Consider the following 57671-nt stretch of genomic DNA (forward strand, 5'->3'; position numbering starts at 1 on the left):
TCCTTCCTTGACTAACAGTCTGTCTACGCGAATACCGTTAGTAGAACTAGGAGCAGATAAGGTAGTGATTTCTCCTTCTGGTTGCAAACGTCCTAAAGCAGTGACAGCAACTTTTACAGGAGCAACTTTAGGAGATTTAGCAGTCGGGGTTTCAACTGGCGATCGCAGCTTATTTGATGATAAAGTATAAAAGGATATTAACCCTGTAGCGAATGCCACTGAAGCTGCCAAAATTAACCGCCACCGACCATCGGGTTTGATAAATAATTGGCGTTCCTTATTTACTGCCATATTTTCATTCCAAATTCTAATTGTGATTCAGCTAGAAAACAGCCAAGATAGTTTGATTGGTAAATTGCTATACACTTATCCGCAATTAACCAAAAACTCTTTTCTTATATAGCTCTTTAAAACCACGCTCTAAGGACTTCCTTCCTCACTTCCCCTCCGAGTCCCTGCGCGTTGAAAAAACTTTAATCTCGAAACTTGCGCTGACACTACCCTATTGACCACTGTATTATCGACGCATTATTCTTGCCTAAGCTGTGTGCTATAAGACATTCTCATAATTTCTGCCAGTAAAATCATCATTTCCACACACACAAGAAACTTATCAAGTGTATCTTAGTCGTAATTTTTAGTGTTTTCACTAAGTCCATTAACTATGCCTACAATACCCATAGACCAAATAAAAATCGGTCGCAACCGCCGTCCGGTCAAGGGTGAGAAAGTCGATCAACTAAAAGACTCAATCAAGACGAATGGTTTGTTAAATCCTATCACAATAGACCAAAAACTAACGTTAATTGCTGGGCTACATCGACTGACGGCTTGTAAGTTGTTAGGGCTAAAGGCAATAGAATGTCATATTGTCGATTATCAAAATACTGACCAAGCACGGTTAGCTGAAATTGATGAAAACTTGATTCGCAATGAGCTAGAACCATTAGAACGCTCAGAATTATGGTTAGAACGTGACCAAATTCTTGAACGGATGGGTTTAAGGGCGAAGGTTGGTGATAATCAACATACCTTTAAAGGTGGTGAAATGATTTCACCACCTAAGCGGACAGTAGAGTTAGCGAAAGAGGCTGGTTATTCAGAACGTACCTTCCAACATGGTAAACAAATTGCCAAAAGTATTCACCCAGAAGTTAAACAACTAATTAAGGGTACACCCATCGCCGATAGCCCGACAGTATTATTGCAGATAGCTAGAGCAGGGACAAAAGAGCGGACTTCAGCAGAGGAGGCGCAACAGGCTTATAACTCAGCCTTGGCTAAGGGTGATAAAGCAGAAGCAGAAAACCAAGCCAAGCTGGTAGAGGAGTTAAAGGTAAAGCAGAAAACTGCTCAAATACTAGCATACAAAAGCGCGATCGCTCAAAAGGAAGCAAAGTTAGCAGCCAAAAAAACTCAACGCCAACCAGAACCAATGAATAATGAAGTCGCTGTGCAAACTGGCGATGAATGGCTATTAGGTAGAAATCTTATATATTGTGGTGATACAGCAAAATCCGAGTTTAGGAATATTTTACCCTCTTACGCAGCGCTGGCGATCGCTACCCTTTCCTCTACTTGGGAACATAATTACTTAGTTGATGAAGCTAAAGTTGTCGCCGTCATCCGTTCTGAAGGAAATGTCTACCAATTTTACCAAAAGAATCAAATGCCTTTTCAATATGAATTATTACTAGGCAATCTTTACGTAGGAATTTTTTCTCAGCAAATAATACCTAAACCGCAAACACCAATAAATGTTGAAGGAATTGAAGGAATTATTAATTATTTGCTCAATTTGTACACCAGTCCCAATCATTTTGTGATTGCTCCATTTATTGGTAATGGTGAGGTTTTAGTTAATTGTGAAAGGATGGGAAGGATTTGTTTTATTGGTGACAGCAATGCACAATTAGTTAGTCGCGGCATTGATAGATGGCAGAAATGGACAAGTAAGCAAGCACAAAAACTCAATAAGTTGTAAGCAGGAAGTTGGGGAGATGAGGGAGTAACCCACCCCTAACCCCTCCCAAGATGGGAACAGGAAGCAGGGGAGAAAACTAATGACTATGGACTGTTGACTATGGACTAATGACTAATGACTAATTCTTCTGTAACTTGTTTGTCAAACGATAATTTAGATGTTAATCAATTTTATTAATTCATCACAAACGCTATATTTGTTTATTCTGCACAATATATAAAATGATTATTTGCTGGATGGCTACTTATTATTTTGGTTAAGTCATTTATATTAAAAATTTATCAAAATGATGGCTTCTGTTGTGAGATTTTCTTGAGCAAATAGTTTTAACTGCTAAGTAATCAAGTTTATATGCTTGCAAATTGATTACTGACAACGGAAATAAATTGAATCCTGTCTGCATCAAGTTATAGCTATGATTACAAGCTTAATCAAGCTACTTATCTATCAATATTCTTTAGTTATTAACTATACTTGTGTAATATGGCTAATTTTAATTACTCATCAATAAACAATTACTTTTTTATAAAAATACTTTAATGAAATGATTTAGTTTCTATGAAGTGTGCTATTGTTTTTATTAATTCAATCCTTAAATCAGGAAAGGCAAATTTAGTTATTTATTCTTGCGTGTAACAGGAACAACTAAACACAAGAGCAGGATAGAAGAAACTATTCAGTTGAATGAATATCTGACCTCCTGCCTGATCAATACTGCATCACCATCACCTTGTATATAGTTAAGCAATTGGGCAAATTAACGGTGTAGATTCGGAGTAAAGGTGATGTTTCTTCTGTAACGAACTTGTCAACTTTTCTGGGTTAAATCCCATAACATATATTATCTTGGACGCTGAAACTAGCTATGGCATTCATTAAGATACAGAACGTTGTGATTAATACCAACTACGTGGCTGCGGTTAAGCTAGATAATGAAAATAGTTTGGGAGAAAAAAGCGTTTCTGTTTTAATAGCTACTCCTCAGTTTCCATCATCTCACAGAGATTCAATTGCTCAAAATCTTTACCATCACGAATGGATAGAATTTACTGGTCAAGCTGCGATCGCCCTCCAAGATTATTTTACCAGTTTCAACAACGTTGTTGACCTATTGCCACAATATCAAGGGTCAAGCGTTGGATAACATTTTTTGATTAAAGGTGTAGAAGTGTAGAGGTTTAGGTTACACCAATCTTTCTCCTTACACCTTTATACCTTTAAATCTGAACCAGTTCTAAATTTCTTAATCTTGAATTTTGAATTGGTGTACGCCTGACCTACGAACACACATAGGATAGGTAGTTGCTAACGTGCGCTTATTTTAACTGAGCAACAGAAATTACTGTAGCTGCAATATCCACAGTACTCCAGAACAGTATATGTCCTATGGCTGCTAATCCAATTGATACTGCCTTAGCGGAGTTAGAAGCCCAAATAAATAACTGCGAAAAGGCTTTGTTGAGGTGTATTGAGGAAAAAAAAATGAAATCAGAAAAACCAATGTCAATCAACAAAATTAACAGACAACTACAACATAATCCTATAGCCATCATTGGTATGGCCTCCCTCCTACCCGAAGCGAGAAACTTACGGCAGTATTGGCAAAACATAGTTAATAAAATTGATTGTATTACTGATGTTCCCGCCAGTCATTGGAGCGTAGAAGATTATTACGACCCCAACCCCAGAACACCCGAAGATAAAACCTATTGTAAACGAGGCGGGTTTATTCCAGAGGTTGATTTTAACCCAATGGAATTTGGTATTCCTCCCAGTATTTTGGAAGTTACCGACGTTTCGCAACTATTAAGTTTAGTAGTTGCGAAAGAAGCTATGGATGATGCTGGTTATGGTGATTCCCGCGAATTTAACCGCGAGTTGGTAGGGGTAATTTTAGGCGTGGCGATGGCGAAACAATTAGGTATGCCATTGTCTGCACGGTTGGAATATCCAGTGTGGGAAAAAGTCCTCAAAAGCAGTGGACTCTCCGACGAAGATACTAAGAAAATCGTCGATAAAATCAAAAGCGCTTACGTCAAGTGGGATGAGAACGCCTTCCCCGGTATGTTAGCTAACGTTGTCGCCGGACGTATCGCCAACCGCTTGAACTTTGGCGGGATGAACTGCGTAGTGGATGCTGCTTGTGCTAGTTCCTTCGGTGCGTTGAAGATGGCGATTAGTGAATTAGTCGAACATCGCGCCGATATGATGCTAACTGGTGGTGTGGATACAGATAACACCATCATGGCTTACATCTCCTTCAGCAAAACCCCAGCCGTATCTCCCAGTGAGAGCGTCAAACCCTTCGATGCTAAATCTGATGGGATGATGTTGGGTGAAGGTATCTGTATGCTGGTACTGAAGCGCCTGGAAGATGCAGAACGTGATGGCGACAAAATCTATGCAGTCATCAAAGGTATTGGTACTTCCAGCGATGGACGCTATAAGAGTATATATGCGCCCCGCAAAGAAGGACAAGTTAACGCCCTCCGCCGCGCTTACGAAGATGCAGGTTTCTCCCCCGCTACCGTCGGTCTGATGGAAGCCCACGGTACAGGGACAATGGCTGGCGACCCCACTGAGTTCGGTTCTTTAAGAGACTTCTTTGGCGAACACGACAATAAAAAGCAGCATATCGCTTTGGGTAGTGTAAAATCCCAAATCGGTCACACCAAAGCGGCTGCGGGTGCTGCAAGTCTAATTAAAACAGCCTTGGCTCTGCATCATAAAGTATTACCACCCACAATTAATATTACTGAGCCTAATCCCAAGCTCAAAATAGAAGATTCAGCTTTCTATCTCAACACCGATACCAGACCTTGGATTCGCCCAGAAGGTGAACCACCAAGACGCGCTGGTGTAAGTTCCTTCGGGTTCGGTGGGACAAACTACCACGTAGTTTTGGAAGAATACGAAGCAGAACAAAACCGCCCTTACCGCTTACATAATAGCGCCCGTGAAATCTTATTGTTTGCATCCAACCCGGCGGAACTTCTCAAGCAGTGTGAGGAAGTTTTAGGTAAGTTGCAATCAGAAGGTGGTGACAGACACTACTCCCAATTGGTGCAAGATTCCCAATCTGTAGAAATTCCCCTCAATGCGGCGAGAGTGGGTTTTGTAACTGAGAATCTGCAAGAAGCTTGCAAATTCTTACAAACCAGCATCGACTGGCTGAAGTTGAAAGCTGGCGCGGCTAACTGGGAACATCCCCAAGGTATTTACTACCGCGCTTCCGGTATGGAATTAGGCGGTAAGGTTGTCTCCCTGTTCTCTGGTCAAGGTTCCCAATACCTAGAAATGGGTAAGGAATTGGTGATGAACTTCCCCACCCTGCGCCGTTTGTTCGGTTACATGGATGGGCTGTTACTCAAAGACAACTTACGCCCCTTGTCCGAGATTGTTTTCCCCAACCCTGTGTTCTCGGAAGCAGAGAAAAATACTCAAGTTGCAGCACTGCAACGCACAGAATACGCACAACCAGCGATAGGGGCTTTGAGTGCTGGACTTTACGCCATCCTCAAACAAGCCGGGTTTAAGTCTGACTTTGTAGCCGGACACAGCTTTGGCGAAATCACAGCTTTGTGGGCTGCGGGTGTGTTGAGTGACGCAGATTATATGTACCTAGTGAAAGCTAGGGGTCAAGCAATGGCTGCGCCAGAAGACCCAGACCATGATGCAGGTACAATGTTAGCTGTCAAAGAAGACATCAACAAAATTGAACCCATCATCAAGCAGTTCCCTCAAGTTAGCATCGCTAATTACAATTCTCCTACTCAGGTTGTTTTAGCAGGGCCGACCGCCGAAATTGCCAAAGTCCGTCAAGCTTTACAAGCCCAAGGTTACGCGGCTGTACAGTTACCAGTCTCCGCCGCCTTCCACACCTCACTGATTGCTTTCGCTCAGAAATCATTTGCGATCGCCACTAAATCAGTCCAATTCCAAGAACCAAAAATCCCTGTATTCACCAACGTTACAGGTAAAGCCTATCCCAAAGAACCCCAAGCGATTCAAAAAATCCTGGAAACCCACCTGGCTAACTCGGTGTTGTTTAAGCAGGAGATTGAAAATATCTACGCGGCTGGCGGTACTTGCTTCGTAGAATTTGGGCCGAAGCGCATCCTCACCAACTTGGTGAAAGATATTTTAGGCGATCGCCCCCACACTACCATATCTTTGAACCCCAGCACCCAGAAAAACAGCGATCGCTCTCTGCGGGAAGCCGTGGTACAAATGCGTGTGCTAGGTATGCAGTTGAAAAACCTCGACCCATACCAAGCCCCAGTCACCCTACCCCCAGCTGATAAAAAGAAAGCTCTGAGTGTCACCTTACGGGGTATCAACTATGTCTCAGACAAGAGCAAAAAAGCTTGGGAAGAAGCACTAAACGACGGTTTCAAAGTATCTTTACCCCCTGCGATCGCTGAAGTTGTAGCACCAACAATAGCTACATCTTCCCCACTCCCCACTCCCCACTCCCTACTCCCCAAAGAGACTAACGGGAACGGACACCACAAACTCACCGAACTGCCCAAAGTTTTAGAAAATTCTACTACTATTACCACTCTCAAACCTGAAATGAACTCTGCGATCGTTTCACCCCAACTAGCCGAAGAAAAGACAATGCAAACACCAGAGAAACTGGACAACTACAAGCGAGTGCTAGAAAGCTTAGAGTACCTGACAACTCAGTTCCAAAAAAACCAAACTGAGAACTTACAAGTTCATGGTACTTACCTCAACCATCAGATGGAATATACCAAAGCCTTCTTCCAACTGATGCAGCAACAAAATTCCCTGTTTGCCAATGCTAAATCTTCTCAAGAAGCTGCCCAGCTAAAGCTAGTTGTGATGGAAAGCTTAGAGCGCAGCATGATGCAGTTTCATTCCCAACAAGGTGAAACCCTCCGCATCCATGAAAAATACCTTCAGGAACAGGTAGCATACGCCAGAAATTTCTTTGAATTAATTCAACAACAATATTCAATGGTGTTGTCTGCTCAGGTGAATGCGCCAGTAAGTGAAACACCAGTCAAGGAAGTTCCTGCTTTCACCATCGAAACACCCGTAATTTCCGCTCCCGTCGAGCCTCAACCTGAGTCTGTAGTCAAAAACAGCTTCAGCATCGCTGATGCACCTGTTGCACCTGCGCCTACAACTTGGCAAATTCAGTCTGAACCTGTAGTAGAAACACCTGCACCAGCTGCTATTATCTCCACCATCGAACCTGTAGTGGAAGCGCCTGTAGTTGCACCCTTAGTTACCCAAGTTGTAGAAATTGCGCCTGCACCTGCACCTGTAGCTACACCAGCCGTTGATGTTGCTGACTTGGATAAAAACCTCTTAGCAATTATCAGTGACAAGACAGGCTACCCTGTAGAAATGCTGGAAATGGAAATGGACATGGAGGCAGACTTAGGTATTGACTCCATCAAACGGGTAGAAATTCTCGGTGGATTACAAGAATTGTATCCTAACCTACCCAAGCCCAACTTAGAAGAACTGGCAGAAAAACGTACCATCGGTCAAATCGTTGACTATCTGCAAGCCAACGCTGCAATCAGCCACACCGTAGAAGTAGCCATTCAGCAAGCACAACAAGCAGTTGAGATGGTAGCACCAGTTGCCACTGCAACTATACCTACACCTGAAGTTGTAGTTGTGCCTGAGCCAGTAGCTATCCCTGCAACTCCTGAGCCGGAAGTTGTAAAAGATAGTGCAGATTACGCAGATTTGGCGCAAACCCTACTCAACATCACCAGTGAGAAAACAGGCTACCCGGTAGAAATGCTGGAACTCGACATGGACATGGAAGCCGACTTAGGTATCGACTCCATCAAACGGGTAGAAATTCTGGGAGCAATGCAAGATACATACCCCAACCTACCCAAACCCAACATTGAAGAATTAGGCGACCTCCGCACCATCGGTCAAATCGTAGACTACCTCCAGAAGCTGGTGGGAGGTGAAAAAAAAAAGTCTCAGCCTGAGCGCGAGTGGCAGCCAGTCCGCATAATCGAGAACGTCCAACGCCGTCCAGCCAAACTTAAATACCTCCCCGCACCGGATAGCTTGGACTTTTCTTTACCAGAGGGACACATCTGTTTAATTACCGATGATGGCTCCCTCACCACCTCCCAAGTCGCCCAGTCCCTCACAGAACGCGGTTGGAAAGTTGTAGTTTTAAGCTTCCCCCAATCCCTAGTTCCCCAAGAATCGCCCTTACCCGCCAGCGTTAACCGCGTCACCCTCGCAGATATGAGCGAAGAACTGCTACAACATAAATTATCTGCGATCGCCACCAACTACGGCACAATCAGCGCTTTCATCCACCTCCACCCCACATTCCAAAATCAAGGGCTTTACATACCACAAGAAAAAGCGATTGTCAAGCACATATTCTTCATGGCCAAACACCTGAAGAAATCCCTCACCGAAGCCGGACGCTACAATCGCAGTTGTTTCTTCACAGTCACCCAGTTAGATGGAGCCTTCGGACTTGAGCATAACACCAACTATGGCGCGATCGCTGGCGGTTTATTTGGATTAGTCAAAACCCTGAGATGGGAATGGCCAACAGTATTCACCAGAGGCTTAGACTTAAGCCCCACCCTCAACCCCCAACAATCAGCACAACACATAGTTGACGAACTCTTCGACTCTAACCTCTGTGTCACCGAAGTAGCTCACAATTCTCAAGGACGCTTCACCCTCATCAGTTCCTTCGAGTAACTCCGCGTTCCTCCGCGCTAACCTTTGCGTTCCTCTGCGTTGAAAAAAAGATACTCTCTCTATCTCACGCAGAGGAGTAAATATAATATTCCAAATCTTGATAATATGACTACACTGACTCTAGTTCGTTCGGTTTTTGTTGTAAGTGGTGGTGCAAAGGGAATTACAGCCCAGTGTGTAATTGAACTAGCCAAGCACCAACCTTGTACATTTATTCTCCTCGGTCGGTCGGAAGTTATCGAAAATGAGCCAGACTTTGCCCGTGACTGTGTTGAGGAGTCGGCTTTAAAAAAAGCGATTATGCAGCATCTCCTCACCCAAGGAGAAAAGCCTACACCGATGAGTGTGCAGAAGATTTATCACAAAATTGTATCTAGTCGGGAAATTAAAGCGACCTTGGCTGCGATCGCCGCTACAGGCTCCAAGGTAGAATATCTCGATGTTGATGTGACTGATGTTGCCCAGTTACAGCAAAAGTTAGCAGCTGTATCCGAACGTGTGGGAACCATCACCGGAATTATTCACGGTGCTGGTAACTTAGCTGATAAGTTGATTGAGAAGAAGACAGATCAGGATTTTGAAAAGGTTTACACCGCAAAGGTGCAAGGGTTAGAGAATTTGCTGACTTGCATTGATGCGAAACAACTACAGCATTTAGTATTGTTTTCCTCCGTAGCTGGATTTTATGGGAATATTGGACAATCAGATTATGCGATCGCTAATGAAATCCTGAACAAATCTGCTCACTTAATTAAACAAAACAATCCCCAGTGTCACGTAGTCGCCATCAACTGGGGTGGTTGGGACAGTGGAATGGTGACACCAGAACTCAAAAAAGCCTTTGCGGAACGGGGAATTGATATCATTCCTGTGGACGTTGGCACAAAAATGTTAGTTAATGAACTACATCCCAGCCACCGAGATTCTACACAAGTGGTAATTGGTAGCCCCATCATCCCACCACCCACACCCCTAGACCCTCAACTACGCAGCTATCGCCTTCGTCGCCGCCTCACACTAGAGGCTAACCCTTTCCTACATGACCATGTAATTGCAGGTACAGCAGTCCTCCCAGCCACCTGTGCCATGTCTTGGATGATTCACGCTTGCGAAGAATGCTATCCAGGTTATAAGTATTTCAGTTGCAATGACTTCAAAGTATTGAAGGGAATTACCTTCAATCAAACCCTAGCCAGAGAACACATTTTAGAAATACAAGAACTAGCTAAAAATGGTTCTGAATCTATCGAATTTCAGACTACCATTCTCAGCAAAACTCCTGAAGGTAAAACTCACTATCACTTCCGCGCTCATATTAAAATCGTCCAAAAATCACCAGAACCACCAATTTACGACTTCGTAAATCTCAAAGAAGATAACATCATCACTACCATTGGTAAAGACTTCTATCAACAAGGTGCTTCTTCACTATTTCATGGCCCTGCATTCCAAAAAATCACCAGAGTCATAAACATTAATCCTGAAAAAATTACAACCGAATGCTTCTGGGCAACAATACCTTATGAAGTGCAAGGACAATTCCCCATCAAAGGACATAACCCCTACGCCACTGATTTAAGCACTCAACCTTTATGGGTATGGTTAAGCCATTTCCATCAGGAAGTATGCCTACCTGGACAACTAACCCAATCAGAACAATTTAGAGACATCCCCTGTGACGAACCCTTCTACGTTTCTTGTGAAGTCCTCAATAAAACCGCCACAGGCTTAACCGCCAACTTCATGCTTCACGACACCGAAGGGAAACTCTATTCGCGCATCCTAGCCGCGAAAGCAATTATTGCACCCATGAACCTACATAAACCTAAGTAGGAGGAAGTTAGCAATTGACAATTGACAGTTGTTACTCCCCTATCTCCCTCATCTTTCCAATTCTTAAAACAAACCCCACAAAACATCCTAAATAAATTAGGATTGCTATAGTAGGCCGATATTAATCAGCCTCATATCTTTGCTCGTCTGCTAATAACTGTAAATCCATGCCAATTAACTCTCTGTGCCTTTGTGCCTCTGTGGTTTAAAATGCTTATTTCACCACAGAGACACATAGGAGGACACTTGCGTGGGCGGCTATGCCGACTTGAGCAAAGTGTCCGTCACACAGAGGTAAACTGAAGGGAATAGCGTAAATCCAATAATTCGTAATTCGTAATTAATAATTCGTAATTTAGAAATATAATTCGTAATTCTTGAGTAAAACTTAAAATCAAGTATTACGAATTATACTAAAGATTTTTTAACTATTAACAAACTTATAGACACTTCTAATTACGAATTATGTAGGCGCAAGCCTTGTCGAAGACTACTACTAATTACGAATTAAAAACTATACCCTAACGAGGAAATTAATAGTGGAAAAAATCGCCATCATCGGATTATCATGCCTCTTTCCCGATGCTAACAATCCTGAACAATTTTGGCAAAATATCACCGAACAGAAAGATTCGACATCATCTGTAACTGTCGAAGAATTGGGTGTAGATCCCACAATATTTTACGACCCAGTAAAAGGCAAGCCGGAAAAATTTTATTTCCTCAAAGGTGGATTTATTCGCAATTTTAAATTTGATGCTAGTGAATACAATCTGCCATCAGAATATGTGGAAAGCTTAGATAACACCTTCAAATGGTCACTATACGCCGCTAAACAAGCAATTGTAAATAGTGGTTATTGGGGAAATAAAGATGTTCTTGCTAAATGTGGAGTAATTTTAGGAACCCTCGCTTTACCTACAAAGCTTTCTAATCAACTCATTGCCCCGATTTATCGCCAAACTATCCAACCGGCTGTCGCAGAACTTTTACATAATCAAGATTTTCACTTAGCAGCTTTACCCACAGCTACTAAACCAGCTAGACAAAACGCTATGATATGTGGTTTACCAGCCGCGTTAATAGCTAAAGCCTTTTCATTATCAGCTTCTCACTTTTGTATAGATGCGGCTTGTTCTTCGGCTTTCTACTCTATCAAGTTAGCGTCTCACTACCTACAGACACGCAAAGCTGATGTGATGTTAGCTGGTGCTATCAGTTGTTCAGATCCTCTATTTTTGCGGATGTTTTTTTCTGGTATCCAAGGCTATCCAGAAAATGGTATTAGTTCACCTCTAGATAAGTCATCAAGAGGGTTAGTGACATCCGAAGGTATTGGAATGGTAATGTTAAAACGTTACAGTGATGCCGTCAGAGATGGGGATAAAATCCTAGCTAAGGTTTGTGGTAATGGACTTTCTAATGATGGTAAAGGTAAGCATTTACTCAGTCCGAATACTAAAGGGCAAGTTCTAGCTTTTGAACGTGCTTATCAAGAAGCCCAACTTAGCCCCAAAGCTATCGATTATATGGAGTGTCATGCTACTGGTACTTTACTCGGAGATACTACCGAATTGGAATCAATAGAAACCTTTTTTGGAGAACACCAAGCGAAACTGTTGGTGGGTTCAGCTAAAGCAAATGTTGGTCATTTATTAGTAGCTGCGGGTATGGTGAGTTTGGCAAAAGTCATTTACAGCATGAATCATAGTGAAATTCCACCCACAATTAATGTAAATGACCCCATAAGTTCAGAAAATAATGTGATTTCTGAGAAGAATATTGTCCGTACTCAGACAGCATGGACTCAAAAGGATGCAGCTAAATATGCTGCTATGAGTGCTTTTGGTTTTGGTGGTACAAACTCCCATCTGATTTTAGAAAAATAAGTTTGTAGTAAGGGCTTTAGCCCTTGATAAATGAAGGCTAAAGCCTTCTCTGCAAACTTATAAATACTGTAACCTTGACAATAGTAAAGTGATGTTTGAAACAGAAAATAACAACACAGCAAAAATCGCTATTGTAGGCATGGATGCCTTCTTTGGTGAGTGCAATGGCTTAGATGCGTTTGAACGTAGTATTTACGAAGGTAAACAGCATTTTATTTCCCTACCGCCGAAGAGATGGTATGGTATTGACGAGCAGAAAGACTTATTGCAAGAGTATGGTTTAGTAGATGGAAAAGCGCCTGTAGGTGCTTATATCAAAGAGTTTGATATAGATACTCTCGCTTATAAGATTCCTCCTAACGAAGTCGAAAAATTAAATCCTCAACAACTGCTACTACTAACAGTGGCCGATCGCGCCCTGAAAGATGCGAAAATTCCTGAAGGTGGTAATGTTGCAGTAATTATCGCTACAGAAACAGAGTTATCTGTACACCAACTGCAACAACGCTGGGATTCATCTTGGCAAGTTAAGGATGGTTTGAACGCCGCAGAAATTACCTTAGCGCCAGAACAAGTTTCGCAACTGGAAAATATCGTTAAAGATAGCGTTCACCATCAAGTAGAGATTGGTGAGTATTTAAGCTATATCGCCAATATTATGGCGAGTCGCATTTCTTCTTTATGGAATTTCACCGGGCCTTCTTTCACCTTAACGGCTGTGGAAAGTTCTGCATTCAAAGCGTTGGAAGTGGCGCAAATGCTACTGATGACCAATGAAGTGGATGCAGTAGTCGTTGGCGCAGTTGACATGGCTGGCGGTGTTGAGAACGTATTATTACGTAGCCAAGACGCTAATGTTAATACTGGAATTAATACCTTAAGCTACGACCAAAAAGCCAACGGTTGGACACCGGGAGAAGGTGCTGGAGTAGTTGTGCTGAAGCGTCATGATGTGGCAATTGAAAATGGCGATCGCATCTATGCCGTAATCGATGCCATCAGTATCGGTCAAGCGCACACAGCAGTAGATGGCCCAAGCATTAACCAAGCCTGTCAACAAGCCTTTGGGATGGCGGGTGTAGAGCCTGAGCAAGTTAACTATGTGGAAGTTTGCGCCAGTGGCATTCCCCAAGAGGATGAAGCTGAAATTGCTGGTTTAGTGCAAGCCTACCCATCGGTAGGTTACGGTTTGCACTGTGCGATCGGTAGTGTCAAAGCAAACATAGGTCATACCTTCGTTGCTTCGGGAATTGCCAGCTTAATTAAAACTGCATTGTGTTTGTATTACAGATATATCCCAGCTACCCCTAACTGGTCTGGTGTGAAGACACCTCAAGCATTTGAAGGTAGTCCTTTCTATGTAGCTACAGAATCTAGACCTTGGTTTCTGAGTAAGAATGCTCCCCGACGTATTGCTGCGATTAACGGCTTGGGGTGTGATGGTAGTTATGCTCATGTGATTCTCTCAGAAGAGACTAATCAACAAGAGCGTCCAAATAAGTATTTGGCACAGATGCCTTTTTATCTGTTCCCTGTAGCTGGTAGTGACAAAGCAAGCTTATTAGAAGCATTAGACAAGCTACAGAAGAGTATTGGAGAAAGTGCTTGTTTATCCAATAGCGCCAGCCTTGCTTTTAATACTTTTCAACAACAGTCCCAAGCAAGTTACGCCATATCAATTACCGGACGGAACAAAAAAGAACTCCTCAGAGAAATTGAGTCTGCACGTAAAGGTATTAATGCAGCCTTTGATAAAGGTACAGATTGGCAGACACCTGTAGGTAGTTATTTCACAGCCAACCCCTTGGGTAAAAAGGGTGAAGTCGCTTACGTTTATCCGGCTGCGGTCAACTCCTATGTAGGTATTGGTCGAAATCTTTTCCGCCTCTTCCCCAAACTCCACGATAACCCCTTCGTTAAGAGTATCTACAAACGTGCGGCTGATGTAGAGAGGCTAGTATTTCCCAGAAGCCTCAATAAACTGACCACCAGACAGCTAGAACAGCTAGAGAAGAAATTACTCAATGATTCTCTAGCCATGTTTGAAGCAGAAATGTTTTGTACCAGACTCATCACCACAATAATTAGGGATGATTTTCAAGTCCGTCCTAAATATGTGTTTGGGTATAGCTTGGGTGAAACCAGCATGATGGTTGCTCAAGGAGTTTGGAGTAACTTTTATGAAGGTAGTAACTCCTTCAACTCCTCCGCTTTGTTTGGCGATAGGTTATCTGGTCCGAAAAATGCTGTGCGCGAGTATTGGGGTTTACCAAAAGCTGCGACGGCTTCAGGGGATAATTTATGGGCTAATTATGTGCTGATGGCTAGTCCTGTACAGGTGCGGGATGCTATTAGAAATGAAACCCGTGTTTATCTAACACAAATTAATACACCAGAAGAAGTGTTGATTGCTGGTGAACCTGCGGCTTGTCAAAGGGTGATTAAGACTATTGGCTGTAATGCTTTCCCAGCTCCATTCGACCATGTAATTCATTGCCAAACCATGCGATCGGAGTTTGATGAGTTGGTTAAATTAAATACTTTACCAACACAAAACATTGCTGATACAGTATTCTATTCTGCTGCCGAGTATCAAACTATCAAACTAGAGAGTGAAATTATCGCTCGTAGTATTGCTACTGGGTTATCTCAAGAACTCGACTTCCCTAAATTAGTTAACCGCGTCTACGACGACGGCGCAAAAATATTTGTCGAAGCTGGTGCTGGTAGTGTTTGCTCTCGCTGGATTGATAAAATCCTTGAAGATAAAGAACATATCACCGTATCCCTGAATCGTCGGGGGATGGATGATCATACTTCCTTTGTCAAAGCCTTAGCTAAACTCGTTAGCCATCGCGTAGATGTGAATTTAGCGCCACTGTACAGTCCCATCACAGAGATAAGCAAGCTAAATAAAGCCATGCTGCGGACTATAACTATGGGTGGTGACTCAATTACTGGCAAAATATTGAGTGAAGAAAACCGTAAACTATTTCAAGAAATTGCTGATAGATTCAAAAAAGAACGAACTGAAAAACCTCAGCAAAATATTCCTCTGGCCAGCGATGTTATAGGCATAAATTCGCTTACTGTATCACAGGAAACTAACTTTGAAACTGTACTTCAACAACAACCAAAACCCCAGCCAGTAGAATTTTCTGCGGAAAATATCATTGAACACGTTTTCCAACCAGAGGAACAATTAAAATCGTCTGAGTTAATTGCAACTACACCAGCAACACCAGAAGATTTTCTCCCATCAATCACCAGCGATCGCGAATTTGCAACCATCATTCATATGTTGGAGTTAAATACGGCTCAGTATCAAAAGCTGAATGCAAACCACAAGCAAATTACGCAAAATCACACAGCTTTCTTAAAAGCTAGAGAAGATTTTAGTAAGCAGATGAGTGAAATCATTCAATTACAAATGGCTTGTGCTGAAGATTTATTGAATGAGGAAGTGAAGTAGTTAATTTTCTTTAGGGCGGTAATGGTTAATGGGTAATAGGTAATAGTTTGCTTCCCATTACCCATTACCAATAGTTAGTAATTCATTGCTAATCGTGCGAGGGAACGACTGTGACGACTGTTGAAGCGCTGATAAATAAGTATGATAATGGTTTGGGTTGTGCTGCTCAGACTGCATATCAAAATTTAGTTTGGAAAGGTTCTTTAGACACGATATCTTTTGAACCGACAGCTATAAAAAACAAATTACTCTCTTTAGATCAACCTTGTTACATTGTCAAAGTTGCTGGTAACATCGGTGTAACAAATGATGGCTATTTGGCTCCTGCGGAAATTGGTACAACAGGACAAGTAGAGCTTTTAACATCTTTAGCACCTATCAAAATTCAACAGTTAGGCGATCCTAGTTTTCTCTCATTTTATGGTGTACAGTCTGCCTATATGACTGGAGCAATGGCTGGCGGTATTGCATCGGAAGAAATGATCATTGCTTTAGGTAAAGAGAAAATTTTAGGTTCCTTTGGCGCAGGTGGTTTACCTCCAGAACGTTTAGAAGCAGCAATTAATCGTATCCAGCAAGCTTTACCTCATAGCCCCTACGCCTTCAATTTAATTCACAGCCCCAACGAAATGGCGATTGAACGCCGTGCCGTAGATTTGTACCTTAAATATGGGGTAACAACGGTAGAAGCTTCGGCATTTTTAGATTTAACTGCCAATATTGTTTATTACCGGGTGGCGGGGTTAAGTTTAAATGATGCTAATCAAATTCAAATCAAAAATAAGGTCATTGCAAAGATTTCTCGCCGGGAAGTTGCGAGTAAATTTATGCAGCCAGCACCAGCAAGAATTATTAAAGAATTGTTGGAAGAAGGCTTAATTACTGAGTTGCAAGCGAAGTTGGCCGAGAAAGTGCCAATGGCGGATGATATTACTGTAGAAGCTGATTCTGGCGGTCATACAGATAATCGTCCTTTGGTTTGTTTGTTACCTTCAATTATTGCTTTGCGGGATGAAATTCAAGCTAAATATCATTACTCACAATCTATTAGAGTTGGTGCGGCCGGAGGAATTGCGACACCAGAATCAGCTTTAGCAGCTTTTATGATGGGTGCTGCTTATGTAGTAACTGGTTCGGTGAATCAATCTTGTGTTGAATCTGGTGCTTGTGAACATACTAAACAGTTATTAGCGCAAGCGGAAATGGCTGATGTAATTATGGCTCCCGCCGCCGATATGTTTGAAATGGGAGTTAAGTTACAAGTCCTTAAACGCGGTACGATGTTCGCTATGCGGGCGCAAAAGTTGTATGAATTGTACCGCAGTTATGATTCTATTGAAGCCATTCCTCAAGCCGAAAGAGAGAAATTAGAAAAGCAAGTTTTTCGCAAGACAATTGCCGAAGTTTGGGAAGGAACAGCAGCTTATTTATCACAAAAGAATCCTGAGAAATTGGGTAAGGCTGTTAATAATCCTAAGTTGAAAATGGCGTTGATTTTCCGTTGGTATTTAGGATTATCTTCCCGTTGGTCTAGTGCTGGGGAAAAAGGTAGAGAAGTTGATTATCAGATTTGGTGTGGCCCAGCAATGGGTGGTTTTAACGACTGGGTACGTGGTTCTTATTTAGCAGAACCACAAAATCGGCGCGTGGTTGATGTTGCTCATCACATTATGAATGGTGCGGCGTTTTTATATCGCATTCAAAGTTTAAAAATTCAAGGGATGCAAATCACTGATTACTACAGCCAATATCAGCCAATTAGGTAATAGGTAATAGGTAATGGGTAATAGCAGTTATTTAGAAGACGCATTTCGACTACGCTCAATGCTCGATTATCTGACTATAAGAGGGTTGAATTTGACTACGCAGTAGTTGAGCGCAGCCGAAACTACTGTGTAGTCGAAACCCGGTAATCTCAAGTTAGGTTTAATTGACTGCTTCTATTTAATACGCAATGACCAATTACCAATTACCAATTACCAAAATCACTAAATAATTTGGAGCTTTCAAAATGAGTCTAAAAGAAACTTATAGTGCAGCAGATATTCAAGCTTGGATGATATCTAATCTGGCGGAAATGTTGGGTGTTGATGCTGATGAAATTGACCCTACTATCAATTTGGAAAGTTATGGTTTAGATTCAGCGCAAGCGATGACGCTGGTTAGCAAACTAGAAAAATTGTTGGGTTTTCAGCCATCACCTTTATTGTTATGGCACTATCCAACCATCGAATCATTGTCTGGGCGTTTAGCTGAGGAGTTGGAAGAACAATCAGAGTCACAAGATACAGATTCTAATACTTCTAGCTTAACTACTGATGCGCCTGTTCTGGATTTACAAGCTGAGGTAGTTCTTGACCCGACAATTCATCCTGGTGGCGCTATTCCGGTTGATTTTCCTGTCACTCAACCTAAAAAAGTATTGGTAACAGGTGCGACTGGATTTTTAGGCGCTTTCCTAATTCGGGAGTTGCTACAACAAACTCAGGCTGATGTTTATTGTTTGGTACGTGCTGCTGATGTTGAAGCAGGTAAAGCTAAACTGCAAAGTAATCTTGAAGGTTATGCAATTTGGCAAGAAGAATACGCATCCAGAATTATTCCTGTTATCGGTGATTTAGCTGAACCTTTGTTGGGTTTAGGTGCAACAAATTTCCAAACTTTAGCGGCAGAAATTGACACTATTTATCATAGTGGTGCGTTGCTAAATTATGTTTTCCCTTACTCAGCATTGAAAGCTGCGAATGTATTGGGAACTCAAGAAATATTGAGATTGGCTTGTCAAATTAAAGTCAAGCCTGTGCATTATGTTTCTAGCGTGGCGGTGTTTGAATCACCTGTTTACGCTGGTAAGGTGGTGAAGGAAGATGATGATTTTAGCCACTGGGAAGGTATTTTCTTAGGATATTCTCAAACCAAATGGGTGGCTGAGAAGTTGGTGAAGATTGCGAGCGATCGCGGTTTACCTGTTACCATTCATAGACCACCGTTAATTGCCGGAGACAGTCAGACAGGTATCGGTAACACCCACGATTTCATTAACCTCATGGTCAAGGGTTGTCTACAAATGGGCTGCTTCCCCGAAGTGGAATATATGCTAGATATGTCTCCTGTAGATTATGTCAGCAAAGCGATCGTTCATTTATCGATGCAGAAACAATCGCTAGGTAAAGCTTTCCACCTCCAACATCCCGAACCAGTTTCTTTAAGTGTTCTAGTTGACTGGGTACGTTCCTTTGGGTATCAAATCAAAACCCTCCCCTACGAAGAATGGCAAGCAGAGTTAATTAAAAATGCTACTTCTGTAGATAACCCCTTATACACCCTGCGTCCCTTCCTCCTAGAACGCTGGTCTGATGAACAACTCACCATTCCTGATTTATACCTCAAAGCCAGAAGACCCCACATTAGTTGTCAAGACACCACCAAGGCATTAGCAGGTAGTTCGATTAGCTGTCCACCTATCGACGGCAAATTATTCATGACCTACACAGCTTATTTGATTCAAACTGGCTTTTTGACTTTGGCGTAGGAAGTAGTTGACCAGTTGACAGTTGACAGTTGACAGCGCTTACCAGGGGGATGAGGGAGATGAGGGGGATAAAAAGGCCAGTTAGGCAAGGCAAGTAAAGAAAGATTCTTTTGTCTTCCTCTACTTCCCCATCTTCCCCCACTCCCTCATCTCCCCTTACTCCTCCCACTCCCTACTTCCAAAATTTTGATTTCATGCGTCCAACCCGGTTTCATTGAGAAACTGGGTTTTTCCTGTGGCGTGATATTAAATAACGTTTATCAATAACACTACCCACCTTCAATCAATGCTATAAATGTAATGGAATAAAAGGTTAAATCTCGTTAAACAAACCATTGAATTAAAGCCTGTTCTGCAACAGAGGCGATCAACACTGTTATGAGTGCATTATGACAACTTTGTGTGGAAGGAGTGCAGTCTACGCGGGTCTATCAGCAAGTGTGATGTGTAGCTGTCTTTATCGCATTTCGTTGTGAATGGGTGGGTAGTTTGATGATTTGAAAGTATATAGTGCTGAGTGATGAGTGCTGAGAAATTCTGAATGAGCGAATTTTGAATTGATTCATCTCCAGTTCCTAATATACTCAATGCGTAAATCCTGCGGCTCAGAGTTCGGAGACTAGCAGGTTATAATGACAACTCTCACAGGTAAGACAGTGCTTTTGACCGGGGCTTCGCGCGGTCTGGGTGTCTACATTGCTCGTGCTTTGGCAAAGGAACAGGCAACGGTAGTTTGTGTTTCGCGTTCACGCTCAGGGTTAGCACAAACCTGTAATGCAGTTGAAGCTGCGGGTGGTAATGCGATCGCAATCCCTTTTGATGTGAGCAACATATCACAATTATCAGGTCTTGCCCAGCAGGCTCAAGATATTGTCGGCCCTATTGATGTCTTGATTAACAATGCTGGCATAGAAATTAACTCAGCTTTTGCAAATTACTCTCTAGCGGAAATTCAATCAATCTTCAACACTAATCTATTAGCTGCTATGGAATTAACACGCTTTTTGCTACCCAATATGATGGAGCGGGGTAGTGGTCGAATTGTTAATATTGCTTCTCTAGCTGGTAAAAAGGGAGTTGCTTTTAATAGCGTTTACTCGGCTAGCAAAGCAGGTTTGATTATGTGGACTGATGCACTGCGTCAGGAATTAGTTGGTACTGGGGTTCAGGCTGCGGTGGTTTGCCCTGGCTATATTTCCCAAACTGGTATGACTGTTGATACCCGTGTAGCTGCACCCAAACTGGCAGGGATTTCTACACCACAGAGTGTAGCCAATGCTATTGTACGCGCTATCAAGTACAACACGGCAGAAGTTATTGTTAATGAAAACCCCATCATGGAAAGTTTGACAAGACTGATGTTGTCTTTAGGGCAACTTGCTCCTACTTCAGTTGATACAATTTATCGATGGTTGGGTGTAGTTAAATTCAACCAAAAACGTGCAGAAAATAGAGCCAAAGAAAGCTGTGTAGCTGTCGGCTCTCATCAAGCATGATACCGCCGTTGCTTAGGGAATGAGGCATTGACAAATCAATACTGCCAGAACTTTGGCTGCCAACCAAAACCCGCCACGGCAACAGCAGCAACGCAATTATCATCTGGCACTAGCTCTAAGAGACTCCAAGCTGGGGATGTCTGTAACTTAGCTGGTTCTGTGGGAGTTAGTGCTATTTCAATTTCTTCTAATTTAGCAATTCCGTCGCCCGTTGCTTTAAGATAAGCCTCTTTACAAGTCCAATAACGGAAAAAAATCTTTTGTTTTTGTTCATCAGGTAGCGATCGCAATAATTCATATTCTTGTGGTAAAAAGAATCTTTGGGCAAGACTTTCTAAATCTGATGTCGGGCGGATATATTCTAAATCTATGCCGATTTGGCGGGTGTAATTAACTGCACACAAACCTAGATTTTGGGAGTGTGACAAGTTAAACTGTAAACCACTGTGGTTATTTGCCAGCAGTGGTTTACCCTTCGGCTCATAATCAAACTTGACTTGTTGTGGTTCAACACCCAAATACTGCCCCAATATACTGCGGAGAATACCACGCCCCGCAATAAAGCGCTGCCGATGTTCAGGGAAATAAAATCTATTAACACGAGCCAATTCATCACTAGATAAAGTTGTAGCTAAAACTTGTATCTGTGACTCTGGCTGTTCAAGTGAGATACGCCAGACATGAACTTCGTCCGAAGACAAGGTTAAATCTAAAGGTTTTGGTAGCCAGTTATACTGAAACAATGCTAAAAGTCAGAACGCAATGATAAATATATAGCAGAAGGTTGGGTGTTGGGGGAGATGAGGGAGACTGACAGGTGTAGGTTTTTTACAAGAGTGTGAGCATTCATTCACGCTTGACAGAAAATAAAAGCAGACTGACAAAGTGAAACAGAGGCTCAAATGCTGAAAAATGAGTACCTCAAACAATGGACAAATATAGTGTCACAGAAAATGCCACATCTGACGTTACCACAAGTGGTAGGGCTGGCAACATGGAGTTTTGGCATAGTGATGACAAGATCAAGTAGCTTGAGCAAAGTGTCAAAATTCATAGCTCAAGTCAACTCAGAAAAGGCAAATACAGTACGTCAAAGATTAAAAGAATGGTATGAGGAAGCCTCTGCCAAAAAAGGGCTTCATCGTCGGACTCTAGATGTAAGTAGTTGTTTTGCGCCATTGCTGTTATGGGTGATCAGTTTGCTACCTACCAATATCAAGCGTATTGCGCTAGCACTAGACGCAACCAGTATCGGCAATAAGTTTGTAGTCTTATCAGTAAACATACTCTTGGCGGGTTGTGGAATCCCGATAGCATGGTGTGTGGTCAAAGCACATGAGCCAGGAAGTTGGAAAGGGCATTGGCACAATCTGCTCACAGCAATCAAAGATGCCATCCCAACTGAGTTTGATGTCATAGTCACTGCTGACAGAGGACTGTATGCTTGTTGGTTGTATGAATTGATTGTGGCTGCTGGCTGGCATCCGTTTTTACGTATTAACCATCAAGGAACTTATCGCCTGCCATCTGGGAATACATGGCATCCACTAAAAGATGTGGTTTGTACCCCTGGAACATCTTGGTCAGGTCGAATTATTTGCTTTGTCACCAATCCCGTTGAATGTACATTGCTTGCCCGTTGGGATCTTGGTTACAAAGACCCTTGGTTGATTTTGACTGACCTTGAACCCACGAGCGCCTCTGCACTCTGGTACGGTTTACGTCCTTCTACAGAATGTGTTTATCGGGATGTCAAAGGAGATGGTTGGGATTGGCATCATACTCGTTTGCTCTCACCACAACGTGCTGAACGTTTGTGGTTAGCCATCGCTGTTGCCACTCTTTGGATGGTGATGCTGGGGGGCGAAGCGGAAAATCAATCTTCTCCCCCAACTCTCGAACAACTTCCACCTCGACATGTTGTCTTTTCTCAGCCTTTCCACCTTCATCCTCAGCGTCAGATTTCTTGTTTTTTGTTAGGCCTGTTGACCCTGATTGCTGATTTACTCAACCATCTTCCTATTCATCTTCCCAGTTGGAGTGCTTTTCCTCATACTCCTGTTGACGATTTCTTTTGCTTCAATTCCTCCTAATTGTAAAAAACCTACACCTGTCAGGATGAGGGAGATGAGGAAGATGAGGGAGAATAACTAATAGACTATTGACTATGGACTAATGACTATGGACTAATGACTAATGACTAACAACTAATTTTTTAATATGCAGCTAAATATTAGCCGGCGTAAATTTGTTTTATATGGTTCTGCTACCTTTGCTACTAGCTTATTACTGAAAGCTTGCAGTAGTAATAATCAAACTTCGACACCAACAGCTAGTGGTGGTGGGGGAGGGTTTAAAATAGCAATTGTCCTCCCTGGAGTCATCACAGACAAAGCTTGGAATCAATCTGGTTACGAAGGTGTAAACTTAGCTAAACAAAAGCTAAATGCCGAAATCGCCTATGTGGAACAAGTCGCCCAAGCTGATCAAACAGAAGCATTAACCGACTTTGCTCGTAAAGGTTATAATCTTGTCTTCGCCCACGGTGGACAATTTGATGCAGCTATAGAACAAGTAGCACCGCAATTTCCTAATACATTTTTTGTAGGCGTAAATGGTAACACCAAGGGCGAAAATATTGCTTCTTTAAGAATTGACCATTTACAAGGTAGTTATTTATGCGGCATTATCGGCGCTGCTATGACTAAATCTAATAAATTAGCTTATATTGCTGGACAAGAATTTCCTGCTACCCAAGAAGAATTAAGAGGTTTTGAATTAGGGGCAAAATCAGTTAAACCTAATATTCAAATTGTTTCTACATTTACAGGCGATTGGAATGATGTTGCTAAGGCAAAGGAAGCTACCCTAGCCTTAATTTCTTCTGGTGCTGATGTAATTTATCAATGGTTAGATAGTGCAAGTCCCGCAGTTTTACAAGCAGCCAGTGATAAAGGAGTCTACGCTTTTGGCAATACAAAAGACCAGTTAGATGTTGCCCCAAAAGCCGTATTAACTAGCGCAGTTAAACGCTTAGATATAGCAATAGCCTATTTAGCGGAATTGGCACAGCAAAAACAACTTAAAGGACAAATATATTCTATCGGTTTAGAAAGAGAAGATATATTAACATTAGGCAAATTTGGTGCGGGAGTTCCAGAAGCCGTAAAACAGAATGCTTTAAAAGCAAAACAGGATATAGTTGCTAAAAAGATTTATTTTGAAAGCTGCCAGGAAGCTGGTAAAAGTACACGTTGCATCAAAAAAGCATAAAACTATATAGCGTTTTCTAATCTGCGTCCATCTGCGTTCAATTATTCTTGCTTCTCATCCCCTAACTAAGCAAATTAGCCCAACATCAAATTCAATAATATTAATGTATTTACGTTTAGAAAATATTAGCAAGCGGTTTAATTCGTTCATAGCTAACGATAATATTAGTCTGAGTGTTGATGCTGGTAAAATTCATGCAATTCTAGGTGAAAACGGCGCAGGCAAGACAACATTGATGAATATAATTAGTGGTCTATATCAACCTGATGCGGGAAAAATATATTTACAAAATAAACAAGTAAAAATTACTTCGCCAAATGAGGCAATACAATTAGGTATAGGCATGATCTATCAACATTTCATGCTTGTACCGCAGTTAACTTTGACTGAAAATATCATCCTGGGTACAGAACAAAATTGGCGTTTAAATTTACGCCAAAAGCAACAAGAAATAGCGGCTTTATCCCAAGCTTACGGATTAGAAATTGACCCTACAGCTAAAGTAGAAGATTTACCTGTCGGTACACAACAGCGCGTAGAAATTCTTAAGGTTTTATATCGCCAAGCTAAACTATTAATTCTTGATGAACCAACAGCAGTCCTCACACCCCCAGAAGTCGCATCATTAATTCATATCTTGCAGCAATTGGCGGCTGCTGGTAATACAATTATTTTTATTAGTCATAAGTTAGAAGAAGTAATTAATGTTTGCGATACGGTAACAGTGCTACGGCGAGGTAAGGTAGTAGGAACAGTAAAAACAGAAGATGTAACTCCTCAGCAATTAGCAGAATTGATGGTAGGGAGAGACGTTACTTTACAAGTTAATAAATCTGCATCTGTACCAGGAAAGACGATATTGTCAATCCAGAATTTGCAAGTTGCTGATGATAGGGGTGTTGTTACTGTTCGTGATATTTCCTTGCAACTACAAGCAGGGGAAATTTTAGGCATTGCGGGTGTAGATGGTAATGGACAGCGAGAACTAGCAGATGCGATCGCCAATTTAAGACCCATCATCAAAGGTAAAATTGAATTACATAAATCTCGTACTCGTCAAGGCGTAGGTTACATCCCAGAAGATAGGCAAAAAATGGGTCTAGTTTTGCAGTTTAATATTGCTCAAAACTTGATTTTAAATACATTTAAAATCTCGCCATTTTGCCGTAATTTCTTATTACAACCAGCAACAATTAAAAATCACGCCCAAGCTGCAATGGCACAATTCGATATTCGGGCGACTGGAGAAGATATCAAGGTAAGTCAACTATCAGGCGGAAACCAACAAAAAGTAGTATTAGCAAGAGAACTGGCGGGAGAACCTGATTTAATTGTCGCAATGCAACCCACGCGGGGTTTAGATGTGGGGGCGATAAGTGCAGTTCATTCACGGTTGTTAGCCGAACGCGATCGCGGTGCGGCAATATTGTATATTTCTACTGAGTTAGAAGAAGTGATGGCAATGAGCGATCGCATTGCTGTAATCTACAGAGGTGAGTTTGTCGATATTTTAGATGCACAAACGGCGACAGTAGAAGAAATTGGTTTCTTGATGGCTGGAGGGATACATAGAAGATAAAAATGCCGAGTCTAATTTATATAGATCAAATCTGAATATAAATTACAGAGGTAGAAAGTGACTGAAAAAGAAATGAAAAATCTACATGGAAAAATTGATGCTGGAGTTAAAGCAGCAATTGCCACCGCGATAGAACGACATCGCAAGCTAGGGCAATCAATTAGCATTATGCAGGATGAAAAAGTTGTCACTTTAAATGCTGATGAAATTCCCCTTCAGAATCAACAAAATAATATAAGGCAACTTTTATGAGAGCGATCGCGTTACATCATATATCAGCAATTAGAGCCACATTGTGATTAAATAGTAATATAAAATGAAAAAGTATTTAATTTTTGAATTATATAAATCCTACCAATGAGTAACTCTATATCCTTTCAAACAGTCATCGAATATGTAGAGGCTCTTTCTATCGAAGAGCAAGATTTACTAGTCGAACTAATTTCTAAAAGACGCATTGAACAACGGCGTAAAGAAATTGCCGCCAACGCTGCAAAAACACTGGAAGCAATGAGAACAGCTACAGCCAAGCGTGGTACTCTTAAGGATCTGCGAAATGATTTGTTAAGTGAAGAATGAGACTTATTGTTTGGGATAGTAGTTTCAAGCGTGCTTTTAAACGAGTTATTCGGAAAAACCCTCAATTAGAAGAAACAATTTTTGAAGTTTTGGAATTACTTGTCACTGATCCATTTACACCTACTTTAAAATCACATAAGTTAAAAGGTGATTTAGCAGGTTTGTGGGCTTGCTGGGTTGAGTATGATTGCCGTATTGTTTATAAATTTGAGCCAAATCCTGATGAAAGTGAGGATATGATTGTACTAATTGATATTGGCACTCATGATGAAGTTTATTGAGCAATAGAGTCACTAAATCTTTTATCACCTCATATATACCTACCCTACTTACAACATGTTCGGAAACTAATGTCACGTTAAATGCTGATGAAATTTCAGGAATTCAGAGTCAGCAAACTTATGGTAAATAAGTGGACATAAATTAGTATGGTATGTTAACTTGGCTTGATTTATTTCCAGGTCAACTACCATGTCACAAGATATTAAAGTTTGGGATATTACGTCCACAGGTGTTCTTAGCGAAATCAAAAAATCTAAACTTAACTTTGAGCAGCGTATACAAGGCTGGTTAGAGCAAGATATCTCTATTATTTCCCATAATTTTTTAGTAATAGGGAAAGAGGTAAAAACAGATTATGGCGGATTTATAGACCTTTTATGCCTCGACCGAAAAGGCGATATTGTTATTATAGAGTTAAAACGTGACAAAACTCCTAGAGAAGTTACTGCCCAAGCTTTAGATTATGCCTCTTGGGTAAAAAATTTAGCCAATGAAACTATTACCAATATTGCTAACAGTTATCTAACAAATAAATTTGACCTAGAACTTGATAAAGTGTTTCAAAAAACTTTTAATACGGAATTACCCGAAGTTCTTAATACAAATCATCATATCTTAATTGTTGCATCTGAAATAGACAGTAGCTCGGAAAGAATTATTAACTATTTATCTGGAACTTACGGTATCAGTATTAATGCTGTAACATTTCAATACTTCCGCCATGAAGATGGTAGGGAACTTTTGGCAAGAGTATTTTTAATTGAACCAAATCTGGTAGAAGAAAATACACTACGACAAAATAATTCTAAGAGACAGCCAAATCTATCTTATGAAGAACTAGCAGAAATTGCTAAAACAAATGGAGTAGAAGAAATATACTTTGAACTTTATAAAAGTTTAGTTGGTAATTATTTTACTGTTGTTTCAACAACCAGAAGTTCATTAGCTTTAAAGAAAGGCAGTAGAACTATATTTACTTTAATTCCTGTAGAAAGTAATGTTAATAAAGGATTGAAATTTCGCATCTATACGATGAGATTTGCAGAATGTTTTGGTATGAGGATGGAAGAAATAACGAATTTATTACCAGTCTCAAAATATGCTTGGGAAAACTATCCTGGCGCTCCACCTGATTGGTGTGGATATGAAGGATTCTTTAGCAATTTAGAGGAAGTAAATAAATTTATTACAGGATTACATAAAATGAGCTAATGAGATTTGAAGGCTATCCCTACTATTGATGACAATAAAAAATCGTATTCGTCCTCAACTGCTATCAATCCTATCACCGCTAATTGCCATTACTTCTGCTCTTATTGTCGGTGCTATCCTCATCCTACTTGCAGGGGCAAACCCCATCACCGCCTACACCGCCTTATTTCAAGAATCTCTCTCTACTTATTTTGGGTTTGGTAATACCCTCACCAAAATGACACCCCTACTATTTACTAGCTTAGGGGTATTAATAGCATTACAGGCTGGTCAATTTAATATCGGTGGCGAAGGACAAATTTATCTTGGTGCGTTGGGTAGCACTTTAATTGGTTTATATGTGCAAGGATTACCTAGTATCATACACATACCCTTAGGGCTTCTGGTTGGGTTTGGGTTTGGTGCGGTTTGGGGTTGGATACCTGGTTATCTCAAGGCGGTACGGGGAGTAAATGAAGTTATCACTACCCTATTACTCAATTACATCGCTGTAAACTTAGTCAGCTACTTGGTGCAGAACCCCTTAAAAGCACCAGCCGCACCTAGTCCTTACTCACCATTAATTGCTAAATCTGCACAATTACCGATTATATTACCCCAAAGTTTAGCCCATACAGGTATTTTACTAGCATTAATTACCGCCGGAATATTATGGGTGCTATTAGTGCGATCGCCTCTAGGATACCAAATCGCCGCCGTTGGTTTTAACCCCACAGCCGCCCATTATGCAAGGATTTCCGTCAAGAATACTATCATGCTAGTGATGGCCTTAGCAGGTGGTTTAGCTGGTTTAGCTGGTGCATCAGAAGTCATGGGGTTGAAGTACCGCTTATTTGAACAAGTATCCCCAGGTTACGGGTTTGATGCCATTGCGATCGCCTTTCTCAGTCGTGGTAGTATTAGCGGCGTAGTCTTAACCTCCTTATTCTTTGCCGCCCTACGTAGTGGTGCTAATGTAATGCAGCGTAGCGCTGGTGTACCCGTGACTGTAGTTTATGCCATCCAGGGCTTAACCGTATTATTCATAGCCATCAGCCTCGCTGTAGAAAGACAAATCAAAACACACAGAAACGCCGAAGTTTAACGCCAAGGAACAAAAACCTCCTCTGCGCTCCTCCGCGCTTCCCTCTGCGTTCCTCTGCGTTAAAAAAACCTCCATGAATAACCTCAACTTCCTCTCTGACTACCTAATCGCCAGTATAAACTTAGCCGTACCCTTAGCATTTGCCGCCCTCGGTGGAATGTACTCAGAACGCTCAGGAGTGCTAAATATTGCCTTAGAAGGGATGTTATTGACAGGTGCTTTTACAAGTGCAATAGCCACATTTTACACTAATAATCCTTGGCTGGGTCTTCTCTGTGCCTTGATAGCTGGCGGATTAGTCGGATTATTCCATGCTTTCCTATGTGTTTCCTTATACGTCAATCAATTAGTCTCAGGATTAGCGATTAATTTAGTAGCTGCTGGCTTAACATCGTTTTTAGCGCGGTTAATATTTCAGGGTAACAGCACTCAGAGATTACCTGGAATTGAGGCGATAAACATTCCTTTTTTAGCGGATATACCCCTACTAGGAGCTTTACTATTTCAGCGAGATATATTTGTATATTTACTACTAATTCTAATTGCTGTCAGCACTTATGTTTTATTTAATACTAGCTTTGGCTTAAACTTGCGTGCAGTGGGAGAATATCCCCAAGCTGCGGCGACCACTGGGGTATCAGTATCAAAAGTCAAGTATGTGGCTGTAATTATTAGTGGCTGTCTTGCTAGTTTAGGAGGTGCTGATCTCGCTTTAGTGCAGATCAAATTTTTCTCAGAAAATATGAGTGCAGGTAAAGGATTTATTGCGATCGCTGCTTTAATTTTTGGGAGGTGGCATCCTATAGGTAGTACGTTGGCTTGTTTGTTATTTGGTGCAACGGAAGCTTTACAATTACGTATTCAAGCCTTGGGTGCAAATATACCTTATCAGTTTCTCGCCATGTTACCGTATGCGATCGCTATCTTCGCACTACTAGGGTTAGCAGGTAAATCCAAACCACCCCAAGGGTTAGGCGTTTCTTACTCACCAGAAAATCGGCAATAAAATTTATAAAGTTTGTCGTAAAGATAACGATAGCTATTTGTAGATTTCACTTAATCATAGAAATCTGAATCGATAAAATGAAAAATCGCATTATTATCATTGGCTTATCACTTTTACTATACGGAATAGCACTGAGTCTGCCATGTTTATTGTTTGATATATTACCAAGAGGTGTTGCCAAAGCTGACGCACCCCCAGGTCAAATTAATGCTTATGGTAATCTGGATAACATAACGGAAATGACTGGAATTGAGCTAACTATTGCTGGGTTATTTGGATTATTATTCTTTGTCATTTCCCCGTCACTTGGTTGGTTAGCTAACCCAACTTACTGGATGTCATGTATATTTTTAGCAAGACAACAGTATAAATTTTCCTTCTTTTCGGCATTAATAGCAGTCATTATAGGTTTTGCAGGCACAGTATCAGCATTTTGGTATAGATTACCTAATGGTAGTAGTCCTAACTCGGAACTACTGCTGAATAAATTGTTGCCGGGTTTTTGGTTTTGGCTTGCTGCTCCCTTACTGATAGGAGTGGTAAGTTTGCTCAAGTTAACCAAATTGATTAAATAACTACCCCAGCTTTAACTATTACTATTAGTAACACTTAACTTAACCAAATCAATATCAGCCAGCCAGATGAGCCGACTTTGAGCCGATGTCTTTTCTGGTAGAATTGGCGATCGCCATTCCACAGCATACAGCCAATTATGTTTTAGACTAAAGATACCTTGAATAATACGTTTGTTTGGCTGCTCACTAAAATCAACCTCAACTACATCGCCTAACTTAAAAGCTGGAGTAACAACACCATTACTTCTGAGTACATTTGTTGCGGAAAATTCCCCATGACGTAGATATAGCGTTTCATCATGACAAACTATGGCATAAATCCATTGCTCATCCTCCCAATGAACGCCGCAGCAATAACCATGTAAATTAGAGCTTGGTAAAAATACTTTCTCTTGTATTTGCACAGCCAATGACGGTATATTTTCACCCCAAGGCGGAGAAATATACCAACAGGACTCTAACATGGTAATCTCGTTCATCATGATGCTTTTGTGGCTTTCTTTTTATACATACACTTGCTTACACCATAGTTATCCGGAACATATTTTCCATAAGTTGCAAAAACAACAAGAAGTATATATAGATTCACTTGTAGAGGTTAGCAAATTATGGGTTTCTATTCACAAGTAATTTTCCCGCGTCTTCTCGACTGGAGTATGTCAGATCCCGTCTTCGCTAAATATCGTCAAGAACTACTAAAAGACGTTACAGGAGAAGTATTAGAAATTGGCTTCGGTACTGGATTAAATTTGGCTTACTATCCTCAGCATATTCGCAAAATCACTACAGTAGATGTAAATCCAGGGATGAATGCGTTAGCACAGAAGCGTATTGATGAGTCTGGTATTAAAGTTGAAAAACTTTTGCTATCAGGTGAAAATCTTCCTATGTCAGATAATACCTTTGATAGCGTAGTTAGCACATGGACTCTATGTAGTATTGCCAATGTTGAGCAAGCTATAAAAGAAGTTTACCGGGTATTAAAACCGGATGGTAAGTTCTTTTTTCTGGAACATGGACTTAGTGATCAGCCGAAGGTACAGGTATGGCAAAATCGGCTCACACCAATTCAAAAAGTTATAGCTGATGGCTGTCACTTAAATCGAAATATGCAGCAATTGGTAGCAAAAAGTTTTGATGATATAAAGCTAGAACGCTTCACACCAGAAAAGCTTCCAGATGTGATGGCTCATATGTATAAGGGATGTGCAACTAAAAAGGTGCAGCACTGAAAGCCTTTTACAGTCAAGTTTTTATGATTGAACAAAACTTAATACAAGAATTGATTTTACGGACATAAAAAATTTACAGCATGACTTTAACGGTATATTACTAATAATTGCCGTTCTTGTGGCTACCTCCGATGAAATTCCCACTGAAGAGACTTTCCAAGAAACGACCACAGCGAGTTCAAATAAAAATTCAAGATGGAAAATTTGAGATTATTGGCATGGGTACATGGTATTCATACTGGCGTGATCCTTACCATTTGTTATTAACAATTCCGTGGTCTGGATTTTTATTAATAATTTGTCTTTCTTACATCACAATTAATATTATATTTGCTCTAGCTTATTGGCTAGGAGGAGATTGTATTGCCAATGCTAGACCAGGCTCTTTTTTAGATTTATTTTTCTTTAGTGTGCAAACACTCGCATCCATTGGTTATGGTGCAATGTATCCTAAGACACTATATTCTAATATAGTTGTCACCATCGAAGCCATGATTGGTTTAGTGGGAATTGCCCTCATGACAGGGCTGGCATTTGCTCGATTTTCCCGCCCTTCTGCCCGTGTCATATTTAGTCGTGTCGCCGTAATTACACCCTATAATGGTGTACCAACTTTGATGTTTCGCACTGCTAACCAACGGCGTAATTTAATTTTAGAAGCACAGATGCGGGTTTATTTAATGCGGGATGAAATCACCACAGAAGGAGAATTTATTCGGCGTTTTCATGATTTAAAACTACTGAGAACTCAAACTCCAAGTTTTACATTAAGTTGGTTAGCACTACATCCAATAGATGAAACAAGTCCTCTTTATGGAATGTCAGCAGAGTCATTAATTCAAACAAACACAAATATAATTATTTCGGTCAGTGGTATAGATGAAGCTGTTGCACAAGTAGTTCATGCTCGTCATCAATATACCGCTCATAATATTTTATGGAATAATCGTTTTGTTGATATCTTTCACCACACATCAGACGGACATCGATACATTGACTATAAATACTTTCATGATGTTGAACCTTTAGAGAAATAATTAATGAGTTAGTAGGGTGTGTCAGTAGGAATATCTTCTTGTTATAGTTAGGGTTTATCGTACTGACGCACCTTACATTTTGGAGATTTTTTATTTATAAATCCCTATTTTCGCCCTTTACCCAAAACTGCCGCAAAATCTCTCCCGGCTTTCGATCCCAAGTATCTATATGTTCGTAAATTAAATTATTTTGCCTCAACTTATAAGTTGAATAACCATTAAAAAAAATATCTGCTTGCCAAGGAACACGCAAAGTTCCCCGCACCGTCCATTTAGCTAAAACTGTATATTCATCTACCTGAGATACTTCATGTAAATCGAAGTAGATTTGAGTGAAAAATAACCGTGCATGAAAGCGTAAAGTCCAAAAAATGATTCTGTAGTTAAATTTGCCCTTAAATTTATTTACAGGGTCTTGAAAGTAAATATCTTGCGTATAGATATCATACGAGATATCCTTCTCAAACAGTGTCGGTAAATCTTGTTGGAGAGTTTTGATTACTTGTGCTATTGGTAGTTGAGATTCCACAATCTTTTCCTATCTTTTAGGCTTTTATGCCAACACTAGGAAAATCATACATTATAAAAGTGCTAAGATAGGCAATTTTTCAGTTTTGGGTTTAATCTCTAAAGCTGATGTCAACCCATCAAACATTAAGTTAAAAGCATTATAAATTCTCTCTATCATTTTTAAAACTTGCGCTTCCTCATCCTGAGTCAACTGAACTTCTGCCAAATAATTTGTCAGCTTCTCTGCAAATACTCTATAATTTTTCTCAAATTCCCAGTGGTAATTAGAAAAGTACTTCAAACTACTACAGTAATTAACTGTATCCATAAAATCGACAGTATACCCTAAAAAGATGTTACTTGTAGATTCCAGAGTTAATAACAAAACGACGCGCTCATAGTCACTTTGTGCTTGAAAAACTTCCGACATAAGTGCATAGGTAGCATCCCGCGTAGTTGCACAATTACGGCTGTAAATAGACTGCACCGTCAGTATTTTACATTCCATATCATGGACATCGCTGACAAACCAATGTTCATGCCCACTTTGCTCTAGCCTATGCTTGCGGACGATATTGCGGATTTTATCATTAGTAATTCGTTCTTCGTTGAGTCGGAGTAAATCTTGAAAAGACATTACCCAGAAACTCAAACGTGCAGCCACAGAGGCAAATTGTTCTAAAGTTATATCGTCAGTTAACAGTTGGAAAAACTGATGTTTTGTAAATTGAAACTGTTTATTAGCCAGATAATTTTGAATTTTTTGCATAACAGTTGCGATATTAGATGTTTATATAGACATCAGCTTAATATCTACAATTTACGCAAAAAAAACTATATTGCTTTTTATAACATCAAAATCAAATATTACATCTCATATTCAAAAAGGTGCATTACTTAACTGCACCTTTTTGAAATTTCCTGATTTTGATTAATTACGCAGCTACTAAACGGCGTAAAGATTCAGCACGACGCTTTGCTATAGAATTATTGGGTGCAAATTTTAGTGCTTCTTCGTACATTTGTAACGCCTGAGCATTCAATTTTTTCCGCTCATAAGCATGACCCAGATTATTTAGTGCTACTACATAATCTGGTTTCAATTTTAGCGCCTCTTTATACTGACGAATTGCCAAATCATATTGATCTTGGGCAAAATAAGCATATCCCAAACCATTGTAAATAGGAGCAGTGTTTTCTTCTCCTTCTTCCTCAGCTGCTTTGAGCGACTTTTGAAACAATGGTATAGCTTGTGTAAACACTTTCTTTTCTGAATAGATGCAGGCTAACTCATAATATTCTTGAGCCGTACCTTTATCTTTACTCAACTTGTTACGCAATCGTGAGAAAGAGCTTTCACGCTTACGAGTCTTGAACAGCTGGCGGAAAACACTCACAAGTGTAAATGCAAGTAAACCAACCAAAACAGAGAGATAAACAACCGCTAGACTGTTATCCATTGCCTTCAAATCAAATTATTATAGGTGCTTCAATATCTATTATGGGGCTTTTGGGAGTGGCAAAGATGAGGGAGTGGGGGGAGATGACGGAGATGAGGGAGTGGGGGGAGACAAGGGAGAGAATAATTATTACTGTGCCTCTTGCTTTTGACTATGGACTATGGACTATTGACTAATCCCCAATACTTAATTCTTTCGTTTAACCAGCCTTGAGCTATGTAACGAGCGATCGCTTCGTTAACTTCCCTTCTCATTTCATCGTACTGCAATCCTTTGGGCATGACTACAGATAAGGGTGCTGTTGATAATTTTGTTGGGAGTAACCGATATTGAGGATTTTCTTTTACCCAACCGCTCAGAACACTCCCATCGGCGGCAAAGGCAACTACACTATTATTCTCTAGTGCAGTTTGCGCTTCTTGGTAGGACTTAACTCCTACTAACTCGGCGTTGGGGATGTAATAGCGTACTTCGGCAATGGTGCTGGAATTATAGAGGACGGCTACTTTACGTTTTGCTAAATCATTTATTTGCTGTACAGCCGCATCTTTGGTAACGATATAAGTTCCATCCATATAATAAGGAACACTGAAATCTACCAAACGTGAGCGTGATGCGGTGGCTGTGACTCTAGCGATCGCCATATCCACTTTATGATTCAATACTACAGATAAGCGATCGCGATTATTTACGCTTTGCAGTCTCACAGCATCTGGTTTACCTAGCAAATCAGTTGCTAAACGCTGTGCTAAATCAATTTCTAAGCCTTGTAACTTGCCACTTGCATCCTTAAAACCCAACAGAGGCAAATTATCTTTCACCGCTACCGTTATATAACCCCGGCGCTGAATCTCTGGGGTTGTCGCGGCAGATGCTACAAATCCTGTTGCTAAGAGAATACAAATAATAGTGGCGGATAATACCAGATGTAACCGACTAATTATTCGCCTTCTGTTACATCCGTTATTCATCCGTTGCCACCTTTAACCTTTAGCTTGAATTGCCAACTGTGCCACTTTGGTGAAGCTTGCAGGATCGAGAACTGCCAACTGTGCCAACATTTTGCGGTTGAGTTGGATGTTAGCTTTTTTCAAGTTACCAATTAACTGACTGTAACTTAATCCCTGTTCTCTAGCAGCCGCGTTAATGCGGGTAATCCACAGACGACGGAAATCGCGCTTTTTCTTTTTGCGATCGCGGTATGCACTGCGGAGTGCTTTCATTACCTGCTGGTTAGCGGTTCTAAACAAAGTAGAGTGAGAACCACGAAAACCCTTAGCTAATTTGAGAATTTTATTGCGGCGTTTACGAGCAACGTTACCGCGTTTTACGCGAGTCATAATTTTATTCCTGAAAAAATTACAAATTTACAAATAAGGCAACATTAAACGCACGTTTTCTTCGTCGCGCTCGTTAACAACTGCCATCTTGGAAAGACCACGCTTTTTGTTAGTAGTCTTGTGTTCTAAAAGGTGGTTTTTGAAAGCCTTACGGCGCACAATTTTACCGCTACCAGTAGCGCGGAACCGCTTTGCAGCTGCTTTGCGTGTTTTTAGTTTAGGCATGAATTGGATCTAATTCGACACAATCCCTCATTATATATTATTTTAGTCATTAGTCATTAGTCATTAGTCAGTTGACAGTTGTTAATAGTTTTTCTCCTCGGCTCCTCATCTCCCTCATCTCCCCAAATAAATAAGGGTGTAAGAGTCCACCCCTACACCCATATATACTTACACGCCTAAACTCTAACTTCTAAATAAAGCGCTGCGAGTCTCCGGCCCAAATACGCCATCAGCACGTAAACCGTTGTTGGCTTGGAACTCACGCACACGGCGGACTGTCACCGGGCCATAATAGCCTGTGGGTTCTACACCCAACGCGCTTTGCAATTCGGAAACTGCTGAACCGCGAGAACCAAGGCTGAGTGTTATGGGGCCGCCAGTACCACCTCCACCTGTACCGCCATTACCGCTACCACCACCAAGCAAAGCAACACGAGTTTGTGGACCGACTACACCATCAACACGCAACCCGTTGTTAGCTTGGAACTCGCGTACACGGCGGGCTGTTACTGAGCCGTAATAGCCTGTAGGTTCTACACCTAGCGCTCTTTGTACTGCTGCAACTGCTGAACCGCGAGAACCAAGGCCTAATGTTACTCTACCGCCAACACCGCCGCCATAGTTACCGCCATAATTGCCGCCATAATTGCCGCCAGATGTGCCACTAACCCATCTAGCTGCTACGTATCTATTACTAGATAGGCGAGCAAAACCGTTGACGCTTCCTGTCGTGTCGATGGCAGAACCGTTAGGAATGCAGTCTACAACTCTGGCATTGATGCTAGGAGAAGTACGTACATTTAGACAACTACCGTTAGTACGGACGTAGGCGGCAAAAGCGCCATTGACTTGAGTCAGAGCGGTAAATAATACCATTACACCAGCAACAGACAACCAAGCCGACGACTTGAGCAATCTACCCCAGCTAAAATCAAACTTAGGTAATTCATATTCGAGATATTCAGCCTGACCGTTTGCCTCTTGGTTCGCAATGACCATAGAGGAATAAGCGATAAATTCCATTGGTGAACACCTTTACGGGTAAAAGCTAAAAGATGAGAATTGATACTATGTTTGTGTATTTTCAACTACTGAAGATCATAAAGGGTTTTCCCTTTTAGTATCAGCAAAAAGTAAAAAAATTTATAAAAATCCTTGATAGTGCGGTTTTCATCATCGATTAATTTAGTTAAAAGTCAGAGAAACTATATTTTTCCACACATAAATAAATCTGATAATTTTTATTTATTAAAAATATAGAAATTATCAGTACGTATCTGACTCCCATTACGCAAAACTTGTACTTGTTCTGGACTAACTACGTAAGAGAAACTACCATTATCAGCTTGATATCTATTTCTCCCAACAGTCCAAGCTGGTATTTTGACTGACTGAGTTGGGTTCTGTTTTAACTCACCTATGTAAAATAACTGCCCATTCTCATCACATATCCTGACTAGGGCATTTGCGGTTTCTCCTTCTAACCGCGTCATCCCGTTGCATTGTACATCGCTATTCATAGCCCCTAAAGTTATGGGTATGGGTTGCGAAGGTGAAACTTGTTGTTCTAGAGAAGGTTGAGGAACTAATGGCGAGGGAGGAAGTAAGCTTCCACCATAAGCTTCACCAGCACGGGAGATAGGGGCAGGGAATGGGTTATTTTCAGGTATAGTTGGTAATTCTTGTACTTGTCTGGTTGAAGGAACTTTAGCCGCAGTCGCAGCAACACGTTGTGATGGAGTTTTACTAGCTGTCGAGGACGCTAAAAAAGTTATAGGATTAACAGCCACTCGCCCATTAGGATAATATTCAAAGTGTAAATGAGTTCCAGTACTGTTACCTGTAGACCCCATTTCCGCAATTATTTGTCCTTGTTTGACCTGTTGACCTTTACTTACTAATAAACGGCGGTTATGTCCATATACAGTAACGCTACCATTAGGATGTTTAATTTCTATAGCATTTCCTAGTCCCCAGTCATCCCACCCAGCTTTGACTACCTTCCCCGCCGCCGCCGCGAAAATTGGCGTTCCCGATGCACCTGCAATATCAATTCCTTCGTGTTTGTATTTGCGAAAACCTTGGGAAATATATCCTTGTGTCGGCCAAATTAAGTTAGAGCTAGAGATAGGGTTAGGATTAGGGTTAGGGTTAGGGTTATAAATTGGGCTGGGAATGGGAATAGGAATAGCTTTCTGTTGGCTGGGAGAAGTTTGGGCGACTTGCGTTAAGGCAGTGGTATTTGTACAAAGTACCGCAGTTAAAGATGTGATAGTAATATAAGTAAATTTACGGTGATAGAGGAAGGTAAGTTCTTTAGGTAGTTTTAAGCGCATAAAGGATATCTCAGATACTTTAAAGATATTTGCTATTTCACTCTTATGCTGGGATTGTCAGGGAAGTTTTAGTCAAATTTATAACTTTCTTCAATGCTTTACATCAAGTAGACGAACATCTACTGTGAAAGTGTCTTAGTTAAATAAATTTGGTAAAAAGAGCTAAAAATAGTGCTGGATGTAGGTGTAGGAGTATCAAGGTATAGGGTGTAAAGATAGATGAGATTGATCTCGATCAATGTAATCATGGGATTTTTAACAGTGACCAGTAACCAGTGAATAGTTACCAGTCTTTTAAATACCTGGGTCTAAGTCACTCGTTAATTGGTAGTATGCGTTAGTGGCGGGTTTCAATCCCTTTACTATACGCCGTCAGGACTGATAACTGTTAACTGATTTAAGTGTTGACCCTATACCCAAAAGATTTCTCTATTCTGACTTTATACTTATCGTATAAGACTGATATTTAATTTTTGAAAAGATTCAGTAAATTTCTACCAGTCGTCTTCACTGTTCCCTATGGTCTGTTTTCAGAATTTCCAGAATGGTGAAGGCAGATTTTAGAGGATAGTTAGCAAAAACGATATCCTAAATAAAGGCGAAGTCTTCTTTGTACTAATTATTCTTGATGATTATGAGGCTAGGGTTGAAGATTTTTAACCGTACAGAGGCTAAGAGAGGAAGCTTCAAAGTATTTTTACTACTTCTTGGATAAGTCTAGAATTAAGCGATCAGCTACGCTGGGCGCTTGCGCCATCGCACATACAACTCTAAATTCCCTCTGGCTGAGAAAAAATCTAATTATTCACACTCTCAGAGAGCCTAAGTTTGATTTTGTTTAAATTTTGTATTTAATAGCCTATATATAGGATGGCAAATAGTACCTAGTTGTTGATAATGCAATATATGCTAATAAGATAAGCAATTAATGTTTCTAGTCAGTTATATGCCAAGTTGGCTTTGCACAAGATGCTAACTTGTCCAAAACAGACAACTAAACACACACTGATCCCAGTTTATTTGCTTGAATAGCTATATTGAGAGACTTGTAATTTCATACTCTTGATTATGACCAGTAAAATAATTGATGTTAGAGAGTACACGGTTAGAGCGCATAAGCGATTGATTCACACTCGCGTTTTTAACTTTGTTTGTAAGGAATGTGATGAACCTACAAAGCGCGAGACTTTTGGCCCTCGTCCTTTGTATTGTGAGAGATGTCGTCCTCCGCAAGCACCTAAAAAATCTCAGCAGCCAAGTCGCAAAGCCAAACCTAGACCAACTACTTATAAAAGCGACATCGATTTAGGTTAATTTGAAGCATGATAAATCCTCAATTGCAATTAGAGCCTCCTCCCCAAGATTTTGTCTCGCCCCTTCTGGAATTACGAGACTATTATGCACGCCTTGTAGAAGAGTATGAAACTCTATTTACACAAGCGCGATCGCAACTTGATCATGTAGAAGCTTTATTATCTACTTGGTCTGCTCATCAGAAACCTCAACTACCTATGGGTGAAGCCACCCAAGAAGTTCAGGCTTCTTTTCCTCAAGTTTCTCTACCGTCTTTAGCTAACGGTACTTCTCACACGCAGCTTAACTTACTAGAGTCCAGCAAACTGGAATCTTCCAGCGCTGAGGACTTGGAAACAGAAGATTTAGAGACTTCGCCAGAAGATAATGAAGAGTCTCCAACTACTAGTTCATCACCAACTATAGAAATTACTCCAGAGACTATCAAGGGAACGGATATCCCCATGTTACCGGAGTATCAGTCTCTCACTCGTATGGAAGCCATTACAAGGCTACTGCGAGATAATCTTGGCGTAGTATGTCACATAGATTTTATAGTGCGATCGCTTTATGGAGAGTTAGAACCTTATATATTTAGAGTGGTTAAAGGTAGGGTGCAATCATCCTTAACTCAAGGTAGAGAAAGACAGGCTTGGTATGGCATCCCTGATGAACCTGGATGTTACACTCTAGATTTAAGTTTGGTAACATCCAACCGTACTCATACCTACTCCCCAACTGGCAAAAGTAAGAAGAAAAAGCCTATTGTTGTTCCCAAAACAAGAGTTGTCCCAATGTTGGAACCCTACCAAGGACAATTTTTAATTGATGCTTTGAGTGTCTTCTTCAGAAAAAATCCAGGGAAAGTTTTTGGTGTAGCTGATGTCATCACAGGAATTTATGGAGAACTAGACGAGGAAGACACTAGAGAGGTGAAAAGCAAAGTCTTAAACGAACTCTCCCGTGGTTATCGCACAGGTAGGTTTGCTAGAGTACCGAATAAAGTCGGCTTCTATACTTTAGATTTAAAGCAAGCCGCTAAGTCAGGATAAGGAAAGTGAGGAGTGCTGAGTTAAGAGTGCTGAGTGCTGTTAGCGGAAGCGGGGCGTTCAGCCCGTGCTGAGTAAAATAGATAGGGAATAATAATTAACAACTTTAGTAACCGAACAATATTATTCTCCCCCCTCTCCCTCATCTCCCCCATCTCCTACTCTACCCACCCCAAAGTCCGTTGCACGGCTTTTTGCCATGTAGCAAAATTACCTCTAGCACTGTTGCTTCCTTCCCCTGGCTCAAATATGCAGTCTATTTGGCGTTGGTTTACCAAGGTTGAGTAACTATCCCACAACCCCACGGCTAAACCTGCGGCGAAAGCTGCACCTTGAACTGTTGTGTCGCGCATGGTGGGACGTTCTACGGGAATACCTAATACATCAGCTTGGAACTGCATGAGAAAATTATTCTCGCAAGCACCACCATCGACAATCAAACGCTGCATGGGACTATTACAAGACGCATTGATGGCTTGTACTATTTCTAACACTTGATAGGCGATCGCTTCTAGTACCGCCCTAACTAAATGCTGGGGTTGGACACTGGCGGTAATGCCGAAAAAGGCCCCCCTGGCGTTCATATCCCAATAAGGCGCACCCAGTCCACTAAAAGCTGGGACAAAGTAGACTCCGCCGTTATCGGGTACTTGATTTGCCATCGCCTCGGTTTCCGCAGCCGTTTTAATTATTTTGATGCCATCACGCAGCCATTGGATACAAGCACCACTAGTAAACATACTGCCTTCTAGAGCATAGCCTACATTTAATTCTTGTTGTGAATTGGCTTGTGTCCAAGCGATTGTGGATATTAGTTGATGCTGGGAACGGACTATATCTGTACCAGTGTGAGCCACTAAAAAGCTACCTGTGCCGTAAGTACATTTCATTAAACCAGGGCGATCGCAGCCATGACCAAATAAAGCTGCTTGCTGATCGCCTAGAATAGCTGTGATGGGGATAGCCGCGCCAAGTAAGGTACTATCGGTAACACCAAATTTTCCTAAGCTTGGTTGAATTTGCGGCAGAATATGGGCAGGTATTTGGAAGATATCTAATAGTTGTTCATCCCAGTCGCAGGTTTTGAGATTCATTAACATTGTGCGGCTGGCATTACTATGGTCGGTGGCGTGGACTTGACCACCTGTCAATTTCCACAGTATCCAAGTATCAATTGTACCTGCAAGGACATTATTTAAGTCAATACCTGTGATGTTATCTAGTAACCACCGGAGTTTAGTAGCAGAGAAGTAAGCATCAATAACTAGGCCAGTGCGATCGTAAATTTCTTGAGCGTAGTCTTGTGATTGTAACTCATGGCACAGAGGCGCGGTGCGGCGGTCTTGCCAGACTATGGCTTTATGTAACGGTTCGCCTGTAGTTTTATCCCAGAGTAAGCAAGTTTCCCTTTGGACAGTTAAACCGATAGCAGTAATTTCACTAGAAGAGATTTGAGCATGAGCGATCGCTGTTTGCATCACCCGGTAAGTATCTTGCCAGATTTGATTGGGGTCATGCTCTAACCATCCGGGTTGAGGGTAATATTGCGTTAGTTCTTTGTATGCTTGAGCTACTATTTTACCTGCGGCGTTAAAGATAAATGCCCGGTTCCCTGTTGTCCCCAAGTCCAACGCTAGAATATAGCCGGATGATAGTGTTTTGCTCCCCAATGTCTGCATAGGTATGAATGAGAATGCGATCGCTTTACCTATGGTACAGATATTTGGGTCTTTCTACATATTGGGTTAGGTTGGGCGATCGTTTTTCTATTTTTTTATTCCTGTAAGGTTTAGAGGATTGCAGAAAGTTGATTATAAATTACTAGGACTATTACCAATTACCTATTACCTATTATCAAAACTTCTGCATATTCATACTTACAGGATCAAACCCTCTTGAAAATTTTGTGGTTTCGTCATAATAAGCACCTGTTAAATCTGCTCCGTACAACTTAGTAAAGTTAAGTTTAGCTCCCCGGAGATTAGCTTCGTTCAACTTCACACCTGATAAATTCGCTCTTGTCAAATTTGCATTGGCTAAGTTGGCTCTACTTAAGTCTGCTCCCCAAAGTTTGGCTCTAGCTAGGTTAGCACCGCTCAAGTCTGCTCCCCATAAGTTTATCCCAGGTAAATAAACTCCAATTAACCTAGCTCTAACTAGGTTGGCGGCGGGAAAATATCTCTCTCCTGCGGCGTAACGTTTTTTGATTGTCTCAGCATCCATGAGTTGTATTCACCTTCTTAAGCAAGAAAGAAGTTATGTGTTCCCATTCTCGATGTAACTCTCCGGTAAACTCTGGTTGACTGCTGCGATGATACCAGTAATGAGCGTTATTCAAGTCGCCTTCTTTACGATGTAAGTACGCATGAACCCAAGCGCTATCTATGTCTTTGGCATTCTGGACGATTTCATGTGCTTGGTTCCAGTCGCCTTGTTTGTCACACCAAAGAGCTTGCAGCGCTTTTGGTAGGGTTTGAGGACATGAGCGCTGTCTTTCCATCAAGCGGATAAATTCTTCTGTATTCATAATCGCTACTCAGCAATTATTAGACCTCTATTTCCAAGATACTCTGTGGTTTGATGATTGAGTGATGTTTGATGAGACGTTACTGTATATCTTTATCTTTGTTAAGTTAATTTTGTCTGTATTCTATGAGATAGCACAAGATTTGAGTCCACCAGATAGACCGATTATAAAGCAGTTTTTAAACGTAGAGGCACGCTAAGGTTAGCGCGGTGAACCAGCGCTGTAGGAGGGTTTCTCTCTCTGACGAGACGCTGACGCGAACCGCAGGCGACTGGTGAACCCGTTGGCGTAGCCTCTCGTAGAGAAGGGAGGGAGAGGAGGAGAGATTTTATGTTTCTCTGCCTCTTGCTGTTTTAGCTATTCCCTGTTGTATGTTACCTGTAGTTAAATCTGGCCTAGTTGCTGTCTGCTTTTAATTTCTTGGTTTTGTTTAGGAACGATTTCAAACTCAAAGTTACCGACTAAGCGTTCATCAACATATACATATATTATATGTTTGCCTGGGGGATCACCGGGTGCGATCGTCCAAAAGTTCTCAATGACACCATTTTTAGGTAATTGGGTACGCTTGGTGACTGCTTCTGTACCGTCGGCTGATAATGTGAAATTTTCGCCGTCATCTGTTGCCCATGTTTGTGGGGCTTTTGGTAGGCGTAGGACTTCGCGCCATGTTACTTGCCCTTTAACACCTTGTATTTGAATGCGCCAGCCGTATTTATTTCCCTCTACTAGTGGGACTTTGATTGTCGGGGTGAAGTTAAATTTCCCTCCAGCGTCTAGAGTTGCTACTCCAAACTCAGCTTTACTAATATTTATCGGTTGAGTTTTGCTCGGCTGAGACTGAGGGCTTGACTGAGCAAGTGTCTTAGGGTTGTTGGCGAAGGCTGAGGTAGGAACAAACCCAGTCATCAGCAAAGAAGATGTGATTACAACTGTCGCAGCCCGAATTATCATGCTTCTCAATTTTTCGGTCAGTTACTAGTACATATTCAACTACTTTTTGTGCATCTCCGGTAGGGGTGGTGCGGGAATTTTGGCGGTAACACATTTATCCGAAAAGAGCTGCGTTTGCGTTGATGTTAAAGGCTGTTACTTATTTTGCTGGAGTTTATGTTTTCTAGAATAACTTTAATTGTGGCGATCGCTACTCTCTGCACTTTAGGCTTACTATCACTATTATCTTACGTAGCTTGGTCTTGGCCGCTAGAGATGTTAACTCATTTCCGCTTTCAGTATTTGGTTTTGTCTTTAATTGTTACCAGTGTTTTATTGATTCTTTGGAAAACCCGCCACATCAAAAGTAAGCTACTTATTTTTACATCTCTATTACTAGTCGGTTTGAATCTAATTGAGATTTTACCTTGGTATATTCCCCATACACAACAATTAGCCGGGAATACATCTACACCAATTCGAGTTTTATCTTTCAATATCAATGTTCAAAATAAACAATACGATAACATGGTGGATGTCGTACTAGATTCTCAAACTGATGTAGCTGTATTGAGTGAAGTTAGTCAAGATACGATGACAAAATTGAATGAGGGTTTAAAAGGTACTTTGCCTTATACTTTTAGGACTCCTGGTGGTGGTATGGCAATTTTTAGCCGCTTTCCATTTTTAGATGTTAAGGGCGATAACTTTAATAAACAAGGAAATCACAATTTAATTGCTACTTTAGAAATAAATAAGCAGCCTGTAAAAGTTATTGGTACACATCCCTTAGTTCCCGTAAAGCTGACAAATTTTCACAGCCGAAATCGTCAATTAGCTGCACTTGCTAAATATATTCAAGAAATAAATCAGCCATTGATTTTAGTTGGTGATTTTAACTTAACTCCTTGGTCGCCTTATTACCGACGTTTTATTAATAAAACTAAGTTACATAACACCCGTTTAGGTTTTGGGATTTTACCAAGTTGGCCTCGTCCTGCTACTCATGTACACATACCAAAATGGCAGATACCGTTAGTAAATATTCCCATTGACCACTGTTTAGTTAGTCAGCATTTCAATGTCGCTAGAATCTACACTGGAGCAAATGGTAATTCTGATCACGCATCGTTAATCACTGAATTAGTTTTGCGTTAAGTAACAGGCAGTCAAGTAGGTACAAGCAAGAAAAAGATTTTGATTTGTTATAGTAAAGTCAGTTAATATAAATTGAGATATACTTTACAAAATAAATGGTTATAATATCTGCTAATTATTAAAACTTTCTTTACTTTCATTAACATAGCAAATTCACCAAAACTTGAATCTTAAAACTATAATTATTGGGTAAGGCTGGAAATTGCAAATTTAAGTTAAGATTCATCATTGTGTGATGTAATTATGAAACCATTTTTTATCCTAATTATAGCTGGAGTTGCTGCGATAAGTTACTTTCCCCTAAAGGCGATCGCTCAGGACAAAACTTCACCAGAAAATCCGCAAGAAGCCATCATCGAACGCCATGAGGCTGCGGCTTTAACGACGGAACCCGTAACCATAAAGAGTCAATGGAATAGTGTCACAGGTCAACCTCAAAACCTCCAAGGCAATTCTATTCCCCTAGAACAGAAAAAAGGGTGTGAAAGCCTCAGCCCGTTTGATGTACTCAGCAATCCAGAGGCTATGTTTAAGGAATGTGTCAATCCCTCAGATAACCGTTCTGCTGAACGTGTTGAAACAGTAGAGTATCTAAAAGTTCCTGGGCTTGAGTCTGGTGTGAAGGTCAACGTAACTAAATTTTAAATATAAGATAAACAAGGTAAAAATAAGTTTCTCGCATTAAAAATTGCATCTGACTTTGAAAACTGCGATAGCGAGTGGTAGGCGTGGGTGAGGGATAAGCATCTATACCTAAATTTCTGGCCATTAATACGGCTCGTTTTAAATGTAATGGGTCACTCACAATCAAAAATTTCGTTAGTTCTTGATGAGTTTCTACCACTTCTAGCGCATTCTTAAGATTTTGGTAAGTTGTTCGAGATTGAGTTTCTATAAAAATATCGGCTGCTGTTACTCTTCTGGTTATGGCATAAGTTTGACCGACAACAGCCTCAGCAGGTTCGTTAACTTCCCCCACTCCACCCGTAAAAATAATCTTATTTATACTGTAATTTTTATATAAATTAATAGCATGGTTAATACGTTCACGAAAAACAGGTGAGGGTTCTTTCCCCCAGACGGCTGCACCTAAAACAATTGCCGCATCTGCTTTATTACTGTAGCTATTATTGCCATACCAGTAGATACTTATTGCTGTAGATGAAATAGTAAATACTAATACAGAGATGGTGGTTATTAATATCCGAAATAGCCATTTTCTACGAATATTTTTAAGCATAAGTAATCTCAATTTTATTTAATTACAATATGGGTGAGTAATGGCTGATAGGTAATTATATTGCTATTACCAACCCCCACCCAAATTTATACAAGTGATAACTCACTCATCTCGGCAAAGGTCTTCGGGTAATCTTTCAATTATTCGTTGAAAGACAGATGGATTATCTAAGCTTTGAGATAATATCAATGCTCCCTGAACCATAATTGCTGCATCTTCCCCCCGTTGCTGGGCAAGTTTTTGATTTATCCCTGCTTCAACTAGCACATCAGCGATCGCATTAATCCAAGAGTGCATAACTGCTTTAACTTGATCGTGAAACACTTCACGCGCTGAACCAAGGGACAGAATGGCAAACATACAGGGTTGCTGTCCGCCTTCGTATAGTTCATTGAGGCGATCGCACATTCGTTGCAACCGCGTCAGTGCATCCCCTTCACCCTGGAGGGCTGGCAAAATATTTTTAGCTAACCACTGCTCAATATATTCCAGTACTGTCTTTACCATCTCATCTTTACCACCAGGAAAGTGATGGTAAAGGCTGGCTTTACCTAAACCTGTAGCTTCCGCAATTTTGGACAAGGTAGCACCATCATACCCATACTGCCGAAATAGATGCAAAAGGCAGGGAACATAAGTTTCTTTAGGCATTTTTATTTTTCATTGATTATCTATTGACATTGTACCAAACGTTCGGTAAAGTACTTTTATACCGAACGGACGGTACATAAAAAGGTAACACTTATGAATTGTGTTTTTACCCATATCAAGCAGACATTCCTAAATTGGGATGCCTTGTGTGCAATTACCTTACCAACACTAGAGCGTGAATCACTCCCGACTTACTGCTCATACCAAGTTGCAGTCAAAGATAGTAACTTGGGCTGGGAGTGGGGAGTGGGGAGTAGGGAGTAGGGAATAGGGAGTAGGAATATTATGTCTGAACGCAACTTAGTATCATTTTTCACCAACTCGCATTTATCCGAGCTATAGGACTAAATCATGATTAAGCTTTATGGTTACGAACTTTCTGGTAATAGCTACAAAGCAAAACTGATGTTGTCGGTGTTGGGTTTAGATTATGAGTGGGTCAAAGTTGATTTGATGGCAGGAGCGCACAAGCAGCCGGACTTTTTAGCATTAAATCCCTTTGGACAAGTACCACTGTTAGTAGATGGCGATATAGTATTGGCAGATGCTCAAGCCATTCTGGTGTATTTAGCCAGGCAGTATGGTGGCGAATCATGGTTGCCGTTAGAAGCAGAAGCCATGAGCCGGGTAGTACGTTGGCTCTCCACAACCGCAGGCGAAGTGCGACAAGGGCCGGAATCTGTACGGTTATACCATTTATTTAAAGCTACTAGCATTAATTTAGAGCGATCGCTGCAAAAATCCGAGTTCATCTTGACCCAATTAAATAATCATTTAGCTAATCAAGAATGGTTAGAGTTAGGTCGTCCAACAATCGCTGATATAGCAGTTTTCCCTTACATTGCCCTAGCTGGTGATGGTAAAATTGACCTCAACCCCTATCCCAACGTACTGACCTGGATTAATCGCGTCAAAAATCTCCCTGGTTTTGTAGGGATGAGTGGTATTGAAACCCCAATTGCGGCTTAGGAGGCATTATGGTACGTAAATTCGGCGAAATCGCCTTCACTCCAGAAGTACAAGCCGCCCAGGAAGAACGAGGCTCACGGGAGACTTATGAGCGCTATATTACCAATGGCCCTGCTAATGATACTGTCACACCCAAGATTGCAGAATTTATTGGTCAACTCGAAGGTTTTTATTTAGGAACAGTCAGTTCTAATGGCTACCCCTACATTCAATTTCGTGGAGGCCCGCCTGGGTTCCTCAAGGTGTTAGATGAAAATACGTTAGGCTTTGCTGATTTTTTAGGTAATGTGCAGTACATTACTGTTGGGAATCTATCTGGTAATGATAAAGCCTTTCTATTTTTGATGGATTATCGCCATCGCCGACGCATCAAGATTTGGGGTAGAGCCGAATACATTGAAGGCGAATCTAGTTTACTAGAACAAGTGCGAGTTCCCGATTATCCGGCGCAGGTGGAACGGGCAATTATTTTTCATGTCGAAGCTACAAGTGAGAACTGTCCTCAACACATTCCCATCCGCTATTCCGAAACAGAAGTTGCAGCTATGTTAGCTCCTTTACAAAATCGAATTGCTGAATTGGAACAGCAGTTACAGCATTTGTCCATAGGTTAAAACAAAAACCCAGCAAAGATGCTGGGTTAGACATTTAAAAATCACATTGTAATTTCTAGATAGTCTCTAAGCAGGTAGTTTTACACCATCTTTGATTTGCGCTTAGTAAGTGACCTAGTACTCAAAGCACCGAAGGCTAGTAAAGCCAACATAGAACTTGGTTCAGGAACATCAGCTAATCGGTAGGTGTGGTTATCGGTTTCAAATGCACGACCAGTGGATCTCAAAACTATCTTGTCAAAACTTTCGCCTGAACCAGCTAATATGTTAACGAAAACATTGTCTTTGTCGCTAGTCCAGCTACCAGTAGCTTGTGCGCCTGGAACATCTGTACCGCTAAATGTTTTCAGTAAAGTACCTTCACTATAGACATCGACAAAATTATATGTGTCTATTGACCCCCAATAGAAGCCGAAGTAATCAATAGCCTTAGCAAAGGTCAGAGTTACAGAACCAGTTCCGCCTGCAACACTGTCACCTGCTGGAGAAATCGTTAAATATTTACTATCATCACCAAAAGGTGCAGCATACTCATTTGCTTGACTACCTTGGACAATTCCGTTGGTTGCTGAATAAGTAACAAACCCATTTGGATCGGTTGCTGTGCCTGAATTAAAGTCAACAACCAAAGATCCTGGAATCGTAGATTTTGAACCTTCTCCAGCAACAGGCGCACTACCGCCTTTTGTGAGGCTAACAGCACCAGCAGGGTTAGCACTCATGAACACAACGGCGGTTCCAGCTAAGACTAATGATAGTTTTTGTAAAATAGACATTGATTTTTTTGAATAACTGTCTTAGTCACAGGGTGGCACGTTCAACAGTCATTTGTGTAGTGTAAGTACACTTTTTTACTAAAAGTTTTTATTGAATAATCCAAATTTAAAGATGTGGAAAAGCCACATATTATAAGCATTTTAACAGAATTATCTTTATATTAGCTCAGTGATTATACTTAAGATTTAATCCCTACTCCAGCAAATTCCAGAAATAACCATCAGGTGCGACAAAAGAGAAACTTTTCTCCCGAAACTCATTTTCAATAATGCTAGTAAACTTCTGCGCTGAACTGGACTTAATGCGATCGCAATATGTTTCCAAGCCTCGCACGCGGTAAGTGTAAAGCGACATCCCTAAACTACCCGGCTGGGAAAGTTCAAAGCGGGACTCTAACTGTATCGTCTCAGGAAAGCGGATAATATAGAGTCTGCCACTACGTGCAGCCATGAAGTCAGATTTGGATGAACGGGGGTCATCAAAGGCGGTAACGATAAACTTTTCCCCTGGTTTAAGGTCAAATAAATCTCGTCCGGCTGGTGAAGATTCGTAGCTAGTTTCTACATCATCACGTACACGCAACAAACCCAATACTTCTTCATAGAATTTCAGGCTTTCCTTACTGTCATCCTGTACAATCATGCCAATATGGGTAAACTGGCTTGTCTTAAAAGCACTAGCTTGGTTAATCTCCCCGTAATACGGTAATGTATAGCCAAACCTTTGAAATAATACCTGTCGAGTCAAGGGTTGTAGTAGTAGCATCTCCCGCACTCCCACAGCTTGATCGACGAAAGGACGGCTTTTTCTCTCTTTGTTATAAATTACTTCCCAATAAGGATAACTATATCTCACCGCCCAGCCGGCAGCTTTGGCATCTTCGGCATGATTGAGGATAGTGAATATATCAGCAGTCAAGGTAGTCGCCCAACGATTACCCTTAACTTTCATTGATGTTAACCCCAAACCTTGATTTGTGGGATTTTGCCAAACCATCAACCGAATCAAACCATGATCTGCATTTTGGTGATAGAGACGAATTGATCGCAAAGCTGAGTTTACCCCATACAATTGATATGCTGCGGCTTGGGGTAATTCACCTACTTGACCAATGCGATAGCCAAATTGCTCCCAATATTGAATCGCAAAAATGGGATCGGGAACGCCAATACAGACTTCATAGATACCTGCGATTGCTGTTTCATGTCCCTGATTCATGCCAAATGCAAATTGATGTTGCCTAGACTAGTTTACACGTTAGGAAATCGATGATGTCTGTATCAAGTTAGAGATGCGATCTAAATCTTGTAAGACAGCCGCAGCCGATTGATAGCGATCGCTAAAATGGTAACGCACCATTTTATCTAAAATTACTGCCAGTTCTTCACTTACCGTTGCGTTGTCTCGCCAGATTACATTTCCCGTTTCCTGGTCTGGTGGCAGTTCTTGGGGTAGTATCCCTGTGAGGGCTTGAATCCCCATCATCCCCACAGCGTAAATATCGCTAGCCAAGCGGGGATGTCCGGCGAATTGTTCTGGTGGTGCATAGCCTCGCGTACCAATAGCTACTGTCGCCAATTCTGTTCTTTCATCTGTTGGCGGCTGCATCATTTTCACCGCCCCAAAATCAATTAATACTAAGCGATTATCCGCAGCCGACCTGATAATATTAGTAGGTTTGACATCCCGATGAATTACTAAATGTTCGTGGACAAATGCTAAAATTTCTAATACACCTTTGATCATTTCCACAACAAAAGCTTCACTCTGTAAACCCGTTACAGGTGGTAACTCCTCACTCAAAGTGTGTCCAGCAATATATTCTTCTACTAAATAAAATTCTTCTTCAGCTTCAAAATAAGCAAGTAGCGCTGGGATTTGTGGATGTTTACCCAAAGACTCTAAAATTTCTGCTTCTGTAGTAAATAATCGCCGCGCCACTTGCAAAAACCTTGTATCTCGGCGTGCAGGCATTAATTTTTTCACCACACAAGTAGGATTTCCTGGACGTTGAGTATCCTGTGCTAAATAAGTACGACCAAATCCACCCGCGCCCAACACACTAGAGATACAATAACGACCACCTAATAACAAATCACCAGTCGATTTTTCTGCTTTAGTAATAGAGGAATTATGGTGGGAATGTTGGTCATAAACTGCCGTAGTATCTGCTGTTGTTGTACTTTCCTTCAAGAGGATGCTTAACTGTTCAATTACCTCCTGTTGTTTCTCAACTTGCAACATGATCAGCTTAGTTTGCTGCTGAGTGCGGTAAGTAGTGTAAGTCATTACCCCTGCACCACTAATAACTAAACTTAAAGCTGGGGGAATCAAAGGTATCCATCCAGATTGTAGGAAAAAACCAGCACAAATCAGCACCAAACCAGCTAAGACCGTACATCCAACTACTATAAATAACAACGGATGTCGTATTTTCCATCCCAGAACACCACCTACTAATGACCAAACCCAAAGCCAAACTAATTCAGCCCAGTCAGGCCAGTACCAAATTAGGGGTCTTCCATCCAATACTGTGCTGAGTAGCTGACTAGCTACCTGTGCGTGGATAAAAATTGAAGGTGTTCTCGTTGGTTGTCCTGGTGCTGCACTGTAGGGTGTATATAAACCAGGATGAATACTAGAAGCCGTCGTACCAATCATTACCAAGCGGTCTTTAACCAAGTTAGGGTCAACTTGATTGTTCAAGATTGCTGTGAGAGTAACTGTTTTAGCTAAATGCTCAGGATGACGGTAGTTGAGTAAGATTTGATAACCCATTGCATCTACACCTTGATAGCTACCAGCATCAGGTGACAGGATGGGAAAGACTGTTTTACCAAGATAAAACTTATCTTTAGCAAAATCTGGGTGAATCCCCATTTGTTCTAAATAGAAAATAGCTGCTAAAGCTGCAAATGAAAATTGTGTATTACATTTACTATCATTGGGTTCAGAAAATAATAAAGCACGCCGGACAATTTGGTCTTCTTCAATATCAGAAACTAAATCGTTATAACCAATGTTTTCTTGAGGGAAATTTTGCGGTGGTGGTATTTCTGACCTACCCATACTACTTGATAAACAAGCAGCAATAATATTACTTTTATTATCTATTCCCGATGCTAAATTTTTCTGCTCTGGTCGATAAATATTAAGAGCAATGACACGCGCTTGATGAGATTTTAATTTAATTAAAAGTTGATTGATGGTATTATCTGATAAATTTCCACCCTGTTTTGCTAAATCCTCTTCAGTAATCGTGACTAGCAAAATTCGAGAATCGAGGGATTCTACTGGACGCGATCGCAAAATTTTGTCATAGGCTTTTAACTCCCAAGACTGCAACCACTTAAGTTCTCTCACCCCCCACACCAAAGCCGTAACACCTAAACTAGTAGCCAAAATTATCCGCCACCAGTTCTTATTAAAACCAGTGTCACGATAACTCTTGTCCTTGATGAACGTGGCTTTAGTCATTTGTTATTAGTCATTAGTCATTAGTCATTAGTCCATAGTTTTCTTTCTCATCTACCTTGTCTACCTTGTCTCCCCCCTCTCCCTCATCTCCCTCATCTCCCCCTCTTTCTATGTCTCCCCCTACTCCCTAAACCTCATCACCCTCATCAACGGAACTCGCAGCCGTCAAGGGAATTGAACTAGAGGATGGTGAGGGTAAATCTAGCTGTGGTTCTTCAAGTGATGCGTTGATAGTTGTATCCGTGAAGTAGTAGCCAATAATCTTGTCATAGTTGGAGGCTACAGCCAGAAAAGCTCCACCCAATATATAAATAGGTAATGGCAGAGAAAAGGCTTTTAACCAATCAAATAATTCCGCTAAGACAAACAAAAGCAAAAAACAAACAAGCCAGACCCTCATTTTTCTATCCCCCGTGCAAGCTCATGTTCATAAGGTAAACAGCTTGCATCATACTTGATGTCCAATTTAACCACAATTTTCAGGCAATACTAGTTTGGCATATAGTCATTAGTCATTAGTTATTAGCTCTGCTCTACTCCTTCACTCCCTATTCCCTAATTCTCAGTCTCTCGTCCCAGAGATACAGGTCAGGCGATCGCTTAGTGGTTTAACCTAACACTAGAAACAATTGTAGGATAAAACCATGAATCAACAATTAATTGCTATTTTGGTGTTTGCCTTTTTGGTGTTATTTATTTTCTCGCCTTTTGCTGCTCTTGCTGGTTTAATGCTTGTTATGTTATTAGCTAGTGTATTCTTTTTAATAACTAGTTTATTACGAGTTTTAGTATCAGGTACTAATAACTAGTTCTGAGCTAAATACTAATTGTTAAATTCTCGTTTATACTTTATTTCTCTCATCTATATTTATTTATATGAAACCACCCTACTACCTTCATGTTTGGGTAAATAAATTTTAGTTTTAACTAAAAACTAGGGTGGCTTACTGAAATTACTACTTAACAACTACTGACTGTTGACAAGTTAACAAAGGTTGAGCCGATCGCAATACCGCCTCCAGTAACCCAGGAAACAGCACCTCTAAGTCTTCGCACCGCAATCTGTTAATGTGCTGTGTCCCTTCTTTACGAGTCATCACTACGCCTGACTCTCGTAAAATCTTGAAGTGGTTAGACATGGTAGATTTGGCGATCGCAAAATCAAAGTCAGCACAACAATGCTCTCCCTTAGTTGCCAACAGCCGCACAATCTCCAATCGTACTGGATCACCCAAGGCGTACAGTACCCCTGGTAACGAAATGTCTTTTCGGTCTGGATGATATAAGAATCTCATACTTGCATTATGTCTTAAAATGACTTATATTTTAATTATTCGATAATATCGAATAAACGAATTAAGGATAGTAACCATGACATCCATTATCAATGTCACAGAAGCAACATTCAAACAAGAAGTGTTGGATAGCACTGTTCCCGTGTTAGTGGACTTTTGGGCCCCTTGGTGCGGCCCTTGTCGGATGGTAGCGCCAGTGGTAGATGAAGTTGCCAGCGAATACGACGGACAAGTCAAAGTGGTGAAACTAAATACAGATCAAAATCCCACCGTTGCCAGTCATTATGGTATCCGTAGCATTCCTACACTGATGGTTTTTAAGGAAGGAAGGCAAGTTAATACAGTCGTTGGGGCTGTTTCTAAGGTTACATTGACTAAAACTTTAGCACAGCATATTCAAGAACAATAGTCATTAGTCATTAGTCATTAGTCAACAGTCAACAGTCAACAGTTATTAATCATTAGTTCTATGTCTACAAATATCAACTTATTTTCTCCTTACCAATTGGGAGAATTAGAATTACCCAACCGTGTTGTTATGGCTCCCTTAACTAGACAAAGGGCTGGCGAAGGGAATGTGCCACATCAATTAAATGCAATTTACTACGCTCAACGTGCTTCGGCTGGGTTAATTATTGCTGAAGCCACACAAGTTACACCCCAAGGACAAGGCTATCCCCATACACCAGGGATTCATTCCCCAGAACAGGTTGCAGGGTGGAAATTAGTAACTGATACTGTACATCAACAAGGCGGGAGAATTTTTCTGCAATTGTGGCACGTAGGCAGAATTTCTCATCCTGACTTACAACCGGATGGGGTATTACCTGTAGCACCTTCGGCTATTGCGCCTAAAGGTGAAGTATTTACTTATGAGGGAAAGAAACCTTATGTTACTCCTCGTGCTTTGGAAACATCGGAAATTCCAAATATTGTAGAACAATATCGCCAAGGAGCAGCGAACGCCCTAGCGGCTGGGTTTGATGGTGTAGAGATTCATAGTGCTAATGGTTATTTAATTGACCAGTTTCTTAGGGATAGCACTAATCAACGTACAGACAAGTATGGCGGTTCCGTAGAAAATCGCGCCCGGTTGTTGTTAGAAATCACTGAGGCGGTGACGAGTGTATGGGATTCTCAACGGGTGGGTGTCAGACTCTCACCCAGTGGCACATTTAATGATATTAGTGACTCAAATCCTCTAGAGACGTTTGGTTATGCGGCTCAAGCTTTGAACCGTTTCAACTTGGCATACTTACATATCTTTGAAGCTATCGAAGCAGACATTAGACACGGTGCAAAAGTTGTACCTACCAGTTATCTGCGGGAACGCTTTACAGGTACACTCATCGTTAATGGTGGTTACACCCGTGAAAAAGCTGATACTGTACTAGCAAATAACGCAGCCGATTTAGTTGCTTTTGGTACTTTGTTTATCTCCAACCCTGATTTGCCTGAACGCTTGGCACTCAATGCACCACTCAATCAGCCAGATCCCTCAACCTATTATGGTGGTGGGGAAAAAGGTTATACAGATTATCCATTTTTAGAACTTGCTAGTAAATAATTAGCATTTCTTGTAATCTACTGGCAGGCAAACTTTTACACCTAAATTGCCACAAAAACTAAATCATAGGGGAGAATCTCATGAGTAGTATCACCCAAACTCAAGCTTTAGATGTACCAAGCGCTATAGTTCAACGCCGCTCGATCAAAACTTTTAAGAATGATGCGATCGCACCTGAATTACTCAAGCAACTGGTAGAGTTAACAGTAGCCGCACCCAGTAGCTTTAATATTCAAGATTGGCGGATTATTCTCGTCCAAGATGAAGCGCAAAAGGCAGCCCTCGCCGCCGCCTCCTGGAACCAAAAACAAATTATCGAAGCACCAGTTACCTTTGTCTTTGCAGCCGATACCACGGCTGGGGAAGGAGATTTAACGCCAATTTTTGAAACAGCTTTAGGAACTGGAGCCTGGAACGAAGGTACAGTTAATTATTTTAAAGACTCAATACCCCAATTTCAAGCAGGGTTAGGAGATAAGCGTCGGGAGTACGCCATTAAAGATGCAATTATCGCAGCGACTCATTTAGTATTAGCGGCAGAAAGTTTAGGCTTATCTACCTGCTTTATGAATGGTTGGGTTGAAGACAAAGTTAAAGAAGTGATTGGCGCGGCTGATAATTCCAATTTAGCGATCGCAGTTTTAGTTCCCGTTGGCTATGCAGCAGAACCCCGATTAAACCCTGGTCGTTTGCCATTGTCTAGCAACGTCTTTGTAGATACAATTCATAATCCTTACGTCGGATAATAGGGAGTAGGAAGAAAATAGGGGGTAAGCAATTTTTACTCTTGCCCCTATTCACATTGTTTATCCTACTTTGAGAGTAAGAAACTAGAAAAGTTGTATAAAACTGACCAATCTTTTGTAAAAGAAGAAAACTAGTATTATGAATATTGCCAAACTCAGCACTGATGGCACTCATCAAGTCGTTATTTTACCTGAAGATTTTCAACTCACAGGCACAGAAGTTTATGTTAAAAAAATCGGTAATGCAATTGTTCTTATTGCCAAAGATAATCCTTGGGAATCTCTAATTGAGAGTTTAGACAAATTTTCCGATGATTTCATGACTAATAGAAATCAGCCATTAACAGAAACTAGAGAGAGTAGGTAAATGCAATACCTGCTTGATACCAATATTTGCATTTACCTCATCAAGCAAAAACCTCAAAAAGTACTGGATAAATTTCAAACCTTAAGTATTTTTGAGATAGGTATTTCCTCTATTACTGTTGCTGAACTTGAGTACGGAGTTGCTAAAAGCCAACAAAAAGAGAAAAACCGTACAGCTTTGCTACAATTTTTGCTACCTCTAGAAATTGTCGAATTTAATCAAGCATCTGCAACGATTTACGGCAGCATTAGAAGTTATCTTGAAAGTCAAGGGAGCGTTATTGGTGCAATGGGTATGCTCATCGCCGCTCATGCCTTAAGTTTAGGAGTAACTCTTGTCAGCA

Annotated in this window: 56 protein-coding genes (2 of these 56 cut by a window edge); 34 read left to right on the plus strand and 22 right to left on the minus strand. The window is 41.0% G+C overall.

Features of this window, described 5'->3' with window-relative positions; genetic code table 11:
* Positions 1-291, minus strand: the 5' end (the start) of a protein-coding gene (locus tag NSMS1_RS05300; RefSeq protein WP_224091725.1) for an ABC exporter membrane fusion protein. 912 nt of this gene lie to the left of the window's left edge; 291 of the gene's 1203 nt are visible here — the first part of the coding sequence; the start codon lies at positions 289-291; its stop codon lies beyond the left edge, outside the window.
* Positions 292-664: 373 nt separating this feature from the next.
* Between NSMS1_RS05300 and NSMS1_RS05305 the strand changes: the two genes are divergently transcribed.
* The 9 genes from NSMS1_RS05305 to NSMS1_RS05345 all read left to right on the plus strand — a co-directional run bounded on the left by NSMS1_RS05305 (position 665) and on the right by NSMS1_RS05345 (position 20935).
* Positions 665-1984 carry a ParB/RepB/Spo0J family partition protein gene (locus tag NSMS1_RS05305; protein WP_224091726.1) on the plus strand — a complete coding sequence of 440 codons (1320 nt, stop codon included), beginning with the start codon at positions 665-667 and terminating at the stop codon, positions 1982-1984.
* Between the two features lie 865 nt (positions 1985-2849).
* A complete protein-coding gene (locus NSMS1_RS05310; RefSeq protein WP_224091728.1) occupies positions 2850-3128 on the plus strand; it encodes a hypothetical protein in 279 nt (92 codons plus the stop codon).
* Positions 3129-3370: 242 nt separating this feature from the next.
* Positions 3371-8713 (plus strand): type I polyketide synthase, encoded by a 5343-nt coding sequence (locus tag NSMS1_RS05315; protein ID WP_224091729.1) that lies wholly within the window; start codon positions 3371-3373, stop codon positions 8711-8713.
* A 105-nt stretch (positions 8714-8818) separates the two neighbouring features.
* On the plus strand, positions 8819-10546 hold the full coding sequence (locus NSMS1_RS05320; protein WP_224091731.1) for an SDR family NAD(P)-dependent oxidoreductase: 1728 nt from the start codon (positions 8819-8821) through the stop codon (positions 10544-10546).
* A 539-nt stretch (positions 10547-11085) separates the two neighbouring features.
* Positions 11086-12435, plus strand: a complete 1350-nt coding sequence (locus tag NSMS1_RS05325) for a polyketide synthase (RefSeq protein WP_224091733.1) — start codon at positions 11086-11088, stop codon at positions 12433-12435.
* A 91-nt stretch (positions 12436-12526) separates the two neighbouring features.
* Positions 12527-15907, plus strand: coding sequence for a PfaB family protein (locus tag NSMS1_RS05330; RefSeq protein ID WP_224091734.1), 3381 nt, complete (start codon positions 12527-12529; stop codon positions 15905-15907).
* Between the two features lie 110 nt (positions 15908-16017).
* Positions 16018-17673, plus strand: a complete 1656-nt coding sequence (locus NSMS1_RS05335; protein ID WP_224091735.1) for a PfaD family polyunsaturated fatty acid/polyketide biosynthesis protein — start codon at positions 16018-16020, stop codon at positions 17671-17673.
* 245 nt (positions 17674-17918) lie between these two features.
* Entirely contained in the window at positions 17919-19439 is a 1521-nt protein-coding gene (locus NSMS1_RS05340) for a thioester reductase domain-containing protein (RefSeq protein WP_224091736.1), read from the plus strand.
* A gap of 632 nt (positions 19440-20071) precedes the next feature.
* Positions 20072-20935, plus strand: a complete 864-nt coding sequence (locus NSMS1_RS05345) for an SDR family NAD(P)-dependent oxidoreductase (RefSeq protein WP_224091737.1) — start codon at positions 20072-20074, stop codon at positions 20933-20935.
* A gap of 35 nt (positions 20936-20970) precedes the next feature.
* Here the strand turns inward: NSMS1_RS05345 and hetI are convergent, their stop codons facing one another.
* Positions 20971-21678 carry a 4'-phosphopantetheinyl transferase HetI gene (gene hetI / locus NSMS1_RS05350; protein WP_224091738.1) on the minus strand — a complete coding sequence of 236 codons (708 nt, stop codon included), beginning with the start codon at positions 21676-21678 and terminating at the stop codon, positions 20971-20973.
* Between the two features lie 159 nt (positions 21679-21837).
* Between hetI and NSMS1_RS05355 the strand changes: the two genes are divergently transcribed.
* From NSMS1_RS05355 to NSMS1_RS05400, 10 genes are all read left to right on the plus strand, one after another.
* On the plus strand, positions 21838-23028 hold the full coding sequence (locus tag NSMS1_RS05355) for a transposase (protein WP_224091739.1): 1191 nt from the start codon (positions 21838-21840) through the stop codon (positions 23026-23028).
* Between the two features lie 127 nt (positions 23029-23155).
* Positions 23156-24208 (plus strand): BMP family protein, encoded by a 1053-nt coding sequence (locus NSMS1_RS05360; RefSeq protein WP_224091740.1) that lies wholly within the window; start codon positions 23156-23158, stop codon positions 24206-24208.
* Positions 24209-24311: 103 nt separating this feature from the next.
* Entirely contained in the window at positions 24312-25787 is a 1476-nt protein-coding gene (locus NSMS1_RS05365) for an ABC transporter ATP-binding protein (protein WP_224091741.1), read from the plus strand.
* Positions 25788-25844: 57 nt separating this feature from the next.
* Complete coding sequence (locus NSMS1_RS05370; protein ID WP_224091742.1) at positions 25845-26039, plus strand: hypothetical protein; 195 nt, start codon at positions 25845-25847, stop codon at positions 26037-26039.
* 105 nt (positions 26040-26144) lie between these two features.
* Positions 26145-26366, plus strand: coding sequence for a hypothetical protein (locus NSMS1_RS05375; RefSeq protein WP_224091744.1), 222 nt, complete (start codon positions 26145-26147; stop codon positions 26364-26366).
* Positions 26363-26647 (plus strand): type II toxin-antitoxin system YafQ family toxin, encoded by a 285-nt coding sequence (locus tag NSMS1_RS05380; RefSeq protein WP_224091746.1) that lies wholly within the window; start codon positions 26363-26365, stop codon positions 26645-26647. Before NSMS1_RS05375 ends, NSMS1_RS05380 begins: the two co-directional genes overlap by 4 nt.
* 190 nt (positions 26648-26837) lie before the next feature.
* Positions 26838-27860: an endonuclease NucS domain-containing protein gene (locus NSMS1_RS05385; protein WP_224091749.1), complete on the plus strand. Its 1023-nt coding sequence runs from the start codon at positions 26838-26840 to the stop codon at positions 27858-27860.
* A gap of 28 nt (positions 27861-27888) precedes the next feature.
* Positions 27889-28944 (plus strand): ABC transporter permease, encoded by a 1056-nt coding sequence (locus NSMS1_RS05390; RefSeq protein WP_224091750.1) that lies wholly within the window; start codon positions 27889-27891, stop codon positions 28942-28944.
* A gap of 73 nt (positions 28945-29017) precedes the next feature.
* Complete coding sequence (locus tag NSMS1_RS05395; protein ID WP_224091752.1) at positions 29018-29950, plus strand: ABC transporter permease; 933 nt, start codon at positions 29018-29020, stop codon at positions 29948-29950.
* 77 nt (positions 29951-30027) lie between these two features.
* Complete coding sequence (locus NSMS1_RS05400) at positions 30028-30525, plus strand: hypothetical protein (RefSeq protein WP_224091754.1); 498 nt, start codon at positions 30028-30030, stop codon at positions 30523-30525.
* 11 nt (positions 30526-30536) lie between these two features.
* Here the strand turns inward: NSMS1_RS05400 and NSMS1_RS05405 are convergent, their stop codons facing one another.
* A complete protein-coding gene (locus NSMS1_RS05405) occupies positions 30537-31007 on the minus strand; it encodes a DUF1392 domain-containing protein (RefSeq protein WP_224091756.1) in 471 nt (156 codons plus the stop codon).
* A 126-nt stretch (positions 31008-31133) separates the two neighbouring features.
* On the opposite strand from NSMS1_RS05405, the gene NSMS1_RS05410 reads away from it, so the two are divergent.
* Positions 31134-31757 carry a class I SAM-dependent methyltransferase gene (locus NSMS1_RS05410; protein WP_224091758.1) on the plus strand — a complete coding sequence of 208 codons (624 nt, stop codon included), beginning with the start codon at positions 31134-31136 and terminating at the stop codon, positions 31755-31757.
* Positions 31758-31888: 131 nt separating this feature from the next.
* On the plus strand, positions 31889-32794 hold the full coding sequence (locus NSMS1_RS05415; protein ID WP_224091759.1) for an ion channel: 906 nt from the start codon (positions 31889-31891) through the stop codon (positions 32792-32794).
* Positions 32795-32888: 94 nt separating this feature from the next.
* On the opposite strand, the gene NSMS1_RS05420 is transcribed toward NSMS1_RS05415, so the two are convergent.
* The 8 genes from NSMS1_RS05420 to NSMS1_RS05455 all read right to left on the minus strand — a co-directional run bounded on the left by NSMS1_RS05420 (position 32889) and on the right by NSMS1_RS05455 (position 38665).
* Entirely contained in the window at positions 32889-33323 is a 435-nt protein-coding gene (locus tag NSMS1_RS05420) for a DUF2358 domain-containing protein (RefSeq protein ID WP_224091761.1), read from the minus strand.
* Between the two features lie 51 nt (positions 33324-33374).
* Positions 33375-34073 (minus strand): hypothetical protein, encoded by a 699-nt coding sequence (locus NSMS1_RS05425; protein WP_224091763.1) that lies wholly within the window; start codon positions 34071-34073, stop codon positions 33375-33377.
* A gap of 166 nt (positions 34074-34239) precedes the next feature.
* On the minus strand, positions 34240-34764 hold the full coding sequence (locus tag NSMS1_RS05430) for a tetratricopeptide repeat protein (protein WP_224091764.1): 525 nt from the start codon (positions 34762-34764) through the stop codon (positions 34240-34242).
* A 158-nt stretch (positions 34765-34922) separates the two neighbouring features.
* Positions 34923-35735 (minus strand): transporter substrate-binding domain-containing protein, encoded by an 813-nt coding sequence (locus tag NSMS1_RS05435; protein ID WP_224091765.1) that lies wholly within the window; start codon positions 35733-35735, stop codon positions 34923-34925.
* 12 nt (positions 35736-35747) lie between these two features.
* Entirely contained in the window at positions 35748-36104 is a 357-nt protein-coding gene (gene rplT, locus NSMS1_RS05440; RefSeq protein WP_067766671.1) for a 50S ribosomal protein L20, read from the minus strand.
* 27 nt (positions 36105-36131) lie between these two features.
* Positions 36132-36329 carry a 50S ribosomal protein L35 gene (gene rpmI, locus NSMS1_RS05445; protein ID WP_066383932.1) on the minus strand — a complete coding sequence of 66 codons (198 nt, stop codon included), beginning with the start codon at positions 36327-36329 and terminating at the stop codon, positions 36132-36134.
* 183 nt (positions 36330-36512) lie between these two features.
* A complete protein-coding gene (locus NSMS1_RS05450) occupies positions 36513-37352 on the minus strand; it encodes a peptidoglycan-binding protein (RefSeq protein ID WP_224091766.1) in 840 nt (279 codons plus the stop codon).
* A gap of 218 nt (positions 37353-37570) precedes the next feature.
* Positions 37571-38665, minus strand: coding sequence for a M23 family metallopeptidase (locus NSMS1_RS05455; protein ID WP_224091767.1), 1095 nt, complete (start codon positions 38663-38665; stop codon positions 37571-37573).
* Positions 38666-39733: 1068 nt separating this feature from the next.
* On the opposite strand from NSMS1_RS05455, the gene NSMS1_RS05460 reads away from it, so the two are divergent.
* Complete coding sequence (locus NSMS1_RS05460) at positions 39734-39979, plus strand: hypothetical protein (protein ID WP_224091768.1); 246 nt, start codon at positions 39734-39736, stop codon at positions 39977-39979.
* 8 nt (positions 39980-39987) lie between these two features.
* The gene (locus NSMS1_RS05465) at positions 39988-41010 is read left to right on the plus strand and encodes a hypothetical protein (protein ID WP_224091769.1); all 1023 of its coding nucleotides are present in this window, start codon (positions 39988-39990) and stop codon (positions 41008-41010) included.
* Between the two features lie 155 nt (positions 41011-41165).
* On the opposite strand, the gene glpK is transcribed toward NSMS1_RS05465, so the two are convergent.
* The 4 genes from glpK to NSMS1_RS05485 form a co-directional block, all read right to left on the minus strand.
* Positions 41166-42686, minus strand: coding sequence for a glycerol kinase GlpK (gene glpK, locus NSMS1_RS05470; RefSeq protein ID WP_224091771.1), 1521 nt, complete (start codon positions 42684-42686; stop codon positions 41166-41168).
* 175 nt (positions 42687-42861) lie between these two features.
* Positions 42862-43230: a pentapeptide repeat-containing protein gene (locus tag NSMS1_RS05475; protein ID WP_224091773.1), complete on the minus strand. Its 369-nt coding sequence runs from the start codon at positions 43228-43230 to the stop codon at positions 42862-42864.
* Positions 43220-43534: a hypothetical protein gene (locus NSMS1_RS05480; protein WP_224091774.1), complete on the minus strand. Its 315-nt coding sequence runs from the start codon at positions 43532-43534 to the stop codon at positions 43220-43222. Before NSMS1_RS05480 ends, NSMS1_RS05475 begins: the two co-directional genes overlap by 11 nt.
* Positions 43535-43918: 384 nt before the next feature.
* Complete coding sequence (locus NSMS1_RS05485; protein WP_224091775.1) at positions 43919-44488, minus strand: hypothetical protein; 570 nt, start codon at positions 44486-44488, stop codon at positions 43919-43921.
* Between the two features lie 156 nt (positions 44489-44644).
* Here NSMS1_RS05485 and NSMS1_RS05490 point away from each other — a divergent pair, with 156 nt between their 5' ends.
* Together NSMS1_RS05490 and NSMS1_RS05495 are read left to right on the plus strand one after the other, a co-directional pair.
* Positions 44645-45625: an endonuclease/exonuclease/phosphatase family protein gene (locus NSMS1_RS05490; protein WP_224091776.1), complete on the plus strand. Its 981-nt coding sequence runs from the start codon at positions 44645-44647 to the stop codon at positions 45623-45625.
* 243 nt (positions 45626-45868) lie between these two features.
* Positions 45869-46270, plus strand: coding sequence for a hypothetical protein (locus NSMS1_RS05495; protein WP_224091777.1), 402 nt, complete (start codon positions 45869-45871; stop codon positions 46268-46270).
* Here NSMS1_RS05495 and NSMS1_RS05500 read toward each other — a convergent pair.
* A complete protein-coding gene (locus NSMS1_RS05500) occupies positions 46260-46865 on the minus strand; it encodes a YdcF family protein (protein WP_224091778.1) in 606 nt (201 codons plus the stop codon). The genes NSMS1_RS05495 and NSMS1_RS05500 overlap by 11 nt on opposite strands.
* A gap of 102 nt (positions 46866-46967) precedes the next feature.
* Entirely contained in the window at positions 46968-47516 is a 549-nt protein-coding gene (locus NSMS1_RS05505) for a TetR/AcrR family transcriptional regulator (RefSeq protein WP_224091779.1), read from the minus strand.
* A 93-nt stretch (positions 47517-47609) separates the two neighbouring features.
* On the opposite strand from NSMS1_RS05505, the gene NSMS1_RS05510 reads away from it, so the two are divergent.
* The 3 genes from NSMS1_RS05510 to NSMS1_RS05520 all read left to right on the plus strand — a co-directional run bounded on the left by NSMS1_RS05510 (position 47610) and on the right by NSMS1_RS05520 (position 49099).
* Positions 47610-47780, plus strand: coding sequence for a hypothetical protein (locus NSMS1_RS05510; RefSeq protein ID WP_224091780.1), 171 nt, complete (start codon positions 47610-47612; stop codon positions 47778-47780).
* Positions 47781-47867: 87 nt separating this feature from the next.
* Positions 47868-48485 (plus strand): glutathione S-transferase family protein, encoded by a 618-nt coding sequence (locus tag NSMS1_RS05515; protein ID WP_224091781.1) that lies wholly within the window; start codon positions 47868-47870, stop codon positions 48483-48485.
* An 8-nt stretch (positions 48486-48493) separates the two neighbouring features.
* Positions 48494-49099 carry a pyridoxamine 5'-phosphate oxidase family protein gene (locus NSMS1_RS05520; RefSeq protein ID WP_224091783.1) on the plus strand — a complete coding sequence of 202 codons (606 nt, stop codon included), beginning with the start codon at positions 48494-48496 and terminating at the stop codon, positions 49097-49099.
* An 80-nt stretch (positions 49100-49179) separates the two neighbouring features.
* Here the strand turns inward: NSMS1_RS05520 and NSMS1_RS05525 are convergent, their stop codons facing one another.
* The 4 genes from NSMS1_RS05525 to NSMS1_RS05540 all read right to left on the minus strand — a co-directional run bounded on the left by NSMS1_RS05525 (position 49180) and on the right by NSMS1_RS05540 (position 53753).
* On the minus strand, positions 49180-49875 hold the full coding sequence (locus NSMS1_RS05525; protein WP_224091785.1) for a PEP-CTERM sorting domain-containing protein: 696 nt from the start codon (positions 49873-49875) through the stop codon (positions 49180-49182).
* Between the two features lie 193 nt (positions 49876-50068).
* Complete coding sequence (locus NSMS1_RS05530) at positions 50069-51094, minus strand: VOC family protein (RefSeq protein ID WP_224091786.1); 1026 nt, start codon at positions 51092-51094, stop codon at positions 50069-50071.
* A gap of 39 nt (positions 51095-51133) precedes the next feature.
* Positions 51134-53353, minus strand: coding sequence for a CHASE2 domain-containing protein (locus NSMS1_RS05535; protein WP_224091787.1), 2220 nt, complete (start codon positions 53351-53353; stop codon positions 51134-51136).
* Positions 53354-53480: 127 nt separating this feature from the next.
* Positions 53481-53753 carry a hypothetical protein gene (locus NSMS1_RS05540; RefSeq protein WP_224091788.1) on the minus strand — a complete coding sequence of 91 codons (273 nt, stop codon included), beginning with the start codon at positions 53751-53753 and terminating at the stop codon, positions 53481-53483.
* Between the two features lie 244 nt (positions 53754-53997).
* Here NSMS1_RS05540 and NSMS1_RS05545 point away from each other — a divergent pair, with 244 nt between their 5' ends.
* Positions 53998-54162, plus strand: coding sequence for a hypothetical protein (locus tag NSMS1_RS05545; RefSeq protein ID WP_224091789.1), 165 nt, complete (start codon positions 53998-54000; stop codon positions 54160-54162).
* Positions 54163-54309: 147 nt separating this feature from the next.
* Here the strand turns inward: NSMS1_RS05545 and NSMS1_RS05550 are convergent, their stop codons facing one another.
* Positions 54310-54648, minus strand: coding sequence for an ArsR/SmtB family transcription factor (locus NSMS1_RS05550; protein WP_224091790.1), 339 nt, complete (start codon positions 54646-54648; stop codon positions 54310-54312).
* A 76-nt stretch (positions 54649-54724) separates the two neighbouring features.
* Between NSMS1_RS05550 and trxA the strand changes: the two genes are divergently transcribed.
* From trxA to vapC, 5 genes are all read left to right on the plus strand, one after another.
* A complete protein-coding gene (gene trxA, locus NSMS1_RS05555; RefSeq protein ID WP_224091791.1) occupies positions 54725-55057 on the plus strand; it encodes a thioredoxin in 333 nt (110 codons plus the stop codon).
* 60 nt (positions 55058-55117) lie between these two features.
* On the plus strand, positions 55118-56215 hold the full coding sequence (locus tag NSMS1_RS05560) for an alkene reductase (protein WP_224091792.1): 1098 nt from the start codon (positions 55118-55120) through the stop codon (positions 56213-56215).
* Positions 56216-56295: 80 nt separating this feature from the next.
* Positions 56296-56961 (plus strand): nitroreductase family protein, encoded by a 666-nt coding sequence (locus tag NSMS1_RS05565; protein WP_224091793.1) that lies wholly within the window; start codon positions 56296-56298, stop codon positions 56959-56961.
* 139 nt (positions 56962-57100) lie between these two features.
* Positions 57101-57328 (plus strand): antitoxin, encoded by a 228-nt coding sequence (locus tag NSMS1_RS05570; protein ID WP_224091794.1) that lies wholly within the window; start codon positions 57101-57103, stop codon positions 57326-57328.
* A protein-coding gene (vapC, locus tag NSMS1_RS05575; RefSeq protein ID WP_224091795.1) for a type II toxin-antitoxin system tRNA(fMet)-specific endonuclease VapC crosses the window boundary here: on the plus strand, positions 57329-57671 show its 5' portion. It continues 56 nt past the right edge of the window; 343 of the gene's 399 nt are visible here — the first part of the coding sequence; the start codon lies at positions 57329-57331; the stop codon falls past the right edge of the window.

Source organism: Nostoc sp. MS1 (assembly GCF_019976755.1).
GTDB lineage: Bacteria > Cyanobacteriota > Cyanobacteriia > Cyanobacteriales > Nostocaceae > Trichormus.

Bases quoted from the DNA above. Each gene is read 5' to 3' on its own strand.
- NSMS1_RS05305 (WP_224091726.1), top strand. From the start codon at position 665: ATGCCTACAATACCCATAGACCAAATAAAAATCGGTCGCAACCGCCGT.
- NSMS1_RS05310 (WP_224091728.1), top strand. From the start codon at position 2,850: ATGGCATTCATTAAGATACAGAACGTTGTGATTAATACCAACTACGTG.
- NSMS1_RS05315 (WP_224091729.1), top strand. From the start codon at position 3,371: ATGGCTGCTAATCCAATTGATACTGCCTTAGCGGAGTTAGAAGCCCAA.
- NSMS1_RS05320 (WP_224091731.1), top strand. From the start codon at position 8,819: ATGACTACACTGACTCTAGTTCGTTCGGTTTTTGTTGTAAGTGGTGGT.
- NSMS1_RS05330 (WP_224091734.1), top strand. From the start codon at position 12,527: ATGTTTGAAACAGAAAATAACAACACAGCAAAAATCGCTATTGTAGGC.
- NSMS1_RS05340 (WP_224091736.1), top strand. From the start codon at position 17,919: ATGAGTCTAAAAGAAACTTATAGTGCAGCAGATATTCAAGCTTGGATG.
- NSMS1_RS05345 (WP_224091737.1), top strand. From the start codon at position 20,072: ATGACAACTCTCACAGGTAAGACAGTGCTTTTGACCGGGGCTTCGCGC.
- NSMS1_RS05355 (WP_224091739.1), top strand. From the start codon at position 21,838: ATGCTGAAAAATGAGTACCTCAAACAATGGACAAATATAGTGTCACAG.
- NSMS1_RS05360 (WP_224091740.1), top strand. From the start codon at position 23,156: ATGCAGCTAAATATTAGCCGGCGTAAATTTGTTTTATATGGTTCTGCT.
- NSMS1_RS05365 (WP_224091741.1), top strand. From the start codon at position 24,312: ATGTATTTACGTTTAGAAAATATTAGCAAGCGGTTTAATTCGTTCATA.
- NSMS1_RS05375 (WP_224091744.1), top strand. From the start codon at position 26,145: ATGAGTAACTCTATATCCTTTCAAACAGTCATCGAATATGTAGAGGCT.
- NSMS1_RS05380 (WP_224091746.1), top strand. From the start codon at position 26,363: ATGAGACTTATTGTTTGGGATAGTAGTTTCAAGCGTGCTTTTAAACGA.
- NSMS1_RS05385 (WP_224091749.1), top strand. From the start codon at position 26,838: ATGTCACAAGATATTAAAGTTTGGGATATTACGTCCACAGGTGTTCTT.
- NSMS1_RS05390 (WP_224091750.1), top strand. From the start codon at position 27,889: ATGACAATAAAAAATCGTATTCGTCCTCAACTGCTATCAATCCTATCA.
- NSMS1_RS05395 (WP_224091752.1), top strand. From the start codon at position 29,018: ATGAATAACCTCAACTTCCTCTCTGACTACCTAATCGCCAGTATAAAC.
- NSMS1_RS05400 (WP_224091754.1), top strand. From the start codon at position 30,028: ATGAAAAATCGCATTATTATCATTGGCTTATCACTTTTACTATACGGA.
- NSMS1_RS05405 (WP_224091756.1), bottom strand. From the start codon at position 31,007: ATGATGAACGAGATTACCATGTTAGAGTCCTGTTGGTATATTTCTCCG.
- NSMS1_RS05410 (WP_224091758.1), top strand. From the start codon at position 31,134: ATGGGTTTCTATTCACAAGTAATTTTCCCGCGTCTTCTCGACTGGAGT.
- NSMS1_RS05415 (WP_224091759.1), top strand. From the start codon at position 31,889: ATGAAATTCCCACTGAAGAGACTTTCCAAGAAACGACCACAGCGAGTT.
- NSMS1_RS05425 (WP_224091763.1), bottom strand. From the start codon at position 34,073: ATGCAAAAAATTCAAAATTATCTGGCTAATAAACAGTTTCAATTTACA.
- NSMS1_RS05430 (WP_224091764.1), bottom strand. From the start codon at position 34,764: ATGGATAACAGTCTAGCGGTTGTTTATCTCTCTGTTTTGGTTGGTTTA.
- NSMS1_RS05435 (WP_224091765.1), bottom strand. From the start codon at position 35,735: ATGAATAACGGATGTAACAGAAGGCGAATAATTAGTCGGTTACATCTG.
- rplT (WP_067766671.1), bottom strand. From the start codon at position 36,104: ATGACTCGCGTAAAACGCGGTAACGTTGCTCGTAAACGCCGCAATAAA.
- rpmI (WP_066383932.1), bottom strand. From the start codon at position 36,329: ATGCCTAAACTAAAAACACGCAAAGCAGCTGCAAAGCGGTTCCGCGCT.
- NSMS1_RS05450 (WP_224091766.1), bottom strand. From the start codon at position 37,352: ATGGAATTTATCGCTTATTCCTCTATGGTCATTGCGAACCAAGAGGCA.
- NSMS1_RS05455 (WP_224091767.1), bottom strand. From the start codon at position 38,665: ATGCGCTTAAAACTACCTAAAGAACTTACCTTCCTCTATCACCGTAAA.
- NSMS1_RS05460 (WP_224091768.1), top strand. From the start codon at position 39,734: ATGACCAGTAAAATAATTGATGTTAGAGAGTACACGGTTAGAGCGCAT.
- NSMS1_RS05465 (WP_224091769.1), top strand. From the start codon at position 39,988: ATGATAAATCCTCAATTGCAATTAGAGCCTCCTCCCCAAGATTTTGTC.
- glpK (WP_224091771.1), bottom strand. From the start codon at position 42,686: ATGCAGACATTGGGGAGCAAAACACTATCATCCGGCTATATTCTAGCG.
- NSMS1_RS05475 (WP_224091773.1), bottom strand. From the start codon at position 43,230: ATGGATGCTGAGACAATCAAAAAACGTTACGCCGCAGGAGAGAGATAT.
- NSMS1_RS05480 (WP_224091774.1), bottom strand. From the start codon at position 43,534: ATGAATACAGAAGAATTTATCCGCTTGATGGAAAGACAGCGCTCATGT.
- NSMS1_RS05485 (WP_224091775.1), bottom strand. From the start codon at position 44,488: ATGATAATTCGGGCTGCGACAGTTGTAATCACATCTTCTTTGCTGATG.
- NSMS1_RS05490 (WP_224091776.1), top strand. From the start codon at position 44,645: ATGTTTTCTAGAATAACTTTAATTGTGGCGATCGCTACTCTCTGCACT.
- NSMS1_RS05495 (WP_224091777.1), top strand. From the start codon at position 45,869: ATGAAACCATTTTTTATCCTAATTATAGCTGGAGTTGCTGCGATAAGT.
- NSMS1_RS05500 (WP_224091778.1), bottom strand. From the start codon at position 46,865: ATGCTTAAAAATATTCGTAGAAAATGGCTATTTCGGATATTAATAACC.
- NSMS1_RS05505 (WP_224091779.1), bottom strand. From the start codon at position 47,516: ATGCCTAAAGAAACTTATGTTCCCTGCCTTTTGCATCTATTTCGGCAG.
- NSMS1_RS05510 (WP_224091780.1), top strand. From the start codon at position 47,610: ATGAATTGTGTTTTTACCCATATCAAGCAGACATTCCTAAATTGGGAT.
- NSMS1_RS05515 (WP_224091781.1), top strand. From the start codon at position 47,868: ATGATTAAGCTTTATGGTTACGAACTTTCTGGTAATAGCTACAAAGCA.
- NSMS1_RS05520 (WP_224091783.1), top strand. From the start codon at position 48,494: ATGGTACGTAAATTCGGCGAAATCGCCTTCACTCCAGAAGTACAAGCC.
- NSMS1_RS05525 (WP_224091785.1), bottom strand. From the start codon at position 49,875: ATGTCTATTTTACAAAAACTATCATTAGTCTTAGCTGGAACCGCCGTT.
- NSMS1_RS05530 (WP_224091786.1), bottom strand. From the start codon at position 51,094: ATGAATCAGGGACATGAAACAGCAATCGCAGGTATCTATGAAGTCTGT.
- NSMS1_RS05535 (WP_224091787.1), bottom strand. From the start codon at position 53,353: ATGACTAAAGCCACGTTCATCAAGGACAAGAGTTATCGTGACACTGGT.
- NSMS1_RS05540 (WP_224091788.1), bottom strand. From the start codon at position 53,753: ATGAGGGTCTGGCTTGTTTGTTTTTTGCTTTTGTTTGTCTTAGCGGAA.
- NSMS1_RS05545 (WP_224091789.1), top strand. From the start codon at position 53,998: ATGAATCAACAATTAATTGCTATTTTGGTGTTTGCCTTTTTGGTGTTA.
- NSMS1_RS05550 (WP_224091790.1), bottom strand. From the start codon at position 54,648: ATGAGATTCTTATATCATCCAGACCGAAAAGACATTTCGTTACCAGGG.
- trxA (WP_224091791.1), top strand. From the start codon at position 54,725: ATGACATCCATTATCAATGTCACAGAAGCAACATTCAAACAAGAAGTG.
- NSMS1_RS05560 (WP_224091792.1), top strand. From the start codon at position 55,118: ATGTCTACAAATATCAACTTATTTTCTCCTTACCAATTGGGAGAATTA.
- NSMS1_RS05565 (WP_224091793.1), top strand. From the start codon at position 56,296: ATGAGTAGTATCACCCAAACTCAAGCTTTAGATGTACCAAGCGCTATA.
- NSMS1_RS05570 (WP_224091794.1), top strand. From the start codon at position 57,101: ATGAATATTGCCAAACTCAGCACTGATGGCACTCATCAAGTCGTTATT.